Below are 57,671 nucleotides of genomic sequence, written 5' to 3'. Positions count from 1 at the left end.
TCGAACAGGATTTAACCAAACTTTCGGAGCGGGTGAAGGCGCTAGCAGAGCAGCTTGACAGTCGTTACAACCAGTATTTCGAGCGATTGGGACAGTTGGTGAAACGGCATCTGGTGCTAGCCTGCTATCAAACTTGTACTCAGGTTTATCCGGAGGCATTCTTAGCGCTGAGCGTCAGCGGGCGACAGCAGCTTCAGCAACAGATGCGGGAGTTAGGGCGGGAAGCGATCGCGCAGTTAAAGGTAACGGAGGAAGCGAGCGAGGCGGAACTCGAGGAGATCGAATCGCCCCCCGCACGCCTATTGCGACTCATGCAACGCCGCGATCGCGCCGCTCAGCAAGTTTTACAAACCATTGCCGCGCGCGCTAATACCACCCTGCGAGATGCGGCGATTTTACCCGAACGCTCTTTGCCTCGCGGTCTCGAAATTGCGATTCAAGGCGAAGAAGCAACCATTGCCCTCGAGGACTTGCCTAACTTTCTGCAACCGCCAGAGGACGACGCTGAGGAAACGAATAGCGATACGGAGGTTAGCATTATTCCCGCTGTTGGGATTCGCTTGCAGTTGTCGGAACTCGAATTTAGCGATCCCGGGCTGGGCGTGGAGCGCAACAAAATTCGCCAGATGCTTAGTTCGCTCAAACAGTTGAGCAAACAATATCAGCAACACGAGCGAGAATTAGCGATCGCGCAAGCAGAATTGGCATGGCGCGCCAGTTGGTACGAAGATTAAAGATTTATGCCCCAAACTGTTTGGATTGCCCGCCACGGAAACCGCTTTGATTTCGTCAACCCGGACTGGTTTCTGACCGCCGAACGGCCTTACGATCCTTCGCTGTCGGATGATGGATTCGTGCAAGCAAAGGAACTCGGAGAACGCCTTAAATTAGAGAGGATCGATCGCATTTTTGCTTCGCCCTTTTTGCGAACGGTACAAACGGCTTGGGAAGTAGCAAAAGTTCTCCAGCTTCCGATTTGTTTAGAGGCGGGTTTGAGCGAATGGTTGAATCCGGATTGGATGCGGGCAATGCCGGAACGAGAAAAGTTAGAAGTGCTAGCAGAACGGTACAACGCGATCGATCTCAGTTATACTTCCCGAATTGTGCCGCAGTATCCCGAAGATGAAAGGGCAATGCGCGATCGCGTCGTTAAAACGATTCAAACCCTTGCTGCTGAATTTAGCGATAATATTTTGTTGGTGACGCATGGGGCTTTTGTCGTGGAAGGTGCGATCGCTTTGTTAGGATATCGCGCCGAAGTAACAGCCGCCCTGTGTTGCTTGGTGAAGCTGGTTCGTACTGGCGAGAAGTGGGAAATGGAGTTGAATGGGGATACTTCGCATTTAAGCCAAAGTCAGGGAAAAGTTCGGTTCGCGCGATCGGAGTAAAATAATTCTCTGTATAGCCCTAATTTAAAGACAGCAACTTTAACTGCTCCTCGCCCTCGAGCGAGACATAAACATTTTTCGTTTTTTTCACTAGCTTCTCAGCTACGGCTTTCTTTAACCAACTTCTTGTCTGACCGATAGCCACATCTAACAATACTGCAACTTCATTATCCTCTCGGGGCTGAGTTAAATGATACAGCAGTAACGGGAGAATCGCCTCATACGCATCTTTTGGCAATTTAATCTTGCTTTCTTTATTTTGGCGATCGAGCGTAGCATTCGATTTTTCTTCAATAATTTCTAGATCATTTAAACTTAATTGTTTCGCCACCCTTGCGGGGGACTGCGATCGAGATAACTGTTCGCTCTCTGCAACCATTGTTAAAATATCGCGATTCCACGGTTCTGCGGGAAAAGGGAACGCTCCTAGCTCGATCAATCCCTGGTTTCCAGGCAGTTTTTTACGATCGACTCGCACCCAAACCGGAATCCGAATCTCTCGTTTTAACTCCTCCTTTGCTCCCGCCCAAGTTCCCCCTTTTTGATAAGAAGAATCAACAACTAATACGCGATCGGCTAATCCATAAACGTGCTTATTGCGATTCATTGCATTTCCTACATTAAAACCCGCAGCCGGATCGTATGGCGAAATCAAAGCAACTCGTCCTTCGCACAATCCTTGACGGTATTTGAGAGAAACTGCTGCTTTCATTAAACTATCTGCGAGAACTCCAACCGAAGTTCCTCCCGCCGAAATTGCTGATAGCATTGCCGTTTGGTCAACCCCCCTAGCACCTCCAGAAATTACTTGAATTCCTTGTTCTGCACACTTTTCTGCAATTCGTTTCGTATAGCTAAGGCCATCATCGTCAATATTCCGAGAGCCAACAATCGCCAAACCTCCTCTTGCTAATAAATCTTGGTTTCCTACGCCATATAAAATGGGAGGAGACTGTTGTTTTAATTTACGCTTGAGTCGCTGCGGATACGCTTCATCGCTACGACTTAAAATCCACAATCCCTTATTCGTCCAATCTTCAACAGCAATCGCTAACATTGCCCCTCGTTCTAATAGTTGAAGAATTCTTTGTGAATTGAGATCCTCACCGCTCGCACTTAATATCAAACTTTTTCTATCGCTAGCGAGCAAGTCGCCGGGACGTAAACCTTCTTGCTGTAACTTTCGAGCTAGAAGGTTATATTCTCCCAAATTTAAAGGAATGGGTTCTGCTTGCCGAGTTTGTCCAAAACTCGCACATAGGAGCAGAATCGCTTGGGCATCGGGTTTTAAAATATGTGTTAGTGTTGCCATTTATTCTCCCTGACCGAGTGAGTTAAGAGCAAGCGCAAAGGGAAACACTTTACCGCTTCCAGATTGTCTTAATAAAGCAGCAACGACGGTAAAAGTCCAGCGAGAATCAACCATATCGTCAATTAAGAAAACATCCCCTGCCATTCCTTGCCAGCAATCGATCCTAAAGACTCCATCTAAATTATGGACTTGCTGCGAACTATTCTGCATCTCTTTTTGGGGACGATTTTGATAATTTTTTTGGACGCAGGGAACAAAAGGAATGTTAAGTTCGCGAGCTAAGCGTTCGCAAAAGTTAGGAACTAATTCAGGTCGAGTTAGTGAAGGAATACAAGTTATCCAAGTGGGAAATGGATCGATTTGCCAGCGTTGGATTGATTCAACGACTGCGTTGACTAAAGTATCGCTAAAATATTCATCTCGATATTTATTTTGCTTGACTAAAGTCCCCCAACCTGCATCCCCCCAAAGCGATAAAGTACGACCGGGTTCGGCTTGTAAATGCGGAGGAATTTTGGTATTTGCTTTCCAATTATGAGACAGCAGTCCACTCGCTGCCCATTTTTTGCGCGGTTCGATAAGATAACTCTTTCTGCGTAAAAAAGCGACGGCCTCTCCAGCTTTTTCTAAAGTATAGGTTTCTGGGAGCAGAGATTTTCCCAGACAAACTGTACAGCGTCCGCATTCTGTTGTCGTCGGATCGTCTAATTCTCTAGCTAAAAATTTCATTAAGCAACTGCGCACATTGATGTAGTCGAGCATTCGAGCTTGTTCTTGCTTGCGGATTTCAGTCAGCCGCTCGATTTTCTCGCGATCGATTTTATAGTCAATCGGTGCGAGATACCATAGCCTCTCAATTTTCGCGATCGGAGCCGGCGATTCTAAGGAAAGAAATTTTAACGCTTTTTCGATTTTTCCTCGCGGAATATTTAACTGAGTTTCTAGTTGTGGAAGAGAGAGTCCGTTTGTTCCGCGAGCGAGAACATCTAAGATTTCCTTAATGTGGTTTTCTGGAGGAAAGGCAGATTCGATAAAATAATTTGTGATTTCTTGGTCTTCATTCCCGCTTAATAAGATACCATAAGCCCTCAATACGGCTCTGCCTGCCCGTCCGACTTGTTGATAGTAGTGAACGACGGAACCCGGACGTTGATAGTGGATGACAAAACCGAGATCCGGCTTATCAAATCCCATACTTAAAGCTGAGGTTGCAACTAATGCTTTAATTTGATTGTTTAACAATCTTTGCTCTAAAATTTCTCGCTGTTCGCCGGGGACTTGTGCGGAGTAGGATTCGGCATCGATGTTTTGTATCTTTAGCCACTCTGCAACTTGTTCTGAATCTCGAACGGTTAGGGCATAGATAATACCACTTCCCGGCAAGTTGGGAATCTGCTCAGCTAACCAAGCTAGTTTAGCTTCTTGGCAGGGAAGGGAAATATTTTGCAAGCAAAGACTTTCTCTAGCTAGCGTTCCTCTCGCGATTTTTAATTCAGAACCGAGTTGAGCGCGAATATCTTGGATAACGCGATTATTAGCGGTAGCAGTTGTTGCGAGAACGGGGATCGTTTTAGGAAGGGCTTGAAGGATGCGGACGATTCTTCGATAATCGGGACGAAAGTCATGCCCCCAATCGGAAATACAGTGGGCTTCATCGACGACAAGAAAGCCGATTCGAGCCGACAGCGGTAAAAGAATTTCTTCTCGAAAATTATTGTTTGCTAAACGTTCTGGCGAGATGAGGAGTAGATCGATTGTATCTAGAAGCAATCGTTGTTGAATAATTTCCCACGCTTCTGGGTTAGTCGAGTTAATCGTTTCAGCTTGAAGTCCGAGACGTTGAGCGGCTGAAATTTGATTTCGCATTAGAGCGAGGAGGGGCGAAATAATAAGTGTGATTCCTCGATCGCGATCGCGTAGAAGTCGCGTTGTTAGAAAATAAATTAGGCTTTTTCCCCAGCCCGTTCGCTGCACCGCAAGTAGGCGCGTTCCAGGATTTAATAATTGCGAAATCGCGTCCCACTGCCCATCGCGAAAATTTGCTTCCGGATCGTTAAGTGCGGTACGAAGAAGTGACAAACCCTGATTGTGCAGATCGGACATCATTCTTCAAGTTATTGTATTTTTAGTCTAAGTTTTAATTTTAACATTATTAATCACAACTATTTATTGAATGTAAAGTTTGATTTAATTTTATTCGATATTTGGAAAATTGCGCTCTCCCCAAGTTTTTTTGGGTTCAGCAGCTTTCGGAATAGGAGCCGGTTTTTGACGATAAGGAGAAGGAATAATCTCTAATTGTTCTGCTTCCTGCTTCGATTTTTGCTTAGACGGTTTCCCATATTCGCTCTCTCCGCGTCGGCGTTCGGAAGTCCGTTCTTCGCTCGTATCTTCAGTAACCACTTCATATAACAGCGCAAACTTATTTTCTTGCGTTCCCTTCCTTAAAACGCGCCCCAAACGTTGCACGTATTCCCGCGTCGAACCCGTACCGGAGAGAATAACAGCAATGCGCGCGTCGGGAACATCAACGCCTTCATTAAGAACGTGGGAAGCCGCAATAACTTTATAATCTCCTTCCTTAAACCGGGTTAAAATATCGTGCCGTTCTTTTACCGGCGTTTGATGGGTAATCGCCGGAATTAAAAATTCTTGGGAAATGCGATATACGGTTGCATTATCGTTCGTAAAAACAAGGATTGGTTCGGGGTAATGTTGGGCGATTAAATCGGCAAGAACCCGCAACTTTCCATCGGTGCAGAGGGCAATTTCTTTGGCTTCGCGATGAGCGAGCATTGCTCTACGTCCTTCTGGGGAACGGGCGGACGCTTGCACGAAATGCTGCCAACCATCAAGACTGCTGAGGGCTATGCGATTTTGCCGCAAAAACTCGTTGCGGAGTTTCATGGCGCTGTCGTAAGTTTCGCGCTCTTTTGGGGAAAGTTTGACTTTGATTTGGACGACGCGATGTTGAGCGAGGGCGCTTCCGGAGAGTTCTTCAGGGGTTTTGCGATAAATGACGGCTCCGACAAGTCCTTCTAAGTCGCGGTGGGAGCCATCGGAGCGTTCGGGAGTGGCGGTGAGTCCGAGGCGGTAGGGAGCGATCGCGAATTCAGCGATGACGCGGAAGAAGTCGGTGGGGAGGTGGTGGCATTCATCGAAAACGATGAGGGCGTAGCGGTTGCCGAGGGTTTCTGCTTGGATAGCGGCGCTGTTGTAGGTGGAAATCAGCAGCGGGGTGCGATCGCGCGATCCTCCCCCTAATAACCCCAATTCTACATCGGGAAAGGCTGCTTCCATCTGCGCGTACCATTGGTGCATTAAATCGAGGGTAGGGACGACGATGAGGGTGCTGCGCTGCGTCGATTGAATCGCCAGTTGCGCCAGATAGGTTTTTCCCGCCGCTGTCGGCAAAACGACAACCCCCTTGCGTCCGGCGACTTTCCAAGCGCGCAAGGCTTCCGCTTGGTGGGGGTAAGGTTCCATCTCGAAACTAGCGGCGAGTTCGAGGGGAATGAATCCTTTGGCTTCGTCTTCAAAGGGTGTCCCTTCGGCTTGTAGCGCTTCGATGAGGGGGCGATATTGCATTCCGGGGACGCGAAATTTCTCGACGCGATCGTCCCACAGGGCATAATCGATCCAAGCTCGACCTTTTGGGGGAGGATGGAGTAAGAGAGTACCGCGATCGTAGGTGATTGTGGGAATGCGGGGCATGGGGAAAAACAGCGATCGCGAACATTTAAACTGAAAACATTATATAAGTTCGTCCGTCTTTTCGCGATCGCTAACAATATTCGGTCTGGTTTAGCCTTTCTTTTCTGTCCATCCTTACACCAATTCCCAATCGCGATGCGCTAATTTTTTTGCGGTAGGGGCATAACACTGTGTAGAAACATTATCGGGTATTTTATATCGTCCCGATCGCGTAAAGGTAACTTTAGAAGAAATGGATATTTCTATCGCTGAGGGGGTTAGCGATTGGCAATGATAGGGATAGATACAAATATTCTTGTCCGTTATGCGTTAGAAAAATGAAACGATGATTTTGATATTGTGCGAGTGTAGTTAAATAGTAGGGTGTGTTAGCGAAGCGTAACGCACCGGATAAGATTGGTGCGTTACGGCGCGCAGAGAAATCGATCGCTTCCCTTCAATATCGAGTTCGCGCCTAACGCACCCTACGCCTATACCTCTAAAGCTTTATCGAAAAATTATTCTTCCAAAACTTCCACAATATCGTCAATTGCCAAGTCGAAAACGCGCGCAAGTTTCCGTAAAGCGGTGTAGTCTACTGTTGCCAAACTCGGAGAATGAGCATAGCTTCTGACAGTGCTATAAGTAATACCCGATCGCTCCGATACTTCTTTGAGCGTCCAACCTTTTTCTTTCGCTAGTTCCTTGACTCGCAGCCGAATTAATCCCATCCTAGACTTGACAAATGATGCGAACGCATCATTCAATAAAAAGATACTCATAAGCGATCGCCCTCCAACCTAAGAAATCAAGGGCGATCGCCATACTTCAACAATCCACAACGGTGGAAAGGATAACCTTATGATACCAACAGAACTGACCTACCGCGAAAAACTCCAGCCCTGGTGTATTGTACGGCAGTTACCGAAGATGCAGAATATCGTCGTTGCTCGTTTCACCCGTCGAAATGATGCTGAGAAGTATTTAAGCGTGCTGCGACGCTTGCTACCGACTGCACCTCATAAAATTATATTTGCGTCGATGTTAGACCGCAGTAGCGCGCGTTGAACTCAGAGTTAGAATCAAAGGGTAAGGTTGCTAAATTTCCGACCTTACACCAATTCCCAATCGCGATGCGCTAATTTTTTTACTGTAGGGGCATAACACTGTTATGCCCTCTTGGGGAATCGTGCAAAATCAATGAGAATTGGCATTGCGCCTATCATAATTGCTTGAAATAATAAAATGTTTAGTGTAACTGTTGCCGACACCGGACAAATTACTCTACCCCAAGCCATTCGAGACTATCTCAATCTTGACGGCGGGAGTAAAATCGATTTCATTATCGATGAAGAAGGTCAAGTCAGGATTATTCCTCTCGACGTTTCTGTAGAAACATTATCGGGTATTTTATATCGTCCCGATCGCGTAAAGGTAACTTTAGAAGAAATGGATGTTTCTATCTCTGAGTGGGTTAGCGATTGGCAATGATAGGGATAGATATAAATATTCTTGTCCGTTATCTGACTCGCGATGATGAAAGATTGATCGAGAGGTGGGGAAATGGCTGTAAATCCGAACGACGTTCAAATACAGGTTCCCCCGACGAAGTGCGATCGCTATCGTCAGGTTGTTATGCAATTTCTCAAGCAATTTGTGGGGTATTCTGGCGATCGCGAAGAAATTGAAACGCAACAAATATTCGATCTTCAAACCGATCGATATTTAATCCTTAGCTTGGGCTGGCGCGGACAAGAGCGAGTATATGTTGCTTTAATTCATTTGGATATTCAAGATGAAAAAGTTTGGATTCAACGCAATCAAACCGAAAGTCAAATTGAAGAAGAGTTAATTGCTTTAGGGATTCCTCAAGAAGATATTGTACGAGGTTTGATTCCGCCAGAATACCGAGTTTTAGCAGGGTTTAATTCTTCAACTTAAAACAATTAAAGCAGTAGTGTCGTGTCAAGCCTTAATTGTTGCGTTAGAAAAATGAAACGATGATTTTGATATTGTGCGAGTGTAGTTAAATAGTAGGGTGTGTTAGCGAAGCGTAACGCACCGGATAAGATTGGTGCGTTACGGCGCGCAGAGAAATCGATTGCTTTCCTACAATATCGAGTTCGCGCCTAACGCACCCTACGCCTGCCTTATGCTGCTTAGTTATCGCACTTAGTCTAGGTCTAGAGAATTTGATAATACACGAAATAATTCTGATAACTCATCAGACATAGAGTTTGACAAAATTGCTATTAATAAAATTCTCATTTCGTTAGCACCAATTCCTTGTTTTTGCACTCCATATTTAGATTTTAACTTACCATATTCATCGGAGCCATACCCAGTAGTAGGAGTGTATTTACTGTAGTGACAATTTGAGAGTTGACCATTATCGTCAAATTTAATTTGAACGTGAGGATAATTTTCAATACCTTTATGAATATCTGGATTGTTAATAGTTTGACTATAGGGCTTAATAAGAATTTGTTTTAGTTTACCGTTTCCCATACTGTATTTCACTCTATACAGCCCAGGGTGTTGTGGCTCTGCTACCCAATTCAACATATGAAGAATAGATTGAGGAAATTGGCTGTTTGGCAATTGCATAATTGGCCACTCTTGACCTTTTTTGGGAAAATCTGGCATTGTTCTGCTCCTAAACTGATTGATGTATAGTGACTATATTTTTGTGAGTCGATACGAGTATTACACTATGTCTCGTCAAGAAATAAATTTAAAAGAAAATCTATTTCCGCAGAAGACAGTACATCTTTTACTTTTTTTCCTGGCGAGCTAACGAGTTTCATGAGAATATTTTTTAGTAAGGTCTTGTCTGAGACAGAACTCATTCCTCCTGATAAAGCTTCACATATTTCATCAACCTCGGAAACTGAGAGATTAGTCTCGTTGTTTTCAATAACTTTATTTATTCTTTCTTTTGCTTGTTGAGTTTTAAGTAATTTTGGTGTAGATATTTTAACTCCAAAAGCTGCCTGTAAGATAGTACCTAACATCCCAATCGCTATACTAAAACCTAATACTAAAGCCCCTAATACCGGATAGATAGCCCAGACCCAGAGCGGATAAAAGATTTGATCGAACCTGAACTTATATCTGAAGACTCCATCAAGAGCATAGTAGAAGAAGCCATTAACAAGAAAGACAAGACTTCCTTGGAGAAAAATTGACAAGGCATCACCGAATTGTACGGAACCGGATGATAATGCACTAATCGCTATTAGCACGCCTAAAATGGCTCCAAGTCCAGCCCAAATGCCAATAACTTTAGCGTTTAATCGAGTTATAGAATTCATAGGAAAACGATTGCGTTAGTGCAGCGACTCGGTACAACTATCTATCCTAGTTATTCGACGATTCTCACTTACAAAATATTGGATGGCAATCGGCTGGGGTATGTACTTTTCCCTTTGTCATGTATGATGAATGTAGGTTTTAGTGCGGTTGAGTAACTATGAGCGTGGATTTAGTCGTCAAGCTGACGGATGAGTTGGTCTATGCGAAGACGGGCAAGCACCTTGATGAACTACAACGCTCGATTCTGCGGGGTTCGTGGCACGGTCAGCATTACGCAGAGATTGCGGAAGAGGTGAGGCGGACGGAAGGTTATGTGAGAGAGGTGGGTGCTTCGGTTTGGCGGCTTTTATCTGATGTGACGGGCGAAACGATAGAGAAGAAGAGTTTTCGGGCAGCAATGGAACGTATAACGAATATTGCTGGCGAGTCCACTTACTCGAATGTGGCAAATTCCCGCATTATTGTCGCGATTAATCACTCGTATAATCATCTTTGCGCTGAGGCTCAAGAAGCCCCTTTTAAAAGCACGGATTCAGAAGATTGGCGCGATCGCGGCAGTTTCGATACAATGCCGGATACAGAGGGCTTTATCGGACGCGAGGATGTTCTCGAAACCCTCACCCGCTGGACGGTTGAAGAGGAATGTCGGTTAATCGGATTGTGGGGGTTGCCGATGGTGGGAAAAAGCAGTTTAGCAGCCCAATTCGTCGATCGCGTTGCCAACCAATTCTCTGCTGTCATTTGGCGCACCATAACGTCCGATACCGATCCCCATACCCTCGCAGCCGAAATTGCCGAACTTTTGAGTCGGGGTTCGCCACCTCCTATCCGCCCCAAACCCCCACAAGATCGCCTATTCAATCGCCTGCAAACCGAACGCTGCCTCCTCATTCTCGACGGATTGGAGGCAGCTTTTTTAGGAGGGAGTTGGGCGGGAACTTGGCGGGCGGAAATGGCGGACTTTGCAAGTTTGCTCGATCGCGCGGCGCGGGGGCGACATCCAAGCTGTATCCTTGTTACCAGTCGGGAACAGCCTCTCGATTGGGTTAGTTGGGAGGAAAAATACAAACGGACGCGATCGCGGACTCTAAACGGCTTAAACTTAGAAGATGCCCTCGCCCTCCTGCAAGAACAAAACTTAACCGCGCCGGAAGCTTGGAGCGAACTGGTTGAAGTGTATCGCGGACATCCCGGTTGGTTGAAGGCAGCAGCGCGATCGACGCAGACATGGTTTGGGGGCAATGCGGCGGAGTTTGTCAGCTTTGGCGGTTGGTTGTGTGAAGGAATTTTAGCGAGTTTGAACGGATTGTACGATCGCCTCACCGATTCCGAAAAGCACACTCTCTCTTTCCTCTCACAACAATCTACCCCCGTCGCGATCGCATCCTTGCGTCAAGTGTTAAACTTATCGGCAATGGAAAGCCTAACCATTATCGAATCTTTGCGGCGGCGATCGCTGCTTGAAATGAGTCGGTTAGGAAGTACGACAACAATTAACCTTGCGCCGGGACTTCGGACTTGGGTCAAGGATGGTTTTTTGCAGAGATAGCCGCAGGTGATGCAAAATCTCGATTGCTCTAATTGAAAGATTGCTTGCAACGCTTTAAAGTTAAAAAAGCTTAAAAGAATTCTCAAATAGCGGCCTGCCAAAAGATCGGTTCAAACGCCCTATTTCCTGCCGTTTAAATTTTAGATTGACCGAAGAAATACAGCACGATCGCGCGAGAATTTATGTTACACTGATTACTTCTCAAAACTTGAGGTTTGTCCCCCTTTCGCGCCATCGTCGCAACCGTAAGTTTTCTGCCAAACCTGAGTTCTTTGCGCTTGAAGTCTTCAGCTATTTACCATTACTTCCTAAGTTAAGCCGTGGTTTCATCAATCGTTCAGCCTAATCTATCATCTTCCATCGCACCGACGCGCCGAACCGGAGCTTTTGCGCTCATGGATAGTCTCAAGCGCCACGGTGTCGAGCATATTTTTGGCTATCCCGGCGGTGCAATTCTGCCGATTTATGACGAACTGTATCGCTCCGAAGCGCGCGGGGACGTACAACATTTTCTCGTCCGCCACGAACAAGGTGCAGCCCACGCAGCAGATGGTTACGCGCGGGCGACAGGGAAAGTTGGGGTTTGTTTCGGCACATCCGGCCCCGGTGCGACGAATTTAGTGACGGGGATTGCTACGGCGCACCTCGACTCGATTCCAATGGTGGTGATTACCGGACAAGTGCCGCGCCCTGCGATTGGGACGGATGCGTTCCAAGAAACCGATATTTTCGGGATTACGCTGCCGATTGTCAAAAATTCATATGTGGTGCGTAACGCAGAAGATATGGCGCGCATCGTCGCAGAAGCGTTTCATATTGCGAGTACGGGAAGACCGGGACCGGTGTTAATCGATATCCCCAAAGATGTGGGGTTAGAAGAATTCGATTATATCCCCGTGGAACCGGGAGTGGTGAATCTCCCCGGCTACCGCCCAACGGTGAAAGGCAACCCCCGCCAGATTAATGCAGCGCTGCACTTGTTGCGGCAAGCCGAACAGCCTTTATTATATGTGGGTGGCGGCGCGATCGCGGCGGGCGCTTACGCTGAAGTTCAACGCTTAGCTGAATACTTCCAAATCCCTGTCACCACAACTTTAATGGGATTGGGAATCTTCGACGAAAATCACCCCCTCTCGGTGGGAATGTTGGGGATGCACGGCACTGCTTACGCTAACTTCGCCGTCAGCGAGTGCGACTTGTTGGTGGCGGTGGGCGCGCGTTTCGATGACCGCGTAACCGGACGTTTGGATAAGTTTGCCTCAAAAGCAAAGGTGATTCATATCGACATCGACCCCGCTGAAGTTGGCAAAAACCGCGCCCCCGAAGTGCCGATTGTCGGCGACGTGCGCTGCGTTCTCCAACAACTGTTGCAGCGCTTACAAGAATCGGGTCTTAAGCCGGTGGAAGGACAAACCCGTCCTTGGTTAAACAAAATCAACCGCTGGCGCAATGATTATCCCCTCGTCGTCCCCCACTATCCCGATACTCTCTCGCCCCAAGAAGTCATCGTCGAACTCGGCAAACAAGCGCCGAAGGCTTATTACACCACCGATGTGGGACAGCATCAAATGTGGGCGGCACAGTTTATTAACTACGGCCCGCGCCGCTGGATTTCGAGCGCTGGCTTGGGGACGATGGGCTACGGTCTGCCTGCGGCAATGGGTGCAAAGGTGGCACTGCCCGAAGAAGAGGTGATTTGTATTAGCGGCGATGCCAGCTTCCAAATGAACCTGCAAGAGTTGGGTACTCTATCACAGTATGGGATAAATGTCAAGACCGTTATTATTAATAATGGTTGGTTGGGCATGGTGCGTCAGTGGCAGCAAGCCTTTCATGGAGAACGTTACTCGGCTTCCGAGACGAATAAAGGAATGCCGGACTTTATTAAATTGGCAGAAGCCTACGGGATTAAGGGAATGGTAGTGAGCGATCGCGCCGAATTGCAAGCCGCGATCGCAACTATGCTCGCCCATAACGGCCCGGTTCTCCTCGATGCGCGCGTCAACCGCGATGAAAACTGCTATCCAATGGTAGCTCCCGGTAAGAGTAACGCAGAAATGGTTGGATTGCCAAAGCCCAGCCCTGTCGAACAAGCAACGAGCGTTATCCGTTGTGACTCCTGCGGTGCGAAAAACTCGATGACCAATAAATTCTGCCCCGAATGCGGTGCAGAACTTTCACATCCCTCTACTTCTGGCGCATTTTAACGAGACGTAGGGGCGAAGGACTATTCGCCCCTACCGCGTTAATTTATGACTCTTTGACCTGATTGGCACAGGGTTTCCCTTCAGCAAAATCGTTAATATTTGAAAGAGTTGTTTGGGCAATATTCGCAAGGGCATTGCGGGTAAAAAAGGCTTGGTGGGCGGTAATAACGACGTTTGGAAAGGATTGCAATAACTGGAAAGTATCGTCTTGAATAACGGTATTGGATAAATCCTCAAAAAATAATTCTTCTTCTTGTTCGTAAACGTCGATGCCCAAATATCCCAGTTTTCCAGATTTTAAGGCTTGAATAACGGCTGACGTATCGATTAAACCGCCGCGACTGGTATTAATTAACATTGCCCCCGGTTTAAGGTGCTGCAAGGATTCTGAATTAATCAGATGATGCGTTGCAGGGATTAAGGGGCAATGAAGGGAAATAACATCGGAAGCCGCTAAAAGTTCGGGCAGTTCGACATATTTTACGCCGAGTTCCAAACAAGCTGGATGTTGATGGAGATCGTAAGCGAGGAGATGGCAGCCAAATCCTTTGGCAATTTCCGCAAAACAGAGTCCAATTTTGCCAGTACCGACAATGCCAACCGTCGAACCGTGTAAGTCAAATCCGAGCAATCCTTCGAGAGAAAAGTTATCGTCGCGGACGCGATTGTAGGCGCGATAAAGCTTGCGATTGAGCATTAAAATTAGCGCGATCGCGTGTTCGGCTACGGCGCGGGGTGAATAGGCGGGAACGTGGAGAACGGTCATTCCCAAACGCGCAGCAGCAGCGAGATCGACGCGATCGTATCCGGCAGAACGCAGGGCAATCAATTTCGTTCCGCCGCTTGCGAGATGTTCGAGAACTTCGGCACTGAGGCGATCGTTAATGAAGGCACAAATTGCGGGAAATTCTGCCGCTAGGGGAGCGGTTTCTAAGGTTAAACGGGGTTCAAAAAAGACGAATTCATGTTTGTTATCGCTTTGTTGATTGGCAGTTTGGAGAAATTCGCGATCGTAGTTTTTAGTGCTAAAAACGGCAACTTTCATCAGTTATGAATTATGAGTGATGAGTTATGAATGATAAGCGATGGGAGATGAATGATAAGTTACGAGCGAACAGTAAATAAAAGCAGCCGAGCGATTCTTGCGCGATCTACGAGCGGTTTTTTAACTGCCCGGGCGATCGCGCAAACTGGCTCGAAGGTGAGCGCGATCGCCTAAAATCTTTAAAAGCGGGCCGCGCGCGCCGATTTCGACAACGCTAATCGAAGCGACAAGCATCCCGATGCGATCGCGAAATCGCCCGACATCAATTCCCAACAACTCGCATAGCATAATCCGAATCGTTGCCTTATGAGACACGATGAGAACATTTCCAGTTTGATATTTTTGCTCGATTTCCTCCAAAACTAAAGCACTGCGCCGCGCAATATCGATTCCTTTTTCGCCTCCCGTCGGCCCATTCCAACCCGGATCGCTCAACCAGCGAATATAATTATCGCGATCGCTCGTTTCCACTTCTGCGGGCGTTTTTCCTTCCCAATCCCCATACGCAATTTCTCTCAATCCCTCCCGCAATTGCATTTTTAAACCCATCGCATCGCACAACGGTTTTGCCGTTGCAACGGTACGCAGCATCGGACTTACATACACCGCTTCCCAAGGAAAAGATTGGTAAGCGGCTTTAAAATCTTCTGCCATTTGTCGCCCTTCGGCACTCAGTTCGACATCGAGCGCGCCGCAATAAGTTCCAGTAAGACTCGATTCAGTTTCGCCGTGGCGCAGAAAATAGAGATTGAGAGTCATTTATATTAAGCAAATCGTTACTACTCAAAGTTTTTCAATCTGTTAACCCAATTGCGGTAAATCGGGAGGAATGACGTGACGACTGACGCTGGTTTTGTGGCTTTCTCGTTGCGTGACGAGATCGATCGCGATCGCTTCAAATCGTATCTCTAAACTTCCCAACGGTACCAATAATTGCGTAATCGTTTCCAATTCTCCGTCCTGATTTTCAGTAAAATCGACAAAGGCACGCGGGCCATCAAGCAGCGATCGCGTCTGACAGTCAATAACCCATAATTTCACATAAATTGAGTTAGAGCAGGGCGGCAATTTTACCCACACCAGCGCCGTTTCCCCTGCCACCAATTCGCTCTCGCTCAACTCTAAAATCGGTACGGGTATAGGTTCTTCAGGCTTTGACTTGACTTTTGGCTGATTTTGTGATTTGTCAGGAGAGCGATCGACCGCAACGGGATAAGGCAACCCCGAAGTATCCCGCTTGAACAGTTCCGGCGGCGGCATCTCGTCATCATCATCCACCACAAATTCATTCTGTCCCCAATCCATCGCTTCAGCTTCAGGCTGTCCCCAATCGATGGTTTCCTCGGTCGCGACAGGAGCGGGCGGGCGTTTTTCCAGGGACGGTTCGGGTTTAGCGATCGGCGTTTCTTCCGTCAACGGGCTTTCATCGAGTAACAAGTTCGCCCAAGGATCGTCATCAAAGGGCGTTTCTACGTCGGGCGATATTTGACTCGGCTTGCCCTCATCGCCGTTATTCCCGTCATCGGGGGGAGTTTCGGGCGGGGGAACCGGAGAAGTGCTTCCCAATAAATCCGCTTTAGGAGGCGCTTCCGGGGGGAGGGGCGAAGGATTATCGGCTGCAAAAGAAGCCGCTTCCTCCATTAAAGAGTTCATGCGCGACCAAAATCGATCTTCGAGGTGCAAAGCTTGAAACGCTTGCTCTGACTCAGTGGGTTCCGGTGGCGGTTCGGAAACATTGGGTTCGAGGGGCGGTTCCGATTCCACCTCATCGGGAGGAAGGGGAGGCAGCAAATCATCGATAGGGGAAAACTCCGGAGTGAGGGCTGGCGGGGATGGGGCGATGGGAGGGGCTTCTTCGGGAGTGCTTTCGGTTTCGGAAGGGGGAACAGGCGATTCGGCAGCCGGTTCGGGCGTTTCTGGGACGGAGGGCGAGGGAAGGGGAAAATCGGGCAGATCGAGCGATCGCGCCGTTTTCGAGCCGGTGGAAGCCGACAGTTTAGGCGGAAGAACCTGCCCGAAAGTCGGCGAAAACGAAGGATTTTGTACCGCTTGCTTGGCAATTTCGAGGAATTCTGCCCTCACAGAAGGTGCTGATTCTTCTAACTCCGGTAACTGAGCGCTGGAGCGATCGACTTCTAGGGGTGACGGCACAACAGCTTCGAGAAGCTCGTCTACCGCCGCCGTAATCGTAAAAGACGATCGCGCCAAAATCCGCGTCGTTTGTAGGGCAGCCCCCAATACCGCTTCTAAGCGCACTTCACCCAAAATTAAGGGATGGCGATCGCGTTCCGGCACTTCCAGCCGATAGCCGAATACTTTCGGCAGGGCGGTACTGGCGGCGGATTGCTGCGAGTCAAATAAAATTTGAATTCCGGCTGCGTCGGTTTCCTTATTGCTTTCACCGGGAGCGGGTGTTTGCGGATCGCGCAACAGGTAACGCAGGACGAGTTGTACCGATCGCCCTTCTAAAGCCGCAAAGATCGGTTCGAGGTCGTTCTGACTGGGATCGATCGCATCAACCTGCCCGGAAATTAACAGCGATTCTCCCGGATGGCGCACGAAGTTTTCGTGGTAGAGCGCGAGACGCAATTGTAAAGCCGTTAGGGCTTCGGGAAAACCCACCTCTGCGGCGACTTTTTGGGGAGGGGGTTCGGGAGGGGCAGCTTTGGCAACGGGTTCGTTAGCAGCGGCGAGAATTTGCTCTAAACTTTGAATCGATCGCTCTAACAAGGATTCCAAATCTTGTCCCGGCGGTTGCTCTTCAAGCCTGCCATCGGACAAAACGGTGGCTCGGACTGCTTCTTGCGGCTCGGAGGTCAGTTCTAAGGGCGCTGTTGCCTCCGGTTCTCGCTGCGGGGGTTCGAGGGAGGGCAGTTGGGGTAAGGTTGCAATTGCGGCGGGGGCAACTTCAGGTGAAGGTTTTACGCTGGCAGCGGGAAGGACTTGAAAGCGAACGATTTGCGGTTCGGTTTCCTCCGACGCTTGCCCCGAACAAGACACTTGCCAAAATCCCGGCTTGAGATTGATGAAAGGGAGGACGGGGAGTAATCCTTCGGAGTTAGTGCGAGTCGTGCGTTTTTGCGATCGCGGCTGCGCTAAAGCTTTGTCTAAGGTTTGATAGGTGACGAGAACTTCGACATCGAGGTTAGGCTGATGCGATCGCGCCACCAGTCGATATTCGCCCGTTTCGAGTTTGAGTTTCTGCGTTTTCAGGGCCAACCACGCCGGAGAGCCTTTTTTTTGAATGAGAAATTCCCAGGGCTTCATAGGGGCTTATCGTCACCTCAACATTTGTTGGCGGAGTTCGTCGGTTCTACTCAAAAGTTCGGTCTGCGCGATCGCTTCTTCCTGTTGAGTTGCCATCCATTTTAGTTTAACGGTCGCATTTTCAACCTCAGATTCCCCCAAAACCAGACAGATTGAGGCTCCGCTGCGATCGGCTCGCTTGAATTGCTTGCCAAATGCGCTACCGCTTAAGTCCAACTCCACCTTCAAACCCGCCGCGCGCAATTCTCGAGCCAGAAACATGGCTCGATTTTCGGCGCGCTCGCCTTTGGAGACAAGATAAAAATCTGGCACTGATGCTGAAATCGGCTGCAACTGTTGCAATAAAATAATCAGGCGTTCCATCCCCAGCGCCCAACCGACAGCAGGCGTACTCGGCCCGCCCAACTGCTCGACTAAGCCATCGTAACGCCCGCCGCCGCATACCGTCGCCTGCGCGCCGAGATCGTCGGATTGAATCTCGAAGGCGGTGTGGGTATAGTAGTCCAAACCGCGCACTAAGCGGGGGTTGAGGCGATAGGCAATGCCTAAATCCGTTAAAAGCTGCTGGACGCGATCGAAATGCGCCTTCGATTCGGTTCCTAAATACTCCAAAATGCTGGGTGCATCGGCGACAATTTCTTGGGTGCGCTCGTCCTTACTATCGAGGATTCGCATGGGATTGCGCGTCAGGCGGTCTTGGGAGTCGGGATCGAGTTCGTTTTGGTAGGGGGTGAGGTATTCCACTAACGCGGCTCGGTATTGCTGGCGATCTGCATTTTGCCCGACCGAATTGATATATAGACTCAGACTTTTTAGCCCCAAGGTTTGTAATAAATCCGTTGCTAGCGCGATAACTTCGACATCGGCGCGCGCATCGCTACTACCGAACGATTCGATTCCGATTTGATGAAACTGTCGCTGGCGACCGGCTTGGGGACGTTCGTAACGAAAGGCGGGTCCCCCGTACCACAATCGCTGTAGACCGCCTTGGGCGAACAGTTTGCGTTCGATGTAAGCGCGGGCTACTCCGGCAGTAAATTCGGGACGCAAGGTAATCGAGCGATCGCCGCGATCGCTAAAACTGTACATCTCCTTGCCTACCACATCCGTCGCCTCGCCAATCCCGCGCGCGAATAACTCCGTTTGCTCGAAGATTGGCGGTCGGATTTCCGAATACATCGCGCGTCCAAAAATCTGACGAGCCGTATCTTCTACAGTTTGCCAGTAGCCCACTTCTTCGGGCAAAATATCCTTCGTTCCTCGTAATGCTTGAATCGCTGCCATTGAACGCACTCGATGTCATCGTAAACGTTAAGCGGGGGCTAAATGACGCTCCGAGAGCGCTCTTTTTTCCCCCAACAATTCTCAACTATTGTATAGCACGGCTTCCCTGTTCCCGTTCCCGCAAGACTTTCTTCATGCCTTCTGTAAAGTACGAGCCAATTTTGAGCGGTGTATCCTAGATAATTAAGCTTCAAATTCGATTGAGGTGGAGGAGAATAATCCTGTGAATGCAGCCGAGCAAGCCAAAGGCGTACAATTAGCAACCAAAATTGCCGCGATTGTTAATCTGTTTAAAAATGAATTCCCCGACGCGCGCGCGGATTTGAAACCCTGGCGCAACGACCCCGATACGCGAGAATGGATCGATCCCGATTCCATCGACCTCGGTTTTCACTTTCCCGGCTGGAGTCCGAAGTTGCAAGGGCGCAGTCTTTTAGTCCAAATTCGCTTTCATCAAGACTCTGTAGATGGCTCCCGGCGATTAATCGGTGTGGAAATTGCCGCTTTTAATCATGAAGGCGAAGCTTGGCGACTTTCGACAGTTGAGCGCTGGCAAATTGTCGGCAACTATCAACCCGCCCCGATAACAGTTGACAAATTGAAGCATTTCTGCTTGAAGCTGTTCGAGTTGTTTCAAACGCTCTAGCCGCTTGGTGGAATTAAAAATTAAAAGTTAAAAATTAAAAATTCTTTCCCCAGATAATTTCAGCGATTCGGAGCGGGTTACGATTCGCGATGTGGAGATTGCCAATATTTACAGGCAGCGTAGGCGAGGGTTACGACTCCTGTAACGATCGCGGATTCATCAACTTCAAATTCGGGGTGATGTAAGGGATGATTGAGCCGCTCCGGGTAGCCAACTCCCAAACGAAACATCGTTCCGGGCGCGCTTTCGAGGTAAAGGGAAAAGTCTTCTGCGCCGAGGGAGGGTTCGGTGAGGATTTGCACGCGATCGCTCCCCCACGCTTCCCGCGCTGCTGCTTCAATCAGTTGCGTCAGCGCAAAGTCATTCTGCACCGAAGGTACGCCGCGCCGATAGTTCACTTCGCAACTCGCCCCGTACATTTTGCAGATATCATTGACAATTCCCTCAATCCATGCTGGTAGGCTAGCGTGAGTTTCGGGATGGAGCGATCGCACCGTTCCGGCCATGCGGACGCGATCGGCAATGACATTCGGCGCGCGCCCGCCTGCAATTTGCCCAATGGTTAAGACGATCGGACGTAGGGGATTTTGAGTGCGCGCGATCGCCTGCTGCAACGCACAAATCGCCTGCGCCGCAATCCAAATCGCATCCTTCGCCTCGTGAGGGCGCGCCCCGTGTCCCGACTCGCCTTGAATAAAAATCTCCAAGTCGTCCGCCGCCGCCGTCAGCGCACCATAACGAATGCCCACCGATTGCGCCGGAATCGAGGGGAAAACGTGAACCCCAAAAATGCTACTAACATCGCGCATTGCCCCATCGCGCACCATCCAGCCCGCTCCCTGGGCGATTTCTTCTGCCGGTTGAAAAATAAAACGCACGTTTCCCTGTAGGGATTCTTGCATCTGCGACAGAATCATCGCCGTCCCCAGCCCTAAAGTCGTGTGAACGTCGTGACCGCAAGCGTGCATAATTCCGGGTTTGCGAGAGGCAAACTCAACGGAGGTAAGCTCTTGAATCGGCAGTGCGTCCATGTCGGTGCGAATGCCGAGAATGCGATTATCTTCGCCGCGTCCCTGCAATTCTCCCACAACCCCCGTTTTACCGACTGCCTCCTCGACGCGGAGACCGCAAGAGGACAAGACTCCGGCCACGTAAGCGGCTGTTTGATATTCCTGACCGCTAAGTTCTGGATGGGCGTGCAGGTGACGGCGAATTTCAATCAGTCGCGGGGCAAGGGTTTGAGCGAGGGTTTTAATAGTAGAGAGCATGGGAGCAGTTATTCAGTTAGCGGTTAGCGGTTAACAGTACCCGTTCTATGGTTTAGGCAGCGTCGTGCAAGATAGCAGTTACCTCAATAAACGCTTTTAATCAGCGCGATCGCTATTGTAACGACTACAACCTTGCTGGGTTGTTCGCGATCGCTAATCGTTCGTCTGTTTTCTTCTCGCCCCTTCGCTTGCCTTGCAAAAAAGTACGTTTGTTTTACTCAGTGGCGCTTGTATAGAATTGAAACAAGCGATCGCAAAAACTGCGTTATTTGTGAAAAAATCTCAAATGTACGGTTTTTTATACCAAACTATGTTGATTGAATTTAGTGTCGGAAACTACCGTTCGTTCAAAGAAATCGTCACGCTCAGCCTGGTTGCAACAAATCTGAAGGCAAAAAACGAGCAAGTTGACGAAAATAATGTCTTTCAAGTTGACGATAAATTAAGCTTGCTAAAGAATGCCGTCATTTATGGAGCCAATGCAAGCGGAAAAAGCAATTTAATTCAAGCTTTTGAGTTTATGAAAGATTTTATTCTCAATTCTTCTAGAGAAACTCAAATTACCGATGAAATTGCTACAGACAAGTTTAAACTTAGCACGGAATCAGAAGCACAACCCTCGTTTTTTGAGCTTGTTTTTATTTTAGAGGAAAAAATCTATCGATATGGTTTTGAGATCGAGCGCATGCGAGTTATTTCTGAATGGCTTTTTCATATCCCTAAAAAGAAAGAAACTTGTCTTTTTAATCGGAAGTTCAATGACTTTGAAATGACAAAAGTGTTTTCTGAAGGGAAAGGGTTAGAAGAAAAAACCAGAAAAAACTCTTTGTTTCTTTCCGTTGCCGCTCAATTTAATGGTAAGATATCGCAAAAAATTTTATTTTGGCTAGATCGTGAGACAGTTGTGTTGTCAGGCTTGAAAAGCAACTATTATCAGTTACTAACAACTAACTATGTTTTAGAATATCCAAAATATCAATCTGATATCGCTGATTTTTTAAGGGGTTTTGACTTGGGTATTGAAGCGATAAGAATTAAGCCCAGTCTGTATAATACTATTGAAGAAAATTATAACGGTAATCTTACGGAGGAGGCAAAGCAAGCAATTCTGGCATCGATTCAAAATTCTATCTCTGCACAGCTAGAACAAATTAAAACTCTTCATTTAAAGTATAACGACGAAGGAGAGGTAATAGCAACAGTAACCTTCGATCTCGATAAACATGAATCCGAAGGAACTAAAAAACTTTTTGCCTTCGCGATTCCCTTTTTGTTAGCCTTACAGAACGGTGGAGTCTTATTAATTGATGAACTCGACGCGCGCATTCATCCTGCAATTGTTCGCGAAATTGTTAAGCTATTCAACTCCAAGCAAAGTAATCCAGGGAATGCTCAACTCATCTTTGTGACTCACGATACTAATTTACTCGATAACGAACTTCTGAGGCGAGATCAAATTTGGTTTATTGAGAAAGATAACAAGGGAGCGAGCGATCTTTATTCTTTGGCAGAATTCAAGGTTAGAAATGATGCTTCCTATAAAAACGATTATCTTAAAGGTAAATATGGGGCTATTCCTTATTTTGGGCAATCTGAGTCGTTTAATCGATAATCGAGATGAACAAATGTTGGAAGCAGAAAAACGGTTAGATGAAAAGTACAGAAAAAATGCTGATTTAGACTAAAAGTTGGAAGGCAAGCAGGAGACAGCGATTCAGAATTCTAAAAAACTTTAGGATAGCTACGTCTCATCAAAACCTATTAATTCTATTCAATTTTTCGCTCTCGTACAAACGCGATCGCGTCCTGCAATCCTTCCCCCGTTTTTAGATTCGTAAAAATAAACGGTTTATCGCCGCGCATTTTCTTTGCATCCCGTTCCATTACGCCCAAATCTGCACCGACGTAAGGCGCGAGGTCAATTTTATTAATCACTAAAAGATCGGATTTTGTGATTCCGGGGCCGCCTTTACGAGGAATTTTATCGCCCGCTGCAACATCGATGACGTAGAGCGTTAAATCGACGAGTTCGGGACTAAAAGTTGCTGCGAGATTGTCGCCACCGCTTTCGAGAAATACATAGTTGAGATTGTTAAAACGGCGCTCTAAATCTTCGATCGCGCTCAAATTCATCGACGCATCTTCGCGGATAGCGGTGTGCGGACAGCCACCGGTTTCTACGCCCAAAATGCGATCGCGCTCCAACGCTTGCGATCGCACTAAAAATTGCGCGTCTTCTTGGGTATAAATATCGTTCGTCACCACAGCAATTTCATACTCCTGCCGCAGCGCTTTACACAATGCGTCTACTAAAGCAGTTTTTCCAGAACCAACTGGGCCGGCAACGCCAACGCGAAAAGCAGTCATCTTTTTAATGGATAATTGACAATGGATAATGGATAATGAATTTTTTTTTCGACGAGCGGTTATAAAATATCTTTTTTAATGGATAATTGACAATGAAAAGTTTTTGAATAAACTGGGACAAAATATCGAATTCGTAATTCATTATTCATTATCCATTATCCATTATTCATTACTTATAGCTCATTTCGCAGTTGGCGCAGTGGGCGGCGCGGAAATCAACGACGAAGCGATCGAGAATGTCTCGATCGAGTAGGAAGCCATCGTGTCCGTGGGGAGAAGGCAACCAAGCGAGTTTGGCGTTGGGGATAGCTTCAACGAGTTGTTGCTGTTCGATGGGCGGGTACAAGACATCGGATTCGATCCCGACAATCAGGGTAGGTTGAGCAATTTTTTCCAACACGGCAGGATAATCGCCACGATCGCGCGATAAGTCGTAGGTATCCATTGCCTTCGTCAAGGTGACGTAAGTATTAGCATCGAAGCGATCGACGATTTTTCGTCCGTGATGCTGTAAATACTCCGTTACGGTAAAGGGGGCGTTAGGATTGTTGTTGGCGTGCTGGCGACCGAAACGTTCTTCAAAGTTAGCCCAAGAGCGATAGGTAAGCATCGCGATCGCGCGCGCTGCGGCCAAACCGGCGGCGGGAGGGCTTTCGGGGTCGTAATAGCCATCCTGCCAGAGCGGATCGAGATAAATCGCTTGGCGCTGGGTTTCGCTCAAACCGATACACCAAGCTGAATGTCTCCCGGAAACCGCGATCGCGGCGATTGCGCCTACCCGTTCGGGAAACATCATCGCCCATTCCAACACCTGCATTCCCCCCAAAGACCCCCCGATCGCCAATTGCAGGCGATCGATGCCCAATGCGTCCAACAAGCGCGCTTGCAGGCGCACCATATCCCGAATCGTAATTTCGGGAAAGTCAGCGGCGTAGGCTCTGCCCGTGGCGGGGTTGAGGCTGGTGGGTCCCGTGGTGCCGTAGCAACTGCCGAGGACGTTACTGCATACGATAAAGTCTCGCGTCGGATCCAGGGCTTTGCCGGGGCCGAACAAATGCCCCCACCAAGCATCCGCCTGCGCCCAGCCCGTCAGCGCGTGACAGACCAACACGGCATTACTGCGATCGGCATTCAACGTTCCCCACGTACAGTAAGCAACGTCCACCTGCGGTAAATCAAACCCGGATTCCAATAAATAGGGTTCCGGAAGGCGATAGAACTGGGTTTGAGGCGAGATAAAGGCTTGGATGCTCATCGATTAACCGAGCGCTTGCTCGAAGTCTGCTTTAATGTCGTCGATATGCTCGATGCCGACGGAAACCCGGATTAAGTCCGGACGAACGCCAGCGGAGAGTTGCTCGGCTTCGCTGAGTTGCTGGTGAGTGGTAGAAGCGGGGTGAATGACGAGGGTTTTTGCATCGCCCACGTTGGCGAGGTGGCTGGACAGTTTGACGCGATCGATGAAGGCTTTCCCGGCTTCGAGACCGCCTTTAACGCCGAAGTTTAACACGCCGCCGAAACCGTGTTTGAGGTATTTCTTGCCGCGTTCGTGGTAGGGATGCTCTGGCAAACCGGGATAGCTCACCCACTCGACTTGGGGCTGTTGCTGCAACCATTGCGCCAGTTCGAGGGCGTTATCGACGTGGCGTTGGACGCGCAGGGAGAGCGTTTCTAGCCCTTGGAGCAGCAGGAAGGCGTTGAAGGGACTCATAGCGGGGCCAATATCGCGCAGGCCTTCGACGCGAGCGCGGATGATGAAGGCGATGTTACCGAAGGGACCGCCAGTACCGAAGACATCGGAGAAGACTAAGCCGTGATAGCCCGGGCTGGGTTCGGTAAAGATGGGGAAGTTGCCGTTGGCCCAGTCGAATTTACCGGAATCGACGATTACGCCGCCGATTGAGGTTCCGTGTCCCCCAATCCATTTGGTGGCGGATTCGACCACAATATCGGCTCCGTGTTCGATGGGACGGCAGAGATAGCCCGCTGCGCCGAAGGTATTATCGACGATCAGGGGGATGCCGCGATCGTGGGCGATGGTGGCGAGGGCGGCGAAGTCGGGGATGTTGAATTGCGGGTTGCCGATGGTTTCGACGTAGAGGGCTTTCGTGCGATCGTCGATCGCGGCTTGGAAGTCCGCCGGATCGTCACCATTGACAAACTTGACATCAATCCCCAAACGGGGTAGTGCAACTTTGAAGAGATTGTAAGTGCCGCCGTAGAGGAAACTGGTGGAGACAATATTATCGCCTGCTTGCGCGATCGTACTAATCGCTAAGAACTCCGCCGCCTGACCGCTAGCCGTCGCTAGGGCTGCTACGCCGCCTTCGAGGGCTGCTACCCGTTGCTCGAACACATCCGTTGTCGGATTCATCAAGCGCGTATAAATATTGCCGAACTCCTTGAGGGCAAACAAATTTGCGCCGTGAGCGGCATCGTTAAAGGTATAGGAAGTGGTTTGATAAATTGGAACGGCTCGAGCGTTAGTTCCCGGAGCCGGATTTTGTCCTGCGTGGACTTGTAACGTTTCAAAGCGGTAGTTTTCAGCCATTTCGATTTTGGATTCTCCCAATACAACGAACAGGTAACCAGCGATCGCGATGCAGCTTTCTCAGCAGTTAACCGTTAACAGGATCTCATAGACAGCCGCGTTCTTGTCAAGGATAAAGAGGAACCTTTCGCTCTTGCTAGAGAGCAGAAAGCGCGATTGTCCTCACTCGCTCGGCTTTTCCGACAAAGTAAAGATTCTTAAAAACCGCTCGGACTCTCTCTTCCTCTCTCTCCAATTGTCAACCGTTTGTTATCCTAGCGGTCTATCAGAATTCAAGAGGTGGATGTGCGGCTCGTCGCTCTCCCTCTTACCCTCTCCACCGTCCCTCCGTCTCCCGAACCGATAAAATTAAACTTTAAAGACCGCTAGGACTGAGGGCGCGGGAATTGAGACGGGTCCGGGAAATCTTCCACGGGTTCGTTTTTCAGCGCATCGGACATAAAATCCTGCCAGATCGGAGCCGCATAGCCGCCGCCCGTTACGCCGCCGCCCAAAGGACGGTAGTTATCGTTCCCAATCCAAACGGCCACTGATAACTGCGGCACGTAGCCAACGAACCAAACATCCCGTTCCGAAGAAGTCGTCCCCGTTTTTCCGGCTGCCGGACGACCGATCGCCGCTTTTTTCCCCGTCCCGCCTGCAATTACGCCCTTGAGGACGCTCGTTAAGGAAGCCGTCGCCCAAGGATCCAGCGCGAGCTTCGGTTTCGGAACGTTGTCGAGAATCACGTTACCGCTGCTATCGGTGACGCGGACGATTGCAGTCGTGTCAGACTGCCAGCCGTTGCTTGCAAAGGTTGCATAGGCTCCGGCCATTTCTAACGGCGTTACCCCGATCGCACCCAAGGGCAGAGAAACAACGGGTTCGAGCGGACTCTTTATCCCCAAGATGCGACAGGTTTCGATGACCTTATCCAAGCCTACCGCCCGACCGATTTTTACAGCCGGAACGTTCAGCGATTGCGTCAAGGCCGTGTAAATACTGACCGCACCGGAATAGCCGCCGCCGTAGTTTTTGGGGGAATAGTAACCGCCGCCATCGCGGTAACTGACGGGCGAATCGTAAACGGTAGAATAAGGGCTATATTTACCGGTAGCGAAGGCAGTATAGTAGACGAACGGTTTGAAGGCCGATCCGGGTTGGCGCAAGGATTGAATGGCTCGGTTAAATTGGCTTTCTTTGTAGTTTACGCCCCCGACCATTGCTTTAATGAAATGAGTGCGAGGATCGACCGCCACCAGAGCGACCTGATCGGCGTAGAGTCCGTAGGATTGCAGGCGATCGTGGGCATTCGCGACCAGTTCTTCCGCGCGTTTTTGGTAGTTGTAATCCACGGTCGTTTGGACGCGCATTCCACCTTTTAAAACTGTATCTTTACCGAAGCGATCGATCAGTTCGCTCTCGACCACCTCCGTAATATAGGGGAGATCGCTCCTTCTCCAGGCCGTGGGTTTGCCAACTTTTAGGGCTTGTTTGTAGGCTGCGTCGGCTTCTTGAGGCGTAATCCACCCCAACTTTTTCATCCGACCTAACACTTCTGCTTGTCGGCGTTTCGCTTCCTTGTAATTAATAAAAGGACTGTAATCTTCCGGTGCTTGAATTAAACCCGCCATCATTGCAGCTTCTGGCAAAGTCAGCTTAGAAGCGGGTTTACTAAAATAACTTTGGGCTGCGGTTTGAGCGCCGTAAGCATTGTGACCCCAATAGATGCTATTGAGGTACATCTCTAAGATTTGCTCTTTACTGAAAATCTGCTCGACGCGAATAGCGAGAACTGCTTCGGCGAGTTTCCGACTCACGGTGCGTTCCCTCGAGAGGAAGAGGTTTTTTACCAGCTGCATGGTGAGGGTCGAACCCCCTTCCGCCACGTAGCCGCGTTTGAAGTTTTCCGATAAGGCGCGACCGACGCTAGTGGGGTTAATGCCTTGATGTTGGAAAAAATGACTGTCTTCAATGGCGAGAACGGCGCGTTTTAAGTTGGGCGAAATTTCATCGAGTTTAATGTTTTCGCGGTTGTATTCGCCGTGGAGACTGTCGAGGAGGCGGCCTTTAACGTCGTAAATATAAGTCGTTTCGGTCGGGACGTAGGTTCGCAGAACTCGCACGTCGGGCAGATTGCGAAAGCTAATGGCCAAACCGACCAACCCTCCCGCCGCGATGGAACTCACCAGCATGGTAGTGCCTAAAACCGTTGCGCCTGCTGCCTTCACAACGCCCAAACCAAACCGGGTTGCAGGTCCCGGCGCGCTCTTATCCTCGTGTTTTTGTCTAACGGTGCTAGTAGTTGCCACAGTAATTTCACATCCTCACTGAAAAAAGAGTTTAGCGTTGCGATCGCGAGTCGGCAAATGCACGTCAATTTGTTTCCTAAGTTTAAGAGATTGACTCGAGATTCGGTTCATGTGCTGGCGGGAAGCGATCGCTGGAATCCTGAAACTGCACGGGATAGGACTTTAGGGAAGGAGGAGCGACCCACTAGACGGATCGATAACTTTCGTCTGGAAACAAGAAAATTTCTGCTTTTTTGAAATATATATTAATATGCGATCGCCTAAAATACTAATCCAATTGCCTCGAATTCCTTCATAATTCCCGAACTGACCCCTAAAATGCTATCCTCTAACCCCCATCCCACTCTGAATTGGCTGTACCGAGGGACGCTTGAAATATTCCCCGATCGCCCGGAGTCGGAAAGTCCGGATGAAAATTTGGCTTACCGCATTATGGCACAGCCCGATCGACCGCTGCGGGTGAAATTAGGGATCGATCCCACCGGGACAGATTTGCATTTAGGTCATAGTATCCCTTTCAGAAAGCTGCGGGCGTTTCAGGATGCCGGTCATATTGCTGTCATTATTATTGGTGATTTTACTGCCCAAATCGGCGACCCGACCGGCAAGTCAGAAGTTCGCCGCCAACTGACTCCCGAACAGGTGAAGCAGAATGCAGAAACTTACCTCGAACAATTGCGCCCCATCCTCGATTTTGAGACTCCCGGACGGCTAGAGATTCACTACAACTCGAGTTGGCTGTCTAAACTGGATTTAAGCAAACTGATCGAACTGTTATCGACGATGACAGTGGGGCAAATGTTAGCAAAAGAAGGATTTTCGGAGCGTTTCGAGCGGGAAAATCCGATTTATCTCCATGAGTTTCTTTATCCCTTAATGCAGGGCTACGATTCGGTAGCAATTGAAGCGGATGTGGAGTTGGGCGGGAACGACCAAAAGTTTAATTTAGCCGTCGGGCGCGATTTACAGCGGCATTTCGGACAAAAACCTCAATTTGGGCTGTTGCTGCCGTTATTATTGGGGCGCGATGGGGTCAATAAGATGTCGAAGTCGTTGAATAATTACGTCGGGATGACGGAGGAGGCACTCTCGATGTACTCGAAGCTGGAGAAAACGCCCGATGCGCTTCTGGGGCAGTATTTTGAGTTACTGACCGATTTACCTTTAGCGGAATTACCGGAAAATCCGCGCGATCGCCAGAAATTGCTAGCCCTCGATGTCTCCGCTCAATATTGGGGCTTAGAAGCAGCAAAAAACGCTCAAAAAGCAGCATTAGATTTGACTCAGGGCGAGACAACGCAAACCGACACCGTGCCGGAATTTTCTTTATCATCAATTGCGTTTCCTGTCAAGCTCAATTTCTTGCTCAAAGAAAGCGGCTTGTGCGCCAGTAGTAGCGATGGACGCAGGGCGATTCAAAATCGCGGCGTAAAGTTAGATGGCGAAACGGTAGCGGATGTGGGCTTTACGGTGGAGTCTTTGGAGGTCGTGGAAGGGAAAGTTTTGCAAGTTGGGAAGAATAAGTTCGCGCGCTTAGTGAAGTGAAGAATCGATCGCGAACAAATTGAAAAATATCCGAGATTCTTAGGGACTCGAAAATCATGGTCAGGGTGCGTGTTGCTAGGAGAAACCCTACGCGATCGCGCCCTATACGAGCTTTCAATAGGGAAACACAAACTAAAATTAATATTTCATCTTCTCTCTAACCTTGTGTCATCCCTTACCGAAATGCTAGCATAACACAACAATTTAATCTAAGCACAAAAAATATAGCCTTGCGTTCCAGGATTATTAAATTAATTTTCCGGGTAGAGTTTTTATACTAATTCTCACAGAGTTTGCACTGGCTAAAAGCATCGGTTCAATAATGACCTGAAATCCCCTCGCAACTCATGACCATCATTTCTAACGCGGACAATAGAAATCCCGAACAAACTTTGGCAGAATTTCCCGGCGGTTCCCTGCCGCTCGGTTCTCCATTTTATATCGAACGCCCTCCCGTCGAACAACTGGTCGGTCAAGAAATTTGCAAGCCGGGAAGCGTCATTCGCATTAAAGCACCCAAACAAATGGGAAAAAGTTCTTTATTGCTGCGCCTCCTTCATCAAGCCAAACAATTCAATTGCCGCACTGTTCGCCTCGATTTTAGGCAGATAGATAACAATATCTTTAGTTCTTTAGATTGGTTTTTGCGCTGGTTTTGTGCCAACCTTAGCCGTCAACTCGAACTAACACCCCTGATCGAGGAGTATTGGGATGAAGAGATTGGCAGTAAAGTAAGTTGTACGATCTATTTACAAGGCTATTTGTTAGAGCAGATCGATACTCCGATTGTTTTAGTCTTGAATGAGATTAATTTGCTATTCGAGCATCCTCAGATCGCGCGCGAGTTTATGGGTCTATTGCGCTCCTGGTATGAGGAGGCAAGGCAACAAGAAAGTTTCCAAAAACTCAGGCTGGTTCTGGTACATTCAACCGAAGTTTATATTAATTTTAATATCAATCAATCTCCTTTTAATGTGGGGTTGCCTGTTTGCTTACGCGAATTTACGTTAGAGGAAACGATCCATTTGGCAGGAGCTTATGGACTCGATTGGACGGACGAAAGCGAAGCAAAGAAACTGATGGCAGTAGTGGGGGGACAACCGTACTTAATCGGGATGGCACTTTACCATCTCGTCACCTCTTCTGTGAGTCTTGATGAAATCCTAGAAAAAGCTCATGATATTGCAGGAATTTATAGTAGCTATCTACGAGAACGCTTAGTCTTGCTGCAAGAACATCCAGAATTAGCAACGGCGCTTAAAAAAGTTGTTCGTGCTGAAGGAGGGGTCAAGTTAGACCCGCTCTTAGCCTATAAACTCGAACAGATGGGATTAGTCAAGTTAGAGGGCGATTCTATAACCTTAAGTTGTAATTTGTACCGAAAGTTTTGTACGGTTTATGATTTTGGAGCCAGAAGTCTACCCGATACTATTAAAAAATTAAAATCGGAAATTCATACATTAAAGCAAGTTGGTAAACTTGATGAAACTACTAATTTTCTCAAAGGAAGTCAATTAGAGTTCTCGCTTAAAAATCTGTTAGCAGAACTTGATTCTCAATCGAGTTCGCTCTCATTTATTTTATGCGAAATCGATTTCTTTAATTTTTATACTAAACGAAAACAACAATCTTTATCAGAAAAAACTCTGCGCAAAATTGCGGGAGCCATTCGCAAGAGTGTTTTTGGGGTAGAGCATTTAGTTGCTCGTTATAGCTGGGCGCAATTTGCAATTGTTTTACCCGGTCTTGGGGAAAAAAGCGCGCTTCAAGTTGCAAAAAAAATTCACTTGGAAGTCAAAAAGCTAGCCATTCCTTACAATCTGGAAGATATAGGAGGCTTACACTCTTTAGTGATTACCGTAAGTTTGGGATTGACGAGTTTAAATCCTAACCCAGAAACGTCTTTTGAGGGTTTAATAGAAGTTGCATCGGAGGCGTTGCATCAAGCGAAAATCGAGGGTCGAAACCGTACCAAATCGATCTCAATGTTTGAAGTCTAAAAGCGATCGCAGCAACGCGCAAACCTCAAGCTCGATTTACAATTATTCAGATTATGACTTACCAATATCAAGTTGGTGGTAGCCTCAGTATCGATGCTCCTAGTTATGTCGAGCGACAAGCCGATCGCCAATTATATACCGCCCTCCGCGCTGGAGAATTTTGTTACATCCTCAATTCTCGGCAAATGGGGAAATCGTCAATCCTTGTCAGAACTCGCCATTTATTACAAGAACAGGGGTATCGATGCAGTAGCTTAGATATGACGCGCATTGGCAGCGAAAATATTACGCCAGATCGGTGGTATAAGGGCATAGTAGCAGAGCTATGGCGCGGCTTTAACTTGCTGGGAAAAGTCAATTTAAAAACCTGGTGGAACGATTTAACCGATATCTCCCCCTTGCAGCGCTTGGGGAATTTTGTAGAAGACGTTCTGCTGGTTCAATTTCCTGATGAAGAAATTGTTATTTTTATTGACGAAATCGATAGTATTATCAGTTTAGATTTTGCGATTGATGATTTTTTTGCTTGGATTCGCTTTTGCTACAATCAACGCACCCTGAATCCCGAATACAAGCGCTTAACTGTAGCTATTTTCGGCGTGGCAACTCCTTGCGATTTAATTGCAGATAAAAATCGCACTCCTTTTAATATCGGGACGGCGATCGAATTGCACGGATTTACAAGCAAAGAAGCACTGACGCTGGCGGCGGGATTAGCGAAAAAAATAGAGAATCCGGAAGCTATTGTCCGCGCCATTGTCCAGTGGACGGGAGGACAGCCTTTTTTAACTCAAAAGCTGTGTAAGCTGGCAGTTAACTTGTTAGAAACGGCAGGAGAGATGTCGGGAAAAACAATTCCTCTGGGGATGGAAAACTATTGGGTGGAGTCAATCGTCAATGAATACGTGATTGAGAAGTGGGAAAGTAAGGACGAACCAGAGCATTTGCGAACAATCCGCGATCGCCTACTGAGAAATTCCCAACGGGCGGGGCGATTATTAGGAATCTATCAACAAATTTTACAAGGGATAAAAGTCAGCAGCGATGATAGTTCCGAACAAATCGAGTTGATTCTTTCGGGCTTAGTCCTTAAAACCAAGAATGTTTTAACAGTCCGCAACAAAATTTATGAGCAAGTCTTTAATCTCGGTTGGGTCGAGAAACAATTAAAAGCTCTACGTCCCTACTCACAAATCTTTGAAGCTTGGCTGACGGTTCAGCAGCAAGATAACTCGCGCCTGTTACGAGGTCAAGCGTTAATCGATGCGAAGAATTGGGCGCAGGGGAAAAGCTTGAGCGATTTAGACTATCAGTTTTTAGCTCGTAGCGAGCAATTAGACAGACAAGAAACTCAACAAGCTTTAGAAGCAGCTAGACTTCAGGAAGTTGAAGCGCGATTATTGCTGCAAAAACGCAGTGCTAGACTCCAAAAATATTCGATCGCGGCGCTAACAGCCGCCTTAATGTTAACCGGCACTCTCGGCGCGATCGCTTTTTGGCAGTATCGTCAGGCTTTAGCCAGCGAACGGCGAGCGAGAATTGGTGAAATTAGAGCGTTAGTTTCTTCTTCTGAGGGTCTTTTCATTGCTAACAGTCGATTAGATGCTTTAATTGAAGCACTGCGAGCAAGGCAGAAATTGCTATTGTTAACACGAGCCGACCCCGATATTAAAAATAAGGTCGAAATTGCGCTCCAGCAAGCCATTTTAGGGGCAGATGAATACAATCGCTTCTCAAAACCGATGGGGGGAAGTATTGGTTTGGCGATTAGGGGAGATGGCGAGATAATTGCAGCCAGCGGTCGGGAAAATACGGTTAACTTGTGGGCAAAAGACGGTCGGCTGCTGAAAATGCTATCGGGACATAAAGCTTTAGTCGGGAGCTTAGCGATCGCTCAAGACGGTAAAACAATCGTATCGGGTTCGGGCGATCGCACGGTCAAAGTTTGGAATGCTGACGGGACTTTGCGCCACACTTTAACAGGCGCTCGAGCCAATATGGGTGGTGTTGCGATCGCGCCCAATAGCGAATATATCGCAGCCACCAGTGAAGACGGAATGCTGCGACTGTGGGACAAAAAAGGCACTTTACTAAAAACGATAAAAGCCAATACAGTCATTAATTCTGGCGTTGCCTTTACTCCCGATAGCCAGAATATCGTTGCCGGGAGTGGCAAGGGAATGTTGAATATTTGGAATCTTAACGGTCAGCTTCTAACTGCAATGAAGGCTCACGAATTGGCGGTGCTGGATGTTGCCATTAACCCGAACGGGGATACAATCGCCACTGCTTCTTTTGATGGTACGGTTAAACTTTGGCAATTCTCCCCAAATGGACTGAAATTGCTAACAACCCTCAATGCCCATGACGGTTTGGTCATTGGGGCTGCCTTCAGTCCCGACGGTACGCAGTTAGCGTCGATATCAGACGATAAAACCTTGAAGTTGTGGCAGCGAGATGGGGAGACTTGGGAGAAAGCCCAACTGCTGCAAACTTTCGCCGGACACCGCGCGCTCGTGACGAGTGTAGAATTCAGTCCGGACGGCAAAAGCATTGCAACTGCGAGTTTGGATGCGACAGTGAAACTCTGGAACCCCAATAATGCCTTGCTGCAATCCATCAACGATCGCAAATCATCGGTTTTCGGCGTTGCTTTTGCTCCAACTTATCCGGGACGGGAGCAGATTTTTGCTTCTGCTAGCACCGATCGCACCGTTAAACTTTGGAAGAGAGTTGATGGGGGTAGGCCGCTGCTGCTGCAAACCCTGAAGCATCAAGGCATTGTCATGGGAGTTGCTTTCAGTCCAGACGGTCGGCTTGTTGCTACGGCGAGTGGAGATTCGACGGTTAAACTCTGGACATTACAGGGTCAACTGCGCTCAACTCTCAAAGGACACGAAGGGGGAGTCAGAAGGGTTCGATTTAGTCCCGATGGCAAACTGCTGGCTTCCGGCAGTGCGGATGGTACGGTGGGATTGTGGAATCTGGAGGGGAAAAGCCCCGTTTTGCAGGCGAGATTGAAGGGACATCAAGGCGGAGTTTGGATGGTTAGTTTCAGCCCTGACGGTCAACTTCTGGCCTCGGCAAGTGGCGATGCGACGGCTAGACTTTGGACGAAGCAGGGTAAGTTGCTCAGAACGTTTCAAGGACACGATGCCATTGTCCGGTCGCTCGCGTTTAGTCCGGACGGTCAAACTCTAGCTACTGCCAGCCAGGACAAAACCCTGAAACTTTGGCGACTGGATGGCAGCGAACTGGCTACCCTTGAGGGTCTTGATAGTATCATGAGTGTAGCGTTTAGTCCCGACAGGCAATTGTTGGCTTCGGGGAGCGCCGATGGAGCGATTCAATTCTGGAAACTGGAAGCGGGTCAGAAGCCGAGCCTTTTAACCACTCTGAAGGCTCATACGGGCGGTGTTTGGGAGATTACTTTCAGTCCCGACGGTCAAACCCTCGCTTCGGCGAGTGGGGACAATAAGGTAATTTTGTGGAACGTCCCCGAGGTGCAATCTGTGGATCGCATCGTTCGTTATGGCTGCGATTGGGTGCGCGATTATTTACGCACGAATGGCGATTTGGAGGAGAGCGATCGCCATCTGTGCGATCGCTAGAGAGCCAATCCTATAAAATTGGTATAAGCAGGAAAATGCGTTGATTCGAGGCAATTTTTACGCGATCGCGCCATCTTGAATCCGAATCGTTCGTTTCGTCCGGGCGGCGATGTCGGGTTCGTGGGTAACAATGACAATGGTAATGCCCCGTTCGTTCAATTCCCCCAGCAAGTTCATCACTTCATGGGACGTTTTTGTATCTAACGCGCCCGTGGGTTCGTCGGCTAAAACTAAAGCGGGTTCATTGACGAGGGCGCGTGCAATTGCTACTCGTTGTTGCTGTCCGCCGGAGAGTTGATTGGGGCGGTTGTGGAGGCGTTCTTCTAAACCCACTTGTACGAGGGCGCGGGTAGCGCGATCGCGGCGTTCTGCTTTAGGAACGTTAGCATAAACCATTGGCACCATCACATTTTCCAGCGCTGTGGAACGGGACAGTAAATTGAACTGTTGGAAGACGAAACCGATGCGTTGATTGCGAATGTATGCCAGTTCGTCGTCGTTGAAGGTGGTTAAATCTTCGCCTTCAAACCAGTAACGTCCTTTGCTGGCGCGATCGAGACAGCCGATAATATTCATCAGGGTAGATTTTCCCGAACCGGAAGCCCCGACAATCGCGATATATTCTCCTTCTTCAATACTTAAATCGATCCCGTTTAAAATCGGAACGGGATTGCCGCCAAGGGAGTAATTTTTGGCGATATTTTCCATTAAAATAACAGACATTTTTATAATTGATAATTGACAATGGATAATGGATAATTGTGGGATAATTATTTTGAGTTAATGGAGTAGGGTGGGCAGCGCCCACCTGCTAGAACTTGGGTAAATTTAGAAACATACATTCACAAACGAGTAACGCTATACTATTCGCTCCGCAAAGCCGCGATCGGTTCTAAACGAGCGGCTGTTCGGGCAGGAATTACGCCAGCAACAAATCCGACAAACATCGAAAGAATGAAGCCAACGACAATCGAACTTCGCGAAATAATAAAGGGAAATCCGAAGGCATTTGAGCCAAAGTAAGCAAGACAGACTCCCGTCCCCGCCCCCACAACACCGCCAAGGGTAGAAATCGCGATCGCTTCAATCGCAAATTGAATTAAAATTGCTGAATTTGTTGCGCCGAGCGCTTTGCGAATGCCGATTTCCCGCGTGCGCTCGACAACGGAGACAAGCATGATATTCGCAATACCGATGCCGCCGACTAATAGCGAAATCCCGGCAATCGCGATCGCGAAGATTCTCAATACTCCAACAATATTAGAAAAAGCACTCACTAAATCGGATTGGTTCATTACCCGAAAATCATCGTTTTCGGGATTATAGATATTGTGGCGCAAGCGCAGAATGTTTGTGACCTGAAATTGAGCCGCAACTAAAGAATCTCGCGATTCGCTTTCAATCCAAATCGTACTAACAGAAATGCCTTGAAGGGCATTATTACCGACAATGCGGGCGGACATCGTTGTGAGGGGAATATAAATCGTATCGTCGCGATTCATCGGTCCCTGACTGCCTTTCGATTCCATCACGCCAATCACGAGATAATTTTCGCCTTGAACCCGAATTTTTTCATTTAATCCCGTTCCATTCCCAAAAAGTTTTTGTTGCACGACAGAACCGATAACTGCCACGCGATCGGCGCGATCGAACTCTTCTTGAGTGAAATAACGCCCGCTAGCCGGATGAGTATTTCTAACTTCAGGATAGTTAAGATCGCTGCCATAAATTGTGGTATTAATATTAGTGCCGCTGTAGACAACTTGACCGCCGCGCTGCAAGGTTGCCGAGACGAGTTTAGCCGAAGGCGCTCCTTTTTCAATTGCACCTTTATCCTCCCAGGTTAAAGTTGTCAGCGAACCCGCGCCTTGAGAAACATTTCCGCTCCGCGCCGCTCCTGACATGACTTGCAAAACATTCGTTCCTAGCGATTGCATTTGTTGCCCGACATTTTTCTGCATTCCTTCTCCGATGGAAGAAATAGCAGTAACAGAAGCAATTCCAATCGTTACGCCGAGCATCGTTAATCCGGTACGGAGTTTATTGCTCCAGAGCGCTTCTAATGCAATTCCAACAACTTCCGTAAAGGCAATTTGTTGAGTTGCTTTCTTTGCTTTATTCGTTTTCGGCTTCGCGGTTGTAATCTCTAGTTTTAACATAAGGATAAGCGATCGAGCGAGTGATTTTTAAATAACTAACAGGGCGAAATTATACTGTTTTCGATATATTTTTATTAAGAAGACATCGAAAAAGGCGAATCGGGAGCAGGTCAAACTTGCTGACGATTGCCCTCATCCCCCGGCCCCTTCTCCCAAACTTGGGCGAAGGGGAGTAGACTCAAAGTCCCTCTCCCAAAGTTGGGAGAGAGCGACAAAAGTGACTTGTTCCCGGGCGAATCAGCGCGCACCAGACCAATTTTTTTTGCGTTGAGAAACTTACCTTCATCTTTCAAGTAGCGCTATATTTCATTGAGGAGGAGGCGAACCATTATTGTTCCTTGGGGAGGAGCGATTCTGACCGGAATTTCTCCCTTTCGTTAGCTCGCCCAGCGGCCCTCTTAATTGCGCTTTCGGCTCCATTCCGGGCGGAAAACTCAGCAAAACAGAATCTTGCTTACCGATTCCCGATTTAACTTCAGTTTGCTCGCCGATAGTTAGCCCGACTTTAATCGGTTTAAAAACGGGTTTATTGTCCGTGCCGAGAGTATAAACGCCCGTCCCATTTTTCTGGCGAACGATCGCGGCAGAGGGAATCAAGAGCGCATTTTTTAACTCTCCCACTTGAAATTCAGTATCGACATTCATCCCAATTTTGAGCGCTTCCCGAGCGGCGGGTTCTAAAGCAACCTTAACCTCAAAGCTGGTGACGTTCGCCGTTGTCGTCGCTTGCTGGGCGATTTGGCTCACCTTTCCTTGAAACGGGCGATTGGGGTAGGCATCGCTGCTAATTTTGACGGATTGCCCGATTTTTACGCGCCCGACGTTGGCTTCGTCGAGATAGGCGACAACAAGCGGAGTGGCAGCCAGTGTCAAAATGGAGTTCGATGCGGCTCCTTCTACACTACTTCCTGCGGTGGTGGGCGTAACAAAAGAACCGGGATCGGCATATTTTTTTGTGACTGCGCCAGTGAAGGGCGCTTTAATAATCGTGTCGTTGACTTGGGTTTGAATGGTTTCTAATGCACCTCGGGCTGCATCGACTCGGGCGCGGGCGGCGGCGATATCTTCGGGGCGCGCACCTGCATTAACGAGATTGAAGGCTTGCTGGCGCTGTTCGAGTTGCGATCGCGCTTTAGCGATTTCTTCGCTTCTTGTCCCCCGTTGTTGCAATTTTAAGGCAGCGCGATCGCGTTCTACGGTTGCCTGCGCTGCATCCCGCGCCGCTCGTTTTTGAACGACGGTTTGCTGAGAAATTGCCCCCGCCTTCAGCAGTGTCTCGTTACGCTGCAATTCGTCTTCAGCAAGGCGCAACTCGACTTCTGCTTGATTGAGTTGTGCGTCCGCTTGGGCAATATCTTCGGGGCGATTTCCGGTTTCGAGTTGTTGCAGTTGCGATCGCGCTTCGTTGAGTTGGGCGCGCGCTTGGGCGATATCTTCGGGGCGATTTCCGTTAAGCAGTTTGTTTAAATCGGCTTCCTGTTGGGCGAGTTGGGCGCGCGCTTGGGTGAGTTGTCCCTGGAGGTTGGAATTATCCATGTAGGCGAGAATTTGTCCTTGCTGGACGCGATCGCCTTCTTTCACTAATAATTGTTTGAGATATCCCGAGGTTTTTGGGCTGACATTAATCGTGCGCTCCGGTTTTATCGTACCGTTGGCAGTGAAGGTAATCGGCAAGCTTTTTTCTTGCGCGGTTGCTGTAACCAGGGAAGTGGCTTTGGGAGTGGGCGCGATCGCGCGATAAACAATGTAAGCACCGCCCGCGATCGCCGCCATCAGTAACAAACCAAGAAGCCAACGAGAGTTAAGCGAGGGAAGCAATGCTTTGTAGCGCCTATGCGGATAAGAGGGTTTTGCTTCGCTTGTCATGGCTGATGCTCCTTGAAGTCTGTTGAATCTTAACCCGACTTACGTGACAATGTAGCTCGATTCGCTCCCTTTCAGAACTTAATAGAGAATTGTAAGAAATAAATTAGATCTGCTGTATGGATCGATCTTCCTAATTTACTTTAGAACTTAAGTACCAACTGGACTGCGATCGGTTGCTAGCAGCGATAACAATTTAGGATGACTGCATCAAAACCTAGGCTTAAAATTTGTTGCATTAATATTGCACGAATTGATTTTAAATGCTGTTACGAATAAACCCTTTTCGCCCGATATTTTAAAGCGTTACGATCGCGGGTTCCTCTAATTTCTGTCGCGTTCCGGATAGCAGCGCCGCGAAATATTGCCGCAAATATTGGCATTGTCGCCCGTTGGCGCGGTAGCGAAAGTCTTCGCCTTGGACGAATAGAGGTGCAATGGTAATGCGCTGGTAGTCGCGATTTTGTTGGGAAGCGAGGGTAAGCCAATGAGCGTTGGCAGTGGTAGGGACGAGTCCGGGGGGCAGGTAGCCATTGAGGAGATCGAACAGGCGTTGCTGGCAGGCGCGAGTATTGATTCCCCGTCCTTCGAGGCGCTGCATCAAGTCTTCAAGGCTAAAAGAACGGTTGGGCAGGACTTGCAGGATTTCGTTGAGGAGGAAGTAATCGCTGTATTGGTGGCGGAGGCGATCGCACGCTTGCGGAAAAAAGGGCAGTCGTGCTAAACCGATCGCAACGGTACTGCTGTCTGCGGGTTCTGGATGGGCAACGATTTCGGCGTTAACCAGTTTCTCGCTCAGCCATGTTTGCAGCGAACTCGTCAAGGCTAAGGCTGTATTGCCGCTAATCGTAACGCGCGCGATCGCCTCCGGTTGCAATCCCGTAGCACCGAGAAGCGCATTGAGTTCGCGGTTGAGACTGCCGAGATAAGGCGCAATAACTCGCTCCTCAAAATCCGCACGCCGCACGCTCCAAGTTTGCGTTCCCAAGGGCGCGCTAAATTCCGATTGATGCTGCAAAATTCTCCAAGCCCGTTCTGCGGTTTCTAAGCAGCGCCGCCCGCCGGGAAAACTCAGCAGTTGGGCGTAGGCGCGATCTCTTTCTAAAGGCGCGGGTTGTCCGGGTTCGGGCAGTTCGAGGTTTAATTGCTCGAGGAAGGGCTGCTCGGACTGCCATTGCGGGTAAATCAGTTGGTAAAATAAGTCCTCCGCGATCGCGCGTCCGCCGTAAGGAACGCTGCGAAAAGCAAAGTCATACAGGTTCAATTCCTCCGTTTTCTGGGGAACTAACCCTAGTGCTAATTCGGTATTCAACGCGCCGCCATGCAAAATCAAGGTCATTCCAGGCGCGATCGCGTAATGGCCGCTATAAGGAGCATTTTTCCAAACGCTCGTCCCCAATAACGCCGCGATCGCTTCCTCCAGCAAAAAAATCTGACTGCTATCCTCCACTAAACCCGCCTGTAACACGGCTTCGCGCAAGTTAAAGCGGTAAGCATCGTTCCAGCCCGCCGGACAGCTTAAAACCACCCCTGTAAGCGTTGCTAAAGCCGTTTGCAGTTCGCGATCCGATAGCCCGATTGCGCCTACCCCTTCTTGCAGCGTTGCAAACAGCTTGCCAACGGCGTGTTGCACCCAATCGAGAGAAACGCGCGCATTGCTGCTAACTTGCAAGAGTGGCTCCCAACGATTCAACCCGCGCGCGTAATAAGGAATCCCAAAATTGAGATGCAGTTTGAGGTTATCCAATAACACCCCTTGCTTCTGCCCTGCCAGCGCGATCGCTTCCGAGCCTACGAATAACGGCATTGCAGACGACGATTCCCCTTCTGGCGAAGCGGTAATATCCAAGTAAGCCACAGCGGGTAATTGAGTGAGCGGTGCTTCTTGCGATCGCCAATGCAAGGGATAATATTGCGGACTGCGATCTTGCTGTGCCGAACCCGTTTGCAATAAAACAGCCCTCAAGCCATTAGCACCTAAATCAATGCCCAAGTACCAACAGGAGTTTTCGCTCATTGCTCGATGTGAAACTTATTAATCTTCAATTTTTATCAGTTTCGGGATCGGTGGGGTTGGCAGCCGGACTCCAGGGATCCGTAACAATTTCCTCGGGCAAGGCCGAGCTATCTTTAGACTTCGAGGCAGAGGTATTGCTGTCTTCCGTATCCGATATCCATAGATCTTCGAGATCGATATCTCCTAAATTTTCACCGAGAAGTTCGGCGGGCGGCGTGTCGGCGGAAGATTCTTGGGAATCCGCTTCTCCGGGTAGAGGGGGCTTACTGAGGTCGATGCGGCTTTGGTCGAGAGCCGCTGGGGGAGAATTGGGCTTCGCTTCCTCTGGCAATGGCTCCTTACGGAGATCGATACCACCTTCACGCCCGAAACGTTGTAAATCTTCATCAAGGCGCTGGTTGAGTTGAGGGTCTTCGAGGACTTGTTCGACGCTGACTTTGCGGCTAAAAGAGCCTTCCTCAACTGCTATTAAGCTTTCGCCGGGAGGAACGGCGCTATAGGTTTCGGTTTCGGGCTCGGTATCGCTATAGGCGCGATCGAGAAGTTCGGTGAGGGAAGCAATCGTATCGGCGATCGGTCGAGGCGATTTTTCCTCCGAGGCAGACGGATTCACAACGGTTTCGGGAATCGAGGAACGGGCTGGGCTAGCAATGGGGTCAATTGACGCAGCAACTAGCTCAATAGGAGCGGAATCGAACAGCCCGACTTCTACGGGAATAAGTTCGGGTTCCCGGCTAGAGTTCTCCTCCTCAGTAGGTTTTTGTGCTTCTGAGGCGGGATCGTTAAGGCTGCCGAAGAGTTTATTTTCGAGGCGATCGAGTTCCGCTTCGTTATTTTGAGCTTTGAAGTCTGGCGCATCCCAAGGATCGGGGTAGCCTTCGCGAATCGACTCTTCATGCTCGGCGCGCTGCTTTTCTTGTTCGTCGCGATCTTCGAGTTGGAGGAGCGCGTCGATTTCCGAATCGTCCATCGATTCGATATCAAGGTTCGATGTGTATTCTTCCTCTTCCAGAACGGCAGAACGGGATGCTGCGGAGGCAGCAGCAAATTCTAGACCGGGGAAGGGATACATTTCTGCGGGATCGGACCGTTGCAGTTGTGTGGGTTGAGAGGGGGGAATTTCTAAAGGTTTGAGGGGAATCGATTCCGGCGGCACTTCAGTATTGCTGGGTGCTGGCGCGATCTCAAAATCAGTGGCGGACTCTGGGGGGGCGGAAACGAGCATTGATTTATCTTGCATTCCCAGAGCGTGGATTCGCCCGAGAGCCGCAGATAGAGAGCGTTCGTAGCCTTGGATGTCGCGCTCTAAGGTACTAAAAACTTGGCGAAATGTTGCGTCCAAGCTCATTAGCAAGCGATCGGATTGGACTTGCAACTGTTGCAATTGTTCTAAGCGCTGCGTTGGGCTTTTCGGTAAAGTGGGAAGCGTACCCGAAGCGGTTTCTGTCAAGCTTTCTTGGTAAATTGCTTGCGCTTCGATCCGCTCTAGGGTTTGTGCCATTTCCTGCTTTAAGCTTTCTGAGGCGCGATCGAGTAATACGCGCAGGAAATCTCCTAGCAGTTGTTGGCGCTGTCCTTCTAGCTGTTGAATGTCGCGCAATAAAACGTTTCGCTGTTGGCGTACTGTTTCTAATTCCATCTGCCAAGGCTGCATCCAAGTGGCGCGTTGCCCTTCGATTTGTTGGATGACAGCCGCAGCGATCGCGCTGGCCGTTTGATTCTGCCAGACTGCCGTCGGTTCCGATCCTTCCAAGCGGTCTTGGATTGATAGGAGATAATGGCGAATCCGTTCTAAAATTTCCTGATGCGCTATAGTTTCGGAACCTCGCTCGGAGCGATCGGAACTCGAACTGTTCCCAGCTAAAACGCAATCAATGTCAGCGATCAGCGATTGAAGCTCTCGAATAGTCACGGTGCAACCCAGAGGGAAATACTGCAAGGCGAGTTTTATTATGTTACTCCACTTGTCGCCGATTAACACTTCCCCGCCTAAAGACGCGGAATTTTCAATGGGGGGCTTTAGATCTGCCCGCCTTCTTTGTTATTTTATCGGGGTTGCCAAATTTTGGCGGTTATTTCCTTTTCCAATTTGTCCGGAGAACGTGAAACTCTCGAAATAGCGCATAATTAACTGTTGACGATTTGCTTGAGCCTCATGGATGACCGATTTAGTAACCGCGACCCCAACTCCGATGATGAGGTTATTTACTCTGCTCCGTTCTTCAAGGACTTGCCCGAGGAGCTTGTAAAAAAATCAACCTGTCATGCTGTTACCCGCAGCCACCCATCTAACCAAGTTATTCTGCTCGAAAACGATTGGGGCGGCTCGGTTTATTTCATTTTGGAAGGTTGGGTAAAAATACGCACTTATAATTTAGATGGTAAAGAAGTAACTTTAAATATTATCGGAAAGGGAGAGTTATTTGGGGAAATGGCAGCCCTGGATGAAGTACCGCGATCGACGGATGTCATTACCTTGACTCCTACTAAGATCAGCAGTATCCCCGCTCAAGATTTTATTGAGTTAATCCGTACCGAACCGATGGCAGGGGTACGTTTGGCGCAACTGATGGCAACGCGCCTGCGTCAGGTTAACCGGCGATTGCGCCTGCGAGAAGCCGATAGTGTTTCGCGAGTTGCTGACACAATTCTTTTCTTGGCGGAAGGACAGGGTAAAACTGTGAAGGGTGGTACGGAAATTCCTAACCTACCCCATCGGGAGTTGAGCAGTTTGAGCGGATTGGCTCGGGAGACGGTAACTCGCGTTTTGACTAAACTGGAGAAGAAGAACTTGATCGAACGCGATCAAGATGTATTGCGCATTCCCGATTTAAGTGCTTTAGAGCGAATTATTGCTTGACAATTGCTTGATTACCGAATAAAGCTCTTTTTTTTAAATAAAAGTTTTAAAAAAGAACTTTTTGTTTTTTCTTCAAAATAAAAGGTTTGAAGCGGGTTAATTTCTAATTGTTCATCGCAACTAAGTTCAACTCTCCCCTACTGAGACACGACCCCAATTTTTTGATGACCGACGAACCAAAAGAGCGATCCCCTAGGGATGAGGAAGAGCGCCAACTCTCCGAGTCGGAGTTGACACCCACAAAGCGAGAACGCGAAGACAATAGCGCGGCCGCTAGCGAGACAAAGGAGACAAATTGGGTAGATTTGGAAGACGAACTTTCGTCAATCCCAACTCCTGCCCCCGTGGGAGAATATCAAGTTCCGACGCTGCGCGTTAGTGCGCCCGTGGAAATGGTAGAAACTGCATTTTTAGCAAGTACGGCTAGTTTAATCTGGCTAATTAATTATTATTTCCCTTTGGGGCCGTTGCTCCGAATTTTCTTTCCGCTCCCAATCGCGTTATTGTATATGCGGCGAGGTTTCCGCGCGGCTTGGATGGCTGCTTTAGTTTCCGGACTGCTGTTATCGATTTTGATGGGGCCTAATCGCAGTATTTTATACGTGATGCCATTTGGTTTGATGGGCGTTCAATTGGGGGCAGTTTGGCGCAGGGGATTGGGTTGGGGCGTTTCGATCGCATTGGGAACGTTGTTGGGAAGCATCGGTTTCTTTTTTCGGTTTTGGGTACTCTCGGTATTATTGGGAGAAGATTTATGGCTCTACACGATCGCTCAAATTACGAGCCTTGCTGAATGGATATACCTGCGTTTGGGACTGCTGGCTAAACCCGATATTTTATTCATTCAAGGAATTGCCATCGGCTCGGTTATTGTGAGCAATTTAATTTATTTATTTGTCGTTCACTTGGTTGCTGTCTTACTCTTCGATCGCTTGAAAACTCCAATTCCGCGACCGCCAGCTTGGGTGCGAACTTTGATCGAATACGATTATTAAATAATGAATAATGAGGGAAGAGGAGTAAGGAACGGCTGATTAGAGCGGGAAATTCCTTGACTAAATTGTTAATTGTTAATTTTGAACTTTGATTTCAAGAACGATCCAAATTTATACTCAACTGGCTCGAGGGCAAGAATGGTTGCGGCGACAACAAAATCAACCGGCTTGCTTCGCTTGTATCCTCGGTTTTACGGCGACGGGATTGATTGAAGGAATTTCCGCAGCCGGAGCGACACCGGAAGAGCGAAAATATACTGCGATCGCGGATGCCGAATTTTTGATCGATGGTCCGAAACCGAACCCCAAATATCCTTTACCCTCCCTCGAACGAGGACTTTCCCCCGTCCTCATTTCCCGCGCCGCGATCGCAGTTTCTAATATCCCGGTGCATCTATTTGATGCGGGCTTGCCCGTTCCTCCTGCGGTTAGCGCGATCGACTTACAAGGGATGCCCGCAGATTGCGTCTCGACGGGGCGCGCTTTACCTCGGGCAGTCGTCGATCGCTTGTTCGAGGCTGGGTTGCAGTGGGGCGAAAACCTCTCGAGAGAACCCGGTTATTTGATAATTGGCGAGTGCGTTGTCGGCGGGACGACAACGGCTTTAGGGGTTCTGACGGGATTGGGAATCGATGCGGTGCAGAAAATTTCGAGTTCTCAACATCTTTGCGATCGCAATCAAAAATGGACGCTGGTTCAGCAAGGTTTGACGCGCGCCGGACTGTTTCCCGTTTCTCCCTGCGTCGATCCGTTGGATATTCTAGCCGCAGTCGGCGATCCCATGCAGGTTGCAGCGGCAGGAATGGCGATCGCAGCCAGTCGCAGAACCGATGTATTGCTTGCGGGAGGAACGCAAATGTTAGCCGTTTATGCAGCGATCGCAGCGATCGCTCGTCTCTATAACTTAGCTTGGGAACCCGATCGCATCCTGGTGGGTACGACTCGCTGGGTAGCAGAAGATACCCACAGCGATGCTGTCGGCTTAGCCCTGGCGATTAGAGAAGTGCCGTTAATTGCAACTCAACTAAATTTTACGACTTCGCGCTATCCTCAACTCAGCGTCTACGAACAGGGTTATGTCAAAGAAGGAGTAGGCGCTGGCGGTTGCGCGATCGCGACTCATCTCAATCCAGGTTTGACTCCCCTTCAATTGCTCGCAGCGATCGAGAGTCTAATCGAAACCACCTATAGCAGTTAACAGTGAAGTGCGAACAGCGATCGCAATACTTTGAGGCGTGAAATTTTTTGAGAATAAAAAAGACTAGATTTGAACATTCTAATGGGATTGACTGTGCGAGGAAACTCGACGGGCGAGCAATTGCTCCTCTAGTGCGGCAATACGAGTGTAAGCAGCCGTAACCTGCGCCGTCAGCCGCCGAATTTGCAGTTCTGGCGAAACGTTTTTATAGGTTTCACCATCGAGCATATCCCAATCGCTGTCATCCACTAGAACGTCTTTATGTTGCATCATCGGGTCAAGTGGCGCTCGCTCGACTGGCGTTGAGCTAGAGATAACAGACATTGCATTCCCTCCTTCTTCAGAGTGCTTACTCTCGCGAATCAGTAATTCGCCCATTTGCCGGTCGAGGTTCACCACCAAGTTGTAGAGCCGATCGACTTTTCGCTCTAGCGCGACCATTTCTCGGTACAGTTCGTCCATAGTCTTGTCTGTAAGTGCTGAAGAATATATTGTCATTTCTAATGCTAGGGGCCTTAAACTGAAGAAGCTTGCGATTCCTGATTCATTTAACTTTTGAAAACTTAACGAGACTTTAGCTAACGCGAGCGCAAAAATCATGAAAGATCGACCAAAATACAACCGATTGCTCTCTCCTACTTCCTCCCTCATCTCCCCATCCACTCCTTCTCTGTTGAGTCGTCGTTCTTTGTTACAGGGAGTAGCGCTTGCTGCTATATCGCCACTATTTTCAAGTTGTGGAGAGCGCGAAACAGATTTTCACGGGATTTTGCTCGCTAATTCCCTACCGCCACAGTTAATTAGCAGTTTTCGCAATACTCTGGAGCGGAAAGAAGGGGTGAACTTTACCGCTGAGGCGCAGCTAAAAGATTTGTTTGAATTATTGAAAGTTTGGAAAGAAGGCAAAGAAATGCCTTCTTCTCAGTCCGCTTGGTGGAAAAAACTTCCCCTACCGCGTCAAAAAATCTCCAAACCGGCGGATATTATGGCGTTAGGTCACTACGAGCTATCGGAAGCCATCGCTAAGCAGTATATTCAACCCCTTGCGCTCGAATCCTTAAAGGGTTGGCAACAAGTTCCGGAAAATATGAAAGCGCTTGTTACGCGCGATAAAAAGGTTTGGGGTGCGCCTTATCGTTGGGGAACTACGGCGATCGCCTATAATCGCGATCGCTTTGAAAAACTGGGCTGGACTCCTAAAGATTGGAACGATTTGTGGCGGCAAGAATTGCAGGATCGCATTGCTATTGTCGATCAACCCCGAGAAGTCATCGGTTTAACGCTTAAAGCGCTCGGATATTCTTATAACGAACGCAATCCGCGCGCGATCGCATCCCTTAAAACTCACCTCGCCAATTTACACCAACAAATTAAGTTTTATAGTTCCCGAGCTTATCTGCAACCGTTAGTGTTGAAAGATGTTTGGGTAGCCGTCGGTTGGTCGAGCGATATTGCTCCCATCGTCGAGCAATATCCCTATTTTGAAGCTGTCATTCCGCAGTCAGGGACAGCGTTGTGGGCAGATTTGTGGGTGAAACCAGTCGGAGGAAGAGATGCAAAAGATCTGCAATCTTTACGCGATCGCTGGATCGATTTTTGCTGGCAAGAAAAAGCCGCCCAACAAATTTCTTTATTTACAACTGCTGCCTCGCCAACTTTGTTAGGTCGCGATCGCAAACAACTTCCCCCAACCTTACAAAAAAATTCCCTCATTCTACCTAAAACCGAAATTATTAGGCAAAGCGAGTTTATTTTGCCCCTTCCTCCTGAAAGTCTCAAGCAATACGACGCATTGTGGAAAGAAATGCGAGCAACTCAACATTCCTAAAACCTTGACGACTCCCCGTCCTAAAGGAGCGGGGATTCTCGCATCATAGGGAGATTCTAGAAGGGGCATAGACCCCAACCCCGATATCTTTCCCCTCAACGAGCGTTAATGCGATCCGCCCGACCGCATTTAATCCTCTTTCTTTCACCACTTGCGCGGCTGCCACATCTCGATTTGTGGTATAGCCGCAACTATCACAATGATGGACTCTTTGAGCTAGGGGTTTCTTTCCACAATTCGTCCCGCAATTCGGACAGACCTGACTTGTCTCCCTGGCATCCACTTTGGCAAAATACACACCCCTCTTCCAGCAGACATGACTGAGAATATTCAAGAACGAACCCCATGCCGCGTCCAGACAAGCTTTTCTTAAAGCCGAGCGACCGAGCGCTTTCAGGTTCAAGTCCTCAGCAAATATCATCCCTACTCCATCGCACAATCGATGAGCCAACTTAAAAAAGAAGTCTTTACGGCAGTTGTGTATCTTTTCGTGGAGCAGCCCAATCTGGCGTTTAATTTTCAACCAGCGCCTCGAACCCTTAGTCTTGTTCTTCAGTCTTCGTTGCAGCAATTTAAGCTCGCCTTCAAAACGCTCGAAGAATCGATGACCTTTAATCAGTTCGTTTTCGCTGGTAGCAATGAAATCGTTGAGTCCCAGATCGATCCCAATAGCATAGCCATGAGGACTGATAGCTGGAACGTCTACATCGCACCCGATAGAAACTGAGACGTAATAGCCACTGGCTTTTTTGATGACTCGGATTTGCTTGCAAGTAAAACCGTCGGGGATATCTCGCGAGTTGTGAAATTTGACCTTGCCAATCTTGGGAAGGTCGATCTCATCTTTTTCTACTGCGTCCGACTTAATTTGGGGGAATACAAACGACCGCATCGCTTTTTTAAAACGCGGAAACCCAAATCCTCTTTCCCACATATTTACGAATGCAGTCTCTACTTGCTTTAGAGTTTGCTGCAAGACCTGAGATTGGGGGACTTTAAGATTTGGGTTGGTTTGCTTTGCCTGAGTCAGAGATTTACACTGACTGGCATAAGTCGGACGTTTTGAGTCAGCGGGGATGATGTATTCAGACCGAAGTTCGCATCGGTCGATTAGACACTTTCTGGAGTTAACCCAGTCCTTTCGCTCTCTCAGTGCAAAGTTATAAACCGAACGACAAACATTTAGCCACTCATCAAGAGTGGCAGACTGTTCTGCTGTTGGGTCTAACTTATATTGGTACGAAAGGATAAGCATCTTACAAAAGAGTCTGATGTTTTATAACGATAGCATAAAAGCCGCCCTGGAAGCGATGCACTGAGCCTGCCGAAGTGGGCAGGGCTTTAAACCCAGGTTTTTCGGTAAGAAAACGCGCTTTTATCCCTCACTGTCGAACATTGAGATTTAGAGCAATTTAAAAATTAACGAACAGGAACGGGTTGCTTTTTAGGCAGTTCTGTGTATTCAGAGACAATCTTACGGAACTGGTCGCCGTCTATTGTTTCTTGCTCCAGCAGTAAATCGACTAAGCGATCCATTAACGGGCGATTATCGCGAATTAAACGGCGGGCTTTCTCGTAGCAGTCAAACACGATCGCGCGAACTTCGCGATCGATTTTCGCGGCTACTTCCTCCGAACAATCAGGACGATCGGAACCGAAGAAAGAGCGGTTATTGTTACTCTCCAGTGCAACTAAACCAAACGAAGACATCCCAAAGCGCGTCACCATCTCTCGCGCGTATTCTGCCACTCGTTCGATATCGTTACTCGCGCCGATTGTAACTTCATCGCTCCCAAAAATTTCCTGTTCTGCGGCTCTTCCACCTAAGAAGGTAACGATTTCATCGAGCATCCAATTGCGCGGTAAATACAAGTCAGCTAAATCGCGGAAGCTGCCCATCTCGAACAGTTCTTCGTCAATTAACGGTTGAGCAAAACCGCCAATCCCACCCGAACGGGGAATAATCGTAACTTTATTGAGAGGTTCAGCATTTTCGAGCAAGGTCATCAATAAAGCATGACCGATTTCATGGTAAGCAATCAATTTTTTCTTCTTGCTATCCATCAGTGGGTTCATGCTCATCCCAATCGAAACGCGATCGATCGCGTCGTCAACCTCTAAATTCGTAATCGCATCCTTACGTCGCCGCGCCGTCAAAATTGCCGCTTCGTTGAGCATATTCGCGAGTTCCGCCCCCGAAAAACCGGGAGTGCGCCGCGCGATTAATTCTAAAGATACTTCCGGATCGATTTTTTTATTGCGACTGTGGACTTGTAATATTCCTAAACGTCCCTTATAACCGGGAAGATCGACTATCACTTGGCGATCGAAACGTCCCGGGCGCAGGAGGGCGCTATCCAGAACATCAGGACGGTTAGTGGCTGCAATGACAATAATGCCGGTATTGCCCTCAAACCCGTCCATTTCCGTCAGCAATTGGTTGAGGGTTTGTTCGCGTTCGTCGTTTCCGCCGCCGTAACCCGCGCCGCGCTGCCGTCCGACTGCATCGATTTCATCGATAAAAATCAGGCAGGGTGCATTTTCTTTAGCCTTTTTAAACAAATCGCGCACGCGAGACGCGCCCACGCCAACGAACATTTCTACGAATTCCGAGCCAGAAATACTGAAGAAAGGAACGCCTGCTTCTCCTGCCACTGCCTTTGCCAGAAGGGTTTTCCCGGTTCCCGGCGGCCCGACTAAAAGTACGCCTTTAGGGATGCGCGCCCCCAGAGAGGTAAAGCGTTCGGTTTCTTTAAGGAAGGTGACAACTTCTTGGAGTTCTTCTTTTGCTTCGTTAATCCCGGCTACATCGTCAAAAACAATGCCGGTTTTGGCTTCCATTTGGAAACGCGCTTTAGATTTGCCAAAGTTGAGGGCGTTCCCGGAAGAAGCAGCCGAACGACGCACGAGCGCAATGAGTCCGATAACCAGGAAAAGGATAAGAAGGAGGTTGACTAGCGGAATCAGGGTAACTAAAGGGTCTTTATCGGAGGCAATTTCGAGCGGAACGTTCTTAGCGCGCGCTCTCTCCACTAATTCCGGATTTTGGTCGAAAAGATCGACAGTTTTTTTCGGGGGTGCGGTATTAGCGGATTTTAAGGTAACGATTGCTTTCTTGGTAATGGGGTTAATTTCAATTTTGTTAACTTCATCCGCCTCGATTTGCTGGAGAAGTTGGCTATAGCTGAGGCTATCTTTTTTGGCAGGGGTTTCTGCGTTGGCGAGGGTTGGGGAGGCAAAAAGGAGACTCGGAGCGATCGCGATCGCCCCAGCCCACGAAACGAGGCGCTGGGCAGATTTGGGTTTGAGGGGACAAACGATTCGATGCGCTAGCGTTTCTAGTACGAATTTACTCCAAAAACTTGTCTTCATGCGCCTGTATGATTAGCTCTATGCGTAGGTTGTGAGGATTGGTTTCCCGATAGCACGTGAGAGTGCGGTGAGTCTGCTTCTTCTAGTGTAGCTTTTGTTTTCGGTTCTACGTTCGTCCGCAAGGGTGAAGAACGCGATGTTATTGAGAGGAAGTCGCGGGTGCTGGAGAACTGGGAAATAGGCAACTTTCACTCAGATCGGACAGATCGCAAGGAAGAAATTAATATTTGTTAGCTCTCATCCGTTTTTTGTCCTGTAGTGAGGCTGTAGGCTTTCCGTTCTTCAGGGGAAGCAGCCTTTAAGCATTCTTGGTGAACGGCTTCGAGTTGGGGAATGTAGTCAGGATCTTTAGCCAGTACCGCATTGTCTCGAGAGGTCGCAATAAAAATGAATTGGGCGCGTAGCGAGAGTTGCCGAAAGACGGTGAGACGTTGTTCTAAAGAAGACATAGATAGATAATTGATAATTGACAATTGATAATTGATAACTACGCTGAATGAGAATTATGAGCCGAAACCCGTTTTTATGGGTGGGTGTCGATCTCCCCATCCCCCCATCTTCTTTTCAGCATTTATCCTTCATTCGGCTTCTCCTCCGCACCGCAGCGAGTGAGGGAGTCTGCCCAACGAGTAGTTTCCGGGAGGCGGTACTCTGTCGTGCAGCGCAGGACGAGATCGATCGCGCTTTCTAAACTAACACGATGTCCGGGGGAAACGTAGAGAGGCTTTACGTTAGTTCGAGAGCGCACTACAGCCCCTATTGTTTCTCCTCCATCTTCCAACAACTGCCAACTCCCCTTTTCTGCTGCGAGTTCGGCGTGCGTGCCAATAAATCGGGATTTTGCTGCACCAATTGTTGGAATGTCTAGTAATACTCCTAAATGGGCGGCAATCCCGAAACGACGCGGGTGCGCAATACCTTGTCCGTCGCAGATGGTCAAATCTGGAATCGTTTCGAGTTTATTTAAGGCTCGGAGGAGGGCAGGAATTTCTCGAAAAGAGAGGAAGCCCGGTTTGTAGGGAAAGGTGGTAGGATGACGCGCGATCGCGCTTTCAACGCGCTCTAAACCCGGAAAACTTAGTACGGCAACCGCAGCAACCGTTATTGACTCATTTTCTTCAAAACCGACATCAACGCCTGCCACCCATTCAATTTTGTCCCAGCGATTTTCGAGGGAAACGCGATCGCGCCCTTGTTGTTGAAGCGCTATCGCTTCCTCTACTGTTCTCGGCCAGGGAAGGGCTAGAGCATTCGCTATATTTTGCTTGAATCTGGCTTTACTCATTAACAATTAAGAAGAGCAAAGTAACAACAAAAAAGCAACATTATCGGCTCGTGACTTATGATTAGATGATTTGCAATCTATTTTAAAACTTCCATATTTTTAATCAACCATTGATTGTTCTCGCGGACGAAATCGTAACGGACGCGCAAATTATCATTATAAGAAGCAGCCGGATTGCTACGCTCATTTTGATACGAATTAGAGACTTCATTCACGGCTGCTTCTACAATCGCTTTATTAGAATCCGTTTCGTCGAGTTTGAGCGATTCAAGTTTGACCTCGTGCTTGAGTTCTCGATAAGCATTATTCGCTTTAAGGTTCTCCGCTGTTGTTTGCCAAGTCGTCAAAGCGGGTTCGGCTAAAATCTCTTTCAAGCGATCGATTTTATAGTTTTTACCGATCGCGTCGGCTTTAATTGACAACCAAGTGGTCACAAGCTGTTGGGCAGTTTCTTCGGTCAGCGGACCTTCAGGTAGCGTAATTTGAGTATCGGGCTTTGGAATCTCTAGGGGAGGCTTGAGAAGTTCAACTTGCGGTTGTCCTTCTTGGAGTCCCGAGGGAGCGGAGTTGCCAAATAAAGTTCTCAGCAGGGCAAACAAAAGAAGGCTAGCGATCGCGATCGTCCCCCCCAGCAATAGTAAACGTTTTTGCTTGGATGAAATTCCGCCTCGACGCGGCGTGCGCGACGGACGAACTGGAGTCCGTTCTGCAATTGGAGTATTTCTAACAGGAGCGAGGGCAGTCGAGCCAGAATAACTGGGAGGACGGCGTTCCGGAACAGACGTACCCGTACTGGTTCTGGTTGATAAATTCGGGCGATCGACATAAGTTAAATTCTCCGCTAGTGGACGTTCGACTGTAGCCGTCATCGAACTGCTGCGGTTTCCCTTATGACTGTCATCACTATTGGCAACGGTTGTGGCGTAGCTTCGCGCTGCTGTCGTATTAGTACCTCGTGGTGGTTCCAGGACAGTTGGAGAATTTTCCTGTCCTGGGGGCGAAATCGCTGTCGCCTTCGGAGGTGCTGCTGTTACACCCTCTACGAGCGAGAAGGGTTCTAGCTGCTCTAAATACTCTTGAACTCGTTCGTCAGCGAAATATTCTTTTAAGGAAGCTTGTTGCACGGCTAAATCGCGGAAATGGGGAAATACTTCCGACTGCAACCAACGTTCCCCATACAGGCACAATCCCGGCAGTAAGTCTGGAGAGTCTTGAGAATGTTCGCGAATAAAAGCTAAAGGTTCGCGCTCGCGGCTGAGTTCCAGAGCGGAGTTGGCTTCTTCAGGCTGACCGAGGAGGAGCGCGCAAACAGCTTGTTCGAGGTACACATCCTGACGCTTTCCAAGGCGCAGCAGCAGTTCTCGCGCGCGCCAAATCGCTGCCGGTTCGCGATCGCCAAATCCGCGCGCAATTAAAGCATACACAGCCAAATACGTCGCCACCGCCGAAGGACGCTGTGCTTCGCGTTCAAATAATTCTTGCTGCTCGGCAACTGTGAGATAGTTACGCAGTTGTTGAATAAAACGCAGAAAATCATCAATGCTCAATCCCGACTGGTCGTCGCCCTGCCCGTCGATACCGCCGCGCTCATCAAGCATCTCGCGCAGAATTTGTAAGCCCTTGCGGCGTTTGAGACCATCAGATTCGCTAGCAGCGAGCAATTCCAAGACTCGGTAAGGACGCAAGCGGTAGAGATCGGCTTGAATTTCTCCTCGAATGTTAGGAAATAACCCTTCGCGCAAGAGTAATTCTTGGCCGACTTGTCCCGAGAGGGCGGCATTTTCCGATTGACTCAGTTGCCATTGTTCCCGTCCCAGTTCCAAGCAGGTCAGGGCAAGCGTCAGAACGATATCGGCGCGCACCAACTGTTCGTTTTCTGACAGCGGTTTGCGCTGTTCGAGATGGGGTTGACCGAGTTTTAGCACTTGTTCGTATTCACCCAACTCAAACAGAATCAGCAAAGCGCCGACAAATTGCCCGTCGTCGATCTCTAGGGACGGAGTAGGAGCAGTCGGTTTGGATGGTTCGCTATCTTCGGTTTCTGACCGAGAGAGTTCTCCGGCTGATTTCGACTCGCTGAGAGGGATTTTGTCAAGAAAGCGGGCATCGTATTCTGCACGCCGTTCTGGAGCCGACAGAACTGAGTAAGCTTCGTCGATCAATTGCTTGCGCGCTTCGATTGCGCTATCGCTGTACTCCCGTCGCGGCAGTTGCAGGACGCGATCGCGGTGGGCTTGACCGAGTTGGGTTTCAGTGGCCTGGATCGGTACGCCCAGAATCCGGTAGTAGTCGAGCGGAATACGCACAGATTTACTTCCCCAGAACAACGCTAAAGGATAATTTTTATATTATCTCATGAGTTTTTTCACCTCACACCATCTTTACCAAGCGCGCTATTTCGGACGGCGAACGATTCCTTCTTCCTGCCTGCATCGCTGGTACAATGATTGCTTGTGGCTTTTAAGCAATTCCTCCCCATTGGGAACGTCGAGTGAGGATAGCAAAGCACTGCTAAAATCCTTTCAAACTGCTGCAAACAGATCGCAACTTTTATGGTTTCTACTGAACGAATCGTCCCTGAATTTGACGCGCGCTCGGTTCAATTGACTCGAGATGAAGGACTGATCCTTTACCGGGATATGGTCTTGGGGCGCTTATTTGAAGATATGTGCGCCCAAATGTACTATCGGGGCAAAATGTTCGGCTTTGTCCACCTCTACAACGGGCAGGAAGCGATTTCCACCGGAATTATTAAATCAATGCGTCCGGATGAAGATTTTGTATCGAGTACCTATCGCGACCACGTACACGCCCTTAGCGCTGGCGTTCCCGCTCGCGAGGTTATGGCGGAGTTATTTGGGAAGGCTACCGGATGCAGTAAAGGACGCGGCGGTTCGATGCACATGTTTTCGGCAGAACATCGCTTATTAGGCGGTTATGCTTTTGTTGCTGAAGGTATTCCCGTCGCAACAGGGGCAGCATTCCAAGCGAAGTATCGCCGCGAAGCAATGGGCGACGAAACAGCAGACCAAGTAACAGCTTGTTTCTTCGGCGACGGAGCGAGCAATAACGGTCAGTTTTTTGAATGTTTGAATATGGCAGCACTCTGGAAGTTGCCTATTCTGTACGTGGTGGAGAATAATAAGTGGGCGATCGGTATGGCTCACGAGCGCGCGACTTCCCAGCCGGAGATTTATAAGAAAGCTAGCGTCTTTGGAATGCACGGCGTTGAGGTAGATGGGATGGATGTCTTGGCGGTGCGGCAAGTCGCACAGGAAGCGATCGCGCGCGCCCGAGCGGGCGAGGGTCCCACCCTTATTGAAGCGCTTACCTATCGCTTCCGAGGTCACTCCCTCGCCGATCCGGATGAATTGCGGGCGGCTGAGGAAAAGCAATTTTGGCAAGCGCGCGATCCGATTAAGCGTTTAGCGGCACAGTTGATCGAGCGCGAACTTGCGACTGAGGAAGAACTCAAAGAAATCGATCGCGAAGTGCAAGCGGAAGTGGACGATGCGGTGAAGTTTGCCCAAGACAGTCCCGAACCGGATCCGAGCGAACTGCACCGTTATATCTTTGCGGAAGACTGAATGGTATGACCGCACAATAAGACTCTGGAAGGTAGCGCGACATAACCGATAGATTATTGGGCAGTCGGATCGAACATCTTCATGCTTAGATCGAGCCAAGTCGAGCGCGTAATCGGCGCGCTGCTAGAAATGTAATCTACGCCCGTTTCGGCGATGGCGCGTAAAGTTTCGAGAGTGACATTACCCGACGCTTCAATTTTGAGGCGCGGGTTTTGCGCGCGAATCAGTTGAACTGCTTCTCGCATTCGCTCGATAGGCATATTATCGAGCATGATAATGTCTGCTTCTGCGGCGATGGCGGCACGAACTTCTTCTAGGGTGGAAGTCTCGACTTCAATTGTCAGGGGATAGGGGATTTTTTCACGAACGCGCGCGATCGCGGTTTGAATGTCTCCTGCTGCTTGGATGTGATTGTCTTTCAACATCGCCGCATCATCTAACCCCATGCGGTGATTAATGCCGCCGCCCGTTCCGAAGGCATATTTTTCTAACACTCTCAAACCTGGAGTTGTTTTACGAGTATCAACAAGCTTAACGGGTAGATCGGCGATGCGATCGACGTACTTTCGCGTCATCGTCGCTATCCCGCTTAGCCGCATTGCTAAGTTTAAAGCAACGCGCTCTCCCATTAACAAGGTTTCGATGGGCGCTTCAAGATGCGCAATCTCCGTTCCCGCTTCGCAAAAGTTTCCTTCTGCTACTAACGAAGTAAAGCAGCTTGTGGGATCTAATAACTCGAAAACGCGCGCCGCGATCGGCAAACCCGCGATCGTTCCAGCTTCCTTAGCTATCCATCGCGCTTTTCCCAAGACACCGCGATCGAATAATGCTTGCGTCGCGCGATCGCCTCGACCGATATCCTCCAGCAACCATCCCTTTAAGATTGAATCGAGGAGAATTTTAGAGGGCAAGATCGCAGCAGTCATAGGTCGGTAGTAAGAATTATCTTTTTATAACCGTTCCCATTCTCCCAAAAAACCGGGTTCCTCCCTCACTCCCCTCAAACCGAATCCCAAAACCACGAATTTTCAAGCGTTTCAGGCTTTCCCAAAATAATTTCCAAAAAAGAGTTGACAAGTCTGGGAAAAGGGGCTACATTTGTAAATGCGCGCTGCAAAGGAAGTCCGGAGCGGACGCGCCGAACCTAGAAAAAAGAATAGTTTGAAAG

44 protein-coding genes (1 of these 44 running past the window's edge) are annotated in these 57,671 nt (G+C 48.7%); 17 read left to right on the top strand and 27 right to left on the bottom strand.

Going from position 1 to position 57,671, the window contains the following annotated elements:
* Together H6G50_RS20755 and H6G50_RS20750 are read left to right on the top strand one after the other, a co-directional pair.
* A protein-coding gene (locus tag H6G50_RS20755; RefSeq protein WP_190720755.1) for a hypothetical protein crosses the window boundary here: on the top strand, positions 1–734 show its 3' portion. The gene continues 22 nt to the left of window position 1, outside the view; only the last 734 of its 756 coding nucleotides appear in the window; its start codon lies beyond the left edge, outside the window; it ends in the stop codon at positions 732–734.
* A 6-nt stretch (positions 735–740) separates the two neighbouring features.
* Complete coding sequence (locus H6G50_RS20750; RefSeq protein ID WP_190720752.1) at positions 741–1,388, top strand: histidine phosphatase family protein; 648 nt, start codon at positions 741–743, stop codon at positions 1,386–1,388.
* A gap of 19 nt (positions 1,389–1,407) precedes the next feature.
* Here the strand turns inward: H6G50_RS20750 and H6G50_RS20745 are convergent, their stop codons facing one another.
* The 4 genes from H6G50_RS20745 to H6G50_RS20730 all read right to left on the bottom strand — a co-directional run bounded on the left by H6G50_RS20745 (position 1,408) and on the right by H6G50_RS20730 (position 7,124).
* On the bottom strand, positions 1,408–2,700 hold the full coding sequence (locus H6G50_RS20745) for a DNA-processing protein DprA (RefSeq protein ID WP_190720749.1): 1,293 nt from the start codon (positions 2,698–2,700) through the stop codon (positions 1,408–1,410).
* Positions 2,701–4,806, bottom strand: coding sequence for a RecQ family ATP-dependent DNA helicase (locus H6G50_RS20740; RefSeq protein WP_190720746.1), 2,106 nt, complete (start codon positions 4,804–4,806; stop codon positions 2,701–2,703).
* A gap of 87 nt (positions 4,807–4,893) precedes the next feature.
* Positions 4,894–6,414 (bottom strand): DEAD/DEAH box helicase family protein, encoded by a 1,521-nt coding sequence (locus H6G50_RS20735; protein WP_190720743.1) that lies wholly within the window; start codon positions 6,412–6,414, stop codon positions 4,894–4,896.
* 497 nt (positions 6,415–6,911) lie between these two features.
* Positions 6,912–7,124 carry a helix-turn-helix transcriptional regulator gene (locus H6G50_RS20730; RefSeq protein ID WP_190720823.1) on the bottom strand — a complete coding sequence of 71 codons (213 nt, stop codon included), beginning with the start codon at positions 7,122–7,124 and terminating at the stop codon, positions 6,912–6,914.
* 130 nt (positions 7,125–7,254) lie between these two features.
* Between H6G50_RS20730 and H6G50_RS20725 the strand changes: the two genes are divergently transcribed.
* From H6G50_RS20725 to H6G50_RS20715, 3 genes are all read left to right on the top strand, one after another.
* Positions 7,255–7,461 carry a hypothetical protein gene (locus H6G50_RS20725; protein ID WP_190720740.1) on the top strand — a complete coding sequence of 69 codons (207 nt, stop codon included), beginning with the start codon at positions 7,255–7,257 and terminating at the stop codon, positions 7,459–7,461.
* A gap of 177 nt (positions 7,462–7,638) precedes the next feature.
* Positions 7,639–7,884 (top strand): AbrB/MazE/SpoVT family DNA-binding domain-containing protein, encoded by a 246-nt coding sequence (locus H6G50_RS20720; protein WP_190720737.1) that lies wholly within the window; start codon positions 7,639–7,641, stop codon positions 7,882–7,884.
* 72 nt (positions 7,885–7,956) lie between these two features.
* Complete coding sequence (locus H6G50_RS20715; protein ID WP_190720734.1) at positions 7,957–8,334, top strand: XisI protein; 378 nt, start codon at positions 7,957–7,959, stop codon at positions 8,332–8,334.
* Between the two features lie 231 nt (positions 8,335–8,565).
* Here H6G50_RS20715 and H6G50_RS20710 read toward each other — a convergent pair whose 3' ends face one another.
* The gene (locus H6G50_RS20710) at positions 8,566–9,039 is read right to left on the bottom strand and encodes a hypothetical protein (protein WP_190720730.1); all 474 of its coding nucleotides are present in this window, start codon (positions 9,037–9,039) and stop codon (positions 8,566–8,568) included.
* A gap of 65 nt (positions 9,040–9,104) precedes the next feature.
* Positions 9,105–9,707, bottom strand: a complete 603-nt coding sequence (locus tag H6G50_RS20705) for a hypothetical protein (RefSeq protein ID WP_190720728.1) — start codon at positions 9,705–9,707, stop codon at positions 9,105–9,107.
* A gap of 158 nt (positions 9,708–9,865) precedes the next feature.
* On the opposite strand from H6G50_RS20705, the gene H6G50_RS20700 reads away from it, so the two are divergent.
* On the top strand, positions 9,866–11,257 hold the full coding sequence (locus H6G50_RS20700; protein ID WP_190720725.1) for an NB-ARC domain-containing protein: 1,392 nt from the start codon (positions 9,866–9,868) through the stop codon (positions 11,255–11,257).
* 320 nt (positions 11,258–11,577) lie between these two features.
* On the top strand, positions 11,578–13,464 hold the full coding sequence (gene ilvB, locus H6G50_RS20695; RefSeq protein ID WP_190720724.1) for a biosynthetic-type acetolactate synthase large subunit: 1,887 nt from the start codon (positions 11,578–11,580) through the stop codon (positions 13,462–13,464).
* 43 nt (positions 13,465–13,507) lie between these two features.
* On the opposite strand, the gene H6G50_RS20690 is transcribed toward ilvB, so the two are convergent.
* The 4 genes from H6G50_RS20690 to hisS form a co-directional block, all read right to left on the bottom strand.
* Positions 13,508–14,509 (bottom strand): 2-hydroxyacid dehydrogenase, encoded by a 1,002-nt coding sequence (locus H6G50_RS20690; protein WP_190720721.1) that lies wholly within the window; start codon positions 14,507–14,509, stop codon positions 13,508–13,510.
* 120 nt (positions 14,510–14,629) lie between these two features.
* Positions 14,630–15,268: a histidine phosphatase family protein gene (locus tag H6G50_RS20685; protein ID WP_190720718.1), complete on the bottom strand. Its 639-nt coding sequence runs from the start codon at positions 15,266–15,268 to the stop codon at positions 14,630–14,632.
* A 42-nt stretch (positions 15,269–15,310) separates the two neighbouring features.
* Positions 15,311–17,776: a hypothetical protein gene (locus tag H6G50_RS20680; protein ID WP_190720715.1), complete on the bottom strand. Its 2,466-nt coding sequence runs from the start codon at positions 17,774–17,776 to the stop codon at positions 15,311–15,313.
* A 12-nt stretch (positions 17,777–17,788) separates the two neighbouring features.
* Positions 17,789–19,060, bottom strand: a complete 1,272-nt coding sequence (gene hisS / locus H6G50_RS20675) for a histidine--tRNA ligase (RefSeq protein WP_190720713.1) — start codon at positions 19,058–19,060, stop codon at positions 17,789–17,791.
* A gap of 223 nt (positions 19,061–19,283) precedes the next feature.
* Here hisS and H6G50_RS20670 point away from each other — a divergent pair, with 223 nt between their 5' ends.
* Positions 19,284–19,706 carry a hypothetical protein gene (locus tag H6G50_RS20670; RefSeq protein ID WP_190720710.1) on the top strand — a complete coding sequence of 141 codons (423 nt, stop codon included), beginning with the start codon at positions 19,284–19,286 and terminating at the stop codon, positions 19,704–19,706.
* Positions 19,707–19,783: 77 nt separating this feature from the next.
* Here H6G50_RS20670 and H6G50_RS20665 read toward each other — a convergent pair whose 3' ends face one another.
* Positions 19,784–20,974 carry a M20 family metallopeptidase gene (locus H6G50_RS20665; RefSeq protein WP_190720708.1) on the bottom strand — a complete coding sequence of 397 codons (1,191 nt, stop codon included), beginning with the start codon at positions 20,972–20,974 and terminating at the stop codon, positions 19,784–19,786.
* 193 nt (positions 20,975–21,167) lie between these two features.
* Here H6G50_RS20665 and H6G50_RS20660 point away from each other — a divergent pair, with 193 nt between their 5' ends.
* Positions 21,168–22,586, top strand: coding sequence for an ATP-binding protein (locus H6G50_RS20660; RefSeq protein ID WP_242032921.1), 1,419 nt, complete (start codon positions 21,168–21,170; stop codon positions 22,584–22,586).
* 155 nt (positions 22,587–22,741) lie between these two features.
* On the opposite strand, the gene ureG is transcribed toward H6G50_RS20660, so the two are convergent.
* The 4 genes from ureG to H6G50_RS20640 all read right to left on the bottom strand — a co-directional run bounded on the left by ureG (position 22,742) and on the right by H6G50_RS20640 (position 28,066).
* Positions 22,742–23,341 (bottom strand): urease accessory protein UreG, encoded by a 600-nt coding sequence (gene ureG / locus H6G50_RS20655; RefSeq protein ID WP_190720706.1) that lies wholly within the window; start codon positions 23,339–23,341, stop codon positions 22,742–22,744.
* A gap of 169 nt (positions 23,342–23,510) precedes the next feature.
* Positions 23,511–24,596 (bottom strand): homoserine O-acetyltransferase, encoded by a 1,086-nt coding sequence (gene metX / locus H6G50_RS20650; protein ID WP_190720703.1) that lies wholly within the window; start codon positions 24,594–24,596, stop codon positions 23,511–23,513.
* A 3-nt stretch (positions 24,597–24,599) separates the two neighbouring features.
* Positions 24,600–25,892: an O-acetylhomoserine aminocarboxypropyltransferase/cysteine synthase gene (locus tag H6G50_RS20645; protein WP_190720700.1), complete on the bottom strand. Its 1,293-nt coding sequence runs from the start codon at positions 25,890–25,892 to the stop codon at positions 24,600–24,602.
* A 365-nt stretch (positions 25,893–26,257) separates the two neighbouring features.
* On the bottom strand, positions 26,258–28,066 hold the full coding sequence (locus H6G50_RS20640; protein WP_199303300.1) for a penicillin-binding protein 1A: 1,809 nt from the start codon (positions 28,064–28,066) through the stop codon (positions 26,258–26,260).
* A gap of 435 nt (positions 28,067–28,501) precedes the next feature.
* Here H6G50_RS20640 and tyrS point away from each other — a divergent pair, with 435 nt between their 5' ends.
* From tyrS to H6G50_RS20625, 3 genes are all read left to right on the top strand, one after another.
* Positions 28,502–29,728 carry a tyrosine--tRNA ligase gene (gene tyrS / locus H6G50_RS20635; RefSeq protein ID WP_190720694.1) on the top strand — a complete coding sequence of 409 codons (1,227 nt, stop codon included), beginning with the start codon at positions 28,502–28,504 and terminating at the stop codon, positions 29,726–29,728.
* 347 nt (positions 29,729–30,075) lie between these two features.
* Entirely contained in the window at positions 30,076–31,728 is a 1,653-nt protein-coding gene (locus H6G50_RS20630; RefSeq protein ID WP_190720691.1) for an AAA-like domain-containing protein, read from the top strand.
* A gap of 53 nt (positions 31,729–31,781) precedes the next feature.
* A complete protein-coding gene (locus H6G50_RS20625; protein ID WP_190720688.1) occupies positions 31,782–35,339 on the top strand; it encodes an AAA-like domain-containing protein in 3,558 nt (1,185 codons plus the stop codon).
* A 57-nt stretch (positions 35,340–35,396) separates the two neighbouring features.
* Here the strand turns inward: H6G50_RS20625 and H6G50_RS20620 are convergent, their stop codons facing one another.
* The 5 genes from H6G50_RS20620 to H6G50_RS20600 form a co-directional block, all read right to left on the bottom strand.
* Positions 35,397–36,062 carry an ABC transporter ATP-binding protein gene (locus H6G50_RS20620; protein ID WP_190720685.1) on the bottom strand — a complete coding sequence of 222 codons (666 nt, stop codon included), beginning with the start codon at positions 36,060–36,062 and terminating at the stop codon, positions 35,397–35,399.
* Positions 36,063–36,202: 140 nt separating this feature from the next.
* A complete protein-coding gene (locus H6G50_RS20615) occupies positions 36,203–37,498 on the bottom strand; it encodes an ABC transporter permease (protein WP_190720682.1) in 1,296 nt (431 codons plus the stop codon).
* A 306-nt stretch (positions 37,499–37,804) separates the two neighbouring features.
* Positions 37,805–39,364, bottom strand: a complete 1,560-nt coding sequence (locus H6G50_RS20610) for a biotin/lipoyl-binding protein (protein ID WP_190720678.1) — start codon at positions 39,362–39,364, stop codon at positions 37,805–37,807.
* A gap of 295 nt (positions 39,365–39,659) precedes the next feature.
* Positions 39,660–41,378, bottom strand: a complete 1,719-nt coding sequence (locus H6G50_RS20605) for a hypothetical protein (RefSeq protein WP_190720675.1) — start codon at positions 41,376–41,378, stop codon at positions 39,660–39,662.
* Positions 41,379–41,403: 25 nt separating this feature from the next.
* Complete coding sequence (locus H6G50_RS20600; RefSeq protein ID WP_190720672.1) at positions 41,404–43,290, bottom strand: hypothetical protein; 1,887 nt, start codon at positions 43,288–43,290, stop codon at positions 41,404–41,406.
* Between the two features lie 243 nt (positions 43,291–43,533).
* Here H6G50_RS20600 and H6G50_RS20595 point away from each other — a divergent pair, with 243 nt between their 5' ends.
* From H6G50_RS20595 to cobT, 3 genes are all read left to right on the top strand, one after another.
* Positions 43,534–44,238 (top strand): Crp/Fnr family transcriptional regulator, encoded by a 705-nt coding sequence (locus H6G50_RS20595; protein WP_190720669.1) that lies wholly within the window; start codon positions 43,534–43,536, stop codon positions 44,236–44,238.
* Positions 44,239–44,630: 392 nt separating this feature from the next.
* Entirely contained in the window at positions 44,631–45,233 is a 603-nt protein-coding gene (locus H6G50_RS20590; protein WP_242032923.1) for a DUF2232 domain-containing protein, read from the top strand.
* 88 nt (positions 45,234–45,321) lie between these two features.
* Entirely contained in the window at positions 45,322–46,431 is a 1,110-nt protein-coding gene (cobT, locus tag H6G50_RS20585) for a nicotinate mononucleotide-dependent phosphoribosyltransferase CobT (protein WP_190720663.1), read from the top strand.
* Positions 46,432–46,509: 78 nt separating this feature from the next.
* Here cobT and H6G50_RS20580 read toward each other — a convergent pair whose 3' ends face one another.
* Entirely contained in the window at positions 46,510–46,893 is a 384-nt protein-coding gene (locus H6G50_RS20580) for a hypothetical protein (RefSeq protein ID WP_190720659.1), read from the bottom strand.
* A 136-nt stretch (positions 46,894–47,029) separates the two neighbouring features.
* On the opposite strand from H6G50_RS20580, the gene H6G50_RS20575 reads away from it, so the two are divergent.
* Positions 47,030–48,259, top strand: a complete 1,230-nt coding sequence (locus H6G50_RS20575; protein ID WP_190720656.1) for an extracellular solute-binding protein — start codon at positions 47,030–47,032, stop codon at positions 48,257–48,259.
* 43 nt (positions 48,260–48,302) lie between these two features.
* On the opposite strand, the gene H6G50_RS20570 is transcribed toward H6G50_RS20575, so the two are convergent.
* The 5 genes from H6G50_RS20570 to H6G50_RS20550 all read right to left on the bottom strand — a co-directional run bounded on the left by H6G50_RS20570 (position 48,303) and on the right by H6G50_RS20550 (position 55,222).
* Entirely contained in the window at positions 48,303–49,514 is a 1,212-nt protein-coding gene (locus tag H6G50_RS20570) for an RNA-guided endonuclease TnpB family protein (RefSeq protein WP_190720653.1), read from the bottom strand.
* 164 nt (positions 49,515–49,678) lie between these two features.
* Entirely contained in the window at positions 49,679–51,631 is a 1,953-nt protein-coding gene (ftsH, locus tag H6G50_RS20565) for an ATP-dependent zinc metalloprotease FtsH (protein ID WP_190720650.1), read from the bottom strand.
* Positions 51,632–51,861: 230 nt separating this feature from the next.
* Positions 51,862–52,080, bottom strand: coding sequence for a hypothetical protein (locus tag H6G50_RS20560; RefSeq protein ID WP_190720648.1), 219 nt, complete (start codon positions 52,078–52,080; stop codon positions 51,862–51,864).
* Between the two features lie 122 nt (positions 52,081–52,202).
* Positions 52,203–52,916, bottom strand: coding sequence for a deoxyribonuclease V (nfi, locus tag H6G50_RS20555; RefSeq protein ID WP_190720645.1), 714 nt, complete (start codon positions 52,914–52,916; stop codon positions 52,203–52,205).
* A gap of 77 nt (positions 52,917–52,993) precedes the next feature.
* Positions 52,994–55,222 (bottom strand): IMS domain-containing protein, encoded by a 2,229-nt coding sequence (locus tag H6G50_RS20550; protein ID WP_190720642.1) that lies wholly within the window; start codon positions 55,220–55,222, stop codon positions 52,994–52,996.
* A gap of 246 nt (positions 55,223–55,468) precedes the next feature.
* Here H6G50_RS20550 and pdhA point away from each other — a divergent pair, with 246 nt between their 5' ends.
* Complete coding sequence (gene pdhA / locus H6G50_RS20545) at positions 55,469–56,503, top strand: pyruvate dehydrogenase (acetyl-transferring) E1 component subunit alpha (protein ID WP_190720640.1); 1,035 nt, start codon at positions 55,469–55,471, stop codon at positions 56,501–56,503.
* Positions 56,504–56,556: 53 nt separating this feature from the next.
* Here the strand turns inward: pdhA and nadC are convergent, their stop codons facing one another.
* The gene (gene nadC, locus H6G50_RS20540) at positions 56,557–57,429 is read right to left on the bottom strand and encodes a carboxylating nicotinate-nucleotide diphosphorylase (RefSeq protein ID WP_190720637.1); all 873 of its coding nucleotides are present in this window, start codon (positions 57,427–57,429) and stop codon (positions 56,557–56,559) included.
* Positions 57,430–57,671: the final 242 nt, after the last annotated feature.

Origin of the sequence: Oscillatoria sp. FACHB-1406, assembly GCF_014698145.1 — a bacterium.
Classification (GTDB): domain Bacteria; phylum Cyanobacteriota; class Cyanobacteriia; order Cyanobacteriales; family Spirulinaceae; genus FACHB-1406.
The sequence above is the reverse complement of the archived record's forward strand: the minus strand, read 5'-3'. Positions and strand labels throughout refer to the sequence as shown.

Coding starts and splice junctions, on each gene's coding strand:
- H6G50_RS20750 (WP_190720752.1), top strand. CDS start 741: ATGCCCCAAACTGTTTGGATTGCCCGCCACGGAAACCGCTTTGATTTC.
- H6G50_RS20745 (WP_190720749.1), bottom strand. CDS start 2,700: ATGGCAACACTAACACATATTTTAAAACCCGATGCCCAAGCGATTCTG.
- H6G50_RS20740 (WP_190720746.1), bottom strand. CDS start 4,806: ATGATGTCCGATCTGCACAATCAGGGTTTGTCACTTCTTCGTACCGCA.
- H6G50_RS20735 (WP_190720743.1), bottom strand. CDS start 6,414: ATGCCCCGCATTCCCACAATCACCTACGATCGCGGTACTCTCTTACTC.
- H6G50_RS20730 (WP_190720823.1), bottom strand. CDS start 7,124: ATGGGATTAATTCGGCTGCGAGTCAAGGAACTAGCGAAAGAAAAAGGT.
- H6G50_RS20725 (WP_190720740.1), top strand. CDS start 7,255: ATGATACCAACAGAACTGACCTACCGCGAAAAACTCCAGCCCTGGTGT.
- H6G50_RS20720 (WP_190720737.1), top strand. CDS start 7,639: ATGTTTAGTGTAACTGTTGCCGACACCGGACAAATTACTCTACCCCAA.
- H6G50_RS20715 (WP_190720734.1), top strand. CDS start 7,957: ATGGCTGTAAATCCGAACGACGTTCAAATACAGGTTCCCCCGACGAAG.
- H6G50_RS20710 (WP_190720730.1), bottom strand. CDS start 9,039: ATGCCAGATTTTCCCAAAAAAGGTCAAGAGTGGCCAATTATGCAATTG.
- H6G50_RS20705 (WP_190720728.1), bottom strand. CDS start 9,707: ATGAATTCTATAACTCGATTAAACGCTAAAGTTATTGGCATTTGGGCT.
- H6G50_RS20700 (WP_190720725.1), top strand. CDS start 9,866: ATGAGCGTGGATTTAGTCGTCAAGCTGACGGATGAGTTGGTCTATGCG.
- H6G50_RS20690 (WP_190720721.1), bottom strand. CDS start 14,509: ATGAAAGTTGCCGTTTTTAGCACTAAAAACTACGATCGCGAATTTCTC.
- H6G50_RS20685 (WP_190720718.1), bottom strand. CDS start 15,268: ATGACTCTCAATCTCTATTTTCTGCGCCACGGCGAAACTGAATCGAGT.
- H6G50_RS20680 (WP_190720715.1), bottom strand. CDS start 17,776: ATGAAGCCCTGGGAATTTCTCATTCAAAAAAAAGGCTCTCCGGCGTGG.
- hisS (WP_190720713.1), bottom strand. CDS start 19,060: ATGGCAGCGATTCAAGCATTACGAGGAACGAAGGATATTTTGCCCGAA.
- H6G50_RS20665 (WP_190720708.1), bottom strand. CDS start 20,974: ATGCTCTCTACTATTAAAACCCTCGCTCAAACCCTTGCCCCGCGACTG.
- ureG (WP_190720706.1), bottom strand. CDS start 23,341: ATGACTGCTTTTCGCGTTGGCGTTGCCGGCCCAGTTGGTTCTGGAAAA.
- metX (WP_190720703.1), bottom strand. CDS start 24,596: ATGAGCATCCAAGCCTTTATCTCGCCTCAAACCCAGTTCTATCGCCTT.
- H6G50_RS20645 (WP_190720700.1), bottom strand. CDS start 25,892: ATGGCTGAAAACTACCGCTTTGAAACGTTACAAGTCCACGCAGGACAA.
- H6G50_RS20640 (WP_199303300.1), bottom strand. CDS start 28,066: ATGCTGGTGAGTTCCATCGCGGCGGGAGGGTTGGTCGGTTTGGCCATT.
- tyrS (WP_190720694.1), top strand. CDS start 28,502: ATGCTATCCTCTAACCCCCATCCCACTCTGAATTGGCTGTACCGAGGG.
- H6G50_RS20630 (WP_190720691.1), top strand. CDS start 30,076: ATGACCATCATTTCTAACGCGGACAATAGAAATCCCGAACAAACTTTG.
- H6G50_RS20625 (WP_190720688.1), top strand. CDS start 31,782: ATGACTTACCAATATCAAGTTGGTGGTAGCCTCAGTATCGATGCTCCT.
- H6G50_RS20620 (WP_190720685.1), bottom strand. CDS start 36,062: ATGTCTGTTATTTTAATGGAAAATATCGCCAAAAATTACTCCCTTGGC.
- H6G50_RS20615 (WP_190720682.1), bottom strand. CDS start 37,498: ATGTTAAAACTAGAGATTACAACCGCGAAGCCGAAAACGAATAAAGCA.
- H6G50_RS20610 (WP_190720678.1), bottom strand. CDS start 39,364: ATGACAAGCGAAGCAAAACCCTCTTATCCGCATAGGCGCTACAAAGCA.
- H6G50_RS20605 (WP_190720675.1), bottom strand. CDS start 41,378: ATGAGCGAAAACTCCTGTTGGTACTTGGGCATTGATTTAGGTGCTAAT.
- H6G50_RS20595 (WP_190720669.1), top strand. CDS start 43,534: ATGGATGACCGATTTAGTAACCGCGACCCCAACTCCGATGATGAGGTT.
- H6G50_RS20590 (WP_242032923.1), top strand. CDS start 44,631: ATGGTAGAAACTGCATTTTTAGCAAGTACGGCTAGTTTAATCTGGCTA.
- H6G50_RS20580 (WP_190720659.1), bottom strand. CDS start 46,893: ATGGACGAACTGTACCGAGAAATGGTCGCGCTAGAGCGAAAAGTCGAT.
- H6G50_RS20575 (WP_190720656.1), top strand. CDS start 47,030: ATGAAAGATCGACCAAAATACAACCGATTGCTCTCTCCTACTTCCTCC.
- H6G50_RS20570 (WP_190720653.1), bottom strand. CDS start 49,514: ATGCTTATCCTTTCGTACCAATATAAGTTAGACCCAACAGCAGAACAG.
- ftsH (WP_190720650.1), bottom strand. CDS start 51,631: ATGAAGACAAGTTTTTGGAGTAAATTCGTACTAGAAACGCTAGCGCAT.
- H6G50_RS20560 (WP_190720648.1), bottom strand. CDS start 52,080: ATGTCTTCTTTAGAACAACGTCTCACCGTCTTTCGGCAACTCTCGCTA.
- nfi (WP_190720645.1), bottom strand. CDS start 52,916: ATGAGTAAAGCCAGATTCAAGCAAAATATAGCGAATGCTCTAGCCCTT.
- pdhA (WP_190720640.1), top strand. CDS start 55,469: ATGGTTTCTACTGAACGAATCGTCCCTGAATTTGACGCGCGCTCGGTT.
- nadC (WP_190720637.1), bottom strand. CDS start 57,429: ATGACTGCTGCGATCTTGCCCTCTAAAATTCTCCTCGATTCAATCTTA.